Here is a 57671-nt window from a genome sequence, read left to right as displayed (position 1 = left end):
ACCTGGCCGACCCCTACGCGCGGCGTGAGTGAAATACGTCTGGCGTTGCGCTATAAATCCAATGACTCTTTACTGCGCCACTTTAAAGACACCTCCACGCTGTACCTGGAGATCGTCGATTATCCGGGGGAGTGGCTGCTCGATTTACCGATGCTTGCCCAGGATTATCTGAGCTGGTCGCGGCAAATGACCGGATTATTGCAGGGGCAGCGGGGCGAATGGTCGGCAAAATGGCGGCAGTTATGCCAGGGGCTGGATCCGTTGGCGCCTGCTGATGAAAACCGTCTGGCGGAAATTGCTGCCGCCTGGACGGAGTATCTGCATCAGTGTAAACAGCAGGGCCTGCATTTTATTCAACCGGGCCGTTTTGTCCTGCCCGGGGATATGGCGGGCGCGCCTGCGCTGCAATTCTTCCCGTGGCCGGATGTCGATGCCTGGGGGGAATCAAAGCTGGCGCAGGCTGACAAACACACCAACGCGGGCATGTTGCGCGAAAGATTCAATTATTACTGCGAAAAGGTCGTCAAAGGGTTTTATAAGAATCACTTCCTGCGCTTTGACCGCCAGATTGTGCTGGTCGATTGCCTGCAGCCGCTCAACAGCGGGCCACAGGCGTTCAACGACATGCGTCTGGCGCTTACCCAGTTGATGCAAAGCTTCCATTACGGGCAGCGTACGCTGTTTCGTCGGCTATTTTCTCCGGTGATCGACAAGCTGCTGTTTGCCGCCACCAAAGCCGACCACGTCACGGTCGATCAGCACGCCAATATGGTGTCGTTATTGCAGCAGCTGATCCAGGACGCATGGCAAAACGCGGCGTTCGAAGGTATCAGCATGGATTGTCTGGGGCTGGCATCGGTGCAGGCAACCACCAGCGGCTTGATCGATGTGAAAGGTGAAAAGATCCCGGCGCTGCGAGGTAATCGTCTGAGCGATGGCGAACCGCTGACAGTTTATCCGGGCGAGGTTCCCGCGCGACTGCCCGGACAGGCATTTTGGGACCGCCAGGGCTTTCAGTTTGAGGCGTTTCGCCCGCAGGTTATGGATGTCGATAAACCCTTACCGCATATCCGCCTTGATGCCGCGCTGGAGTTTTTAATAGGAGATAAATTGCGATGAGCGAGCCGTTAAAACCGCGTATCGATTTCTCAGGTCCGCTGGACGTGGAACAAAACACGGCGTTTAAAGCGCAGCAAATGTTCAACGAAACGGAGGCGCAGACTTTTTCTCCGGCGAAAGTGGATGAACCCCTGGAAGACGAAGGTCAGGCGGAGGCCGTCATTGATGCGGCCTTACGCCCCAAACGCAGTCTGTGGCGCAAGATGGTGAGGGGCGGGCTGGCGCTGTTTGGCGTAAGCGTTGTTGCTCAGGGTGTGCAGTGGACCATGAACGCCTGGCAGACTCAGGACTGGGTCGCGCTGGGAGGATGTGCCGCAGGCGCATTGATTATCGGCGCAGGTGTCGGATCGGTGGCGACCGAGTGGCGCAGATTGTGGCGATTGCGTCAGCGCGCGCACGAACGTGATGAAGCGCGAGACTTGCTCCACAGCCATGGAACCGGAAAAGGTCGTGCATTTTGTGAAAAACTGGCGCAGCAGGCGGGTATCGATCAGTCTCATCCAGCATTGCAGCGTTGGTATGCCTCAATTCATGAAACACAGAACGATCGCGAAGTGGTTAGCCTGTATGCCCATCTGGTGCAGCCGGTGCTGGATGCGCAAGCCCGGCGTGAGATCAGTCGTTCAGCAGCAGAGTCCACGCTGATGATTGCCGTCAGTCCGTTGGCGCTGGTGGATATGGCGTTTATCGCCTGGCGAAATCTGCGGCTGATTAATCGCATTGCATCGCTGTATGGCATTGAACTTGGTTATTACAGCCGTCTGCGCCTGTTCCGCCTGGTGTTGTTGAATATCGCTTTTGCCGGGGCCAGTGAGCTGGTGCGGGAAGTAGGGATGGACTGGATGTCGCAGGATTTAGCCGCCCGCTTATCAACGCGTGCCGCACAGGGCATTGGCGCGGGGTTATTAACGGCGCGTCTGGGCATTAAAGCTATGGAGCTTTGCCGACCGCTGCCGTGGATCGATGATGATAAGCCACGACTGGGCGATTTTCGCCGTCAACTGATTGGTCAGGTGAAAGAGACCTTACAAAAGAACAAATCTCCGCGCGAAAGTTAGCTATAAAACAGGCGCCGATCGTATAACTTTACGCCCCGGCGCCTAATTTTCCAGCGCGCTGTCAATATTTGTTGACAGAGTTCTTCCTGCAAACCAAATACTGTCTTATCATTTAACACATAATCCCTTGTCCAGGTGAAGGTTCCTATGCGTTTGGAAGTCTTTTGTGAAGACCGTCTTGGTCTGACCCGCGAATTGCTCGATTTACTGGTGCTGAGAAGCATTGATTTACGCGGTATCGAGATTGACCCCATCGGGCGAATTTACCTTAATTTTGCGGAGCTGGAGTTCACCAACTTCAGCAGTCTGATGGCTGAAATCCGCCGTATTTCAGGGGTTACGGATGTGCGTACCGTACCCTGGATGCCTTCCGAACGTGAACATCTGGCGCTGAGTGCTCTGCTTGAAGCGTTGCCAGAACCGGTCCTTTCTCTTGATATGAAAAGCAAAGTTGAGATGGCGAACCCTGCGAGCTGTCAACTTTTTGCGTACACCCAGGAGCGGATGCGCAACCATACCGCAGCCCAGTTAATCAATGGGTTTAACTTCCAGCGCTGGCTGGAAAGCAATCCGCAGGATTCCCATAGCGAACATGTCGTGATTAACGGGCAGAATTTCCTGATGGAAATTACGCCTGTCCATTTGCAGGGCGAAAATCAGGAGCAGATGCTGACCGGCGCGGTGGTGATGTTGCGCTCCACCATCCGAATGGGACGTCAGCTGCAAAATATGACAACGCAGGATCTCAGCGCGTTTAGCCAGATTATTGCCGTCAGCGCCAAAATGAAACACGTCGTAGAACAAGCGCGCAAGCTGGCGACGCTGAGCGCACCGCTGCTGATTACTGGTAATACCGGCACCGGCAAAGATCTTTTTGCTCATGCATGTCATCTGGCAAGCCCGCGTGCGTCGAAACCGTATCTGGCGCTGAACTGCGCGTCAATCCCTGAAGATGCGGTTGAAAGCGAGCTGTTTGGCCATGCGCCGGAAGGCAAAAAAGGGTTCTTTGAGCAGGCGAATGGCGGTTCGGTTCTGTTAGATGAAATTGGCGAAATGTCGCCGCGTATGCAGACCAAATTGCTGCGTTTTCTCAATGACGGTACGTTCCGTCGCGTGGGAGAAGATCACGAAGTTCATGTTGATGTCCGTGTGATTTGCGCGACGCAAAAGAACCTTGTGGAGCTGGTGCAGAAAGGACTTTTCCGTGAAGACCTCTATTATCGTCTGAATGTACTGACGTTAAACCTGCCGCCGCTGCGCGATTGCCCACAAGATATTATGCCGCTTACCGAACTGTTTGTGGCGCGTTTTGCCGATGAGCAGGGCGTGCCGCGTCCGAAGCTGTCCGCCGATCTCAGCACGGTGTTAACCCGTTACGGTTGGCCAGGCAACGTGCGTCAGCTTAAAAACGCTATCTACCGGGCGCTGACCCAGCTTGAAGGCTATGAGCTGCGGCCACAGGATATTTTGCTGCCGGATTATGATGCGGCAACGGTTGCGGTCGGAGAAGAGGTGATGGAAGGGTCGCTGGATGAAATTACCAGCCGCTTTGAACGCTCCGTGCTGACGCAGCTGTATATGAATTATCCCAGCACGCGCAAGCTGGCCAAGCGCCTCGGCGTTTCGCATACCGCGATTGCCAATAAATTGCGCGAGTACGGCCTGAGCCAACAGAAAAAAAGCGAAGAGTAATGCCGTAAATGAAAATGCCTCCATCCGGAGGCATTTTTGTATGCAAACGCAGCTTACGCTTTCAGAACGTCCAGCGCTGCTGTGTAGTCTGGTTCGTTGGTGATTTCATTGACCAGTTGGCTGAAAACAACATTGTCATTTTCATCGATAACAACTACGGCACGTGCGGCCAGACCTTTCAGCGGGCCTTCAGCGATTTCAACACCGTAGTTTTTCAGGAATTCTGCGTTGCGCAGGGTGGACAGCGTGATAACGTTGCTCAGACCTTCCGCGCCGCAAAAACGAGAGTGGGCGAATGGCAGGTCGGCCGAAATACACAGTACGACGGTATTGTCGATTTCTGTCGCCAGTTGGTTAAACTTACGTACCGATGCCGCGCAAACGCCAGTATCGATGCTTGGGAAAATATTCAGCACTTTGCGCTTGCCTGCAAACTGGCCCAGCGTAACGTCAGACAGGTCTTTAGCCACAAGGGTAAAAGCCTGAGCTTTGCTTCCAGCCTGAGGAATGGAGCCGGCAACTGCAACCGGGTTGCCCTGGAAATGAACGGTTTGTGACATGGTTATCTTCCTGTTTACATATAGTTAACGTCGAGGCTAGTTTATGCCATCAACAGTTAACACGGCAAACGCTATTTGCGGATATCCGCTTCAGGGACTGCATTAAGGAAAACAAATGAGAACAGTTAAGGTATATGAGGAAGCCTGGCCGCTGCACACTCCCTTTGTCATAGCCCGTGGGAGCAGGACCGAAGCGCATGTGGTTGTCGTCGAATTGACAGAAAATGGCGTCACAGGTATTGGCGAGTGCACACCGTACCCACGCTACGGTGAAAGCGATGCCTCTGTCCTGGCGCAAATTATGAGCATTGCACCACAACTGGAAAACGGACTGACGCGTGAAGAGCTGCAAAAGCTGCTGCCAGCAGGGGCTGCACGAAATGCCGTAGACTGCGCGTTGTGGGATCTAAGTGCGCGTCAACAGCAGAAGTCGCTGGCGGAATTGGTGGGAAGTGAACTGGCGGAAGTGGTGACGACGGCGCAAACCGTAGTGATTGGCTCGCCGGAACAAATGGCTGCGAGCGCGGCTGCGCTGTGGGGAAATGGCGCAAAACTGCTGAAAGTTAAACTGGATGCTCGCTTGATTAGTGAGCGGATGGTTGCCATTCGTGCGGCTGTTCCTGACGCTACGATTATTGTCGACGCCAATGAATCCTGGCGGGCAGAAGGCCTTGCGGCACGCTGTCAGCTGTTGGCTGATTTAGGGGTGGCAATGCTGGAGCAGCCGCTGCCGGCTCAGGATGATGCCGCGCTGGAGAATTTTGTGCATCCGCTGCCCATCTGCGCAGATGAAAGTTGCCACACTCGCAGCAGCCTGAAAGCGCTGCACGGACGCTATGAAATGGTCAATATCAAACTGGACAAAACAGGCGGTCTGACGGAAGCACTGGCGCTGGCAACGGAAGCCCGCGAGCAGGGATTTGCGCTGATGCTGGGCTGCATGCTGTGTACCTCCCGGGCTATCGGTGCGGCGTTACCGCTTACGCCGCAGGTTAACTTTGCCGATCTTGATGGCCCTACCTGGCTTGCCAGCGATGCGGAGCCAGCCCTGCATTTTACGACCGGGCAGCTCCATCTCTAGGGTGCCAGCGCAGCAGATTGGACATGGCCAGCAGGTATTTTTCGCTCGCTTCATCCGATGAAATGGGCGGAAATTCGGCGGTTATGCAGTGTAAATTCAGGTCTGCGCACCAGCTACCAAAAGAGCCGGGCGTTTCATAACCTACGCTGGTGACCAGAGGCAATTCAAACGACTGTGCCAGCCACGCACCCAGCTCGCTGCTTCTGGGATCTTCAATACAGGCCAGTGGATCGTGAAAAGAGACTACCCAGGCGGGATGAATTCGGTGAATAAGCTGACACAACGCCTGGGTTTCTGGTTCCGAACCCGGACTTTCTCCGGTCAACAACACCACATCACGCTCTTCTGCGCTACTGTTCCAGCGATACACCGTTTCGCCCGCTCTCCAGTTTGCGGCGGGAAAATTACGGTTCAGATCGACGCCGTTCGCATTTGCGCGCAGCCCAAGCTGGCAACCGTCAGGGTTTACGGCCAGCACCACATGGTGGCGACGCAGGGAAGGGTTAAGCGTACGCAATGCGCAAGAAAGGGTAACGATCGAGGAGTTTTCGTCGCCGTGCGTTCCCGCCAGTATCAGGCCGCTTTCACGATCGGCTGCCAGTGCAGGAAACCAGATTAGCGGTGCGCCTAACAATGAACGTCCGTAATGTTCGGTTCCAGGTGGGAATGCGCCGCGCTCGGCACGGGGACGGGTAACGGTCATAGTCATCTCTGAATGCTTGGATTGTTACTCGCAGTGTTGTGCAAAATGTATGGATAATCAAATCGTTTTCACACACTTATCTTTTCAGGTGTAATATCACTTTCTTGTCGGAAGTTAATTGCATTTCCTGCTGGCGATACAAATAATTACACATTCACTTAGTAGCCGGAATTGAGGGTATCTTATGCAGCATTCTGTTTCAGTAACCTGTTGTGCGTTGTTGGTTAGCAGCATTTCTTTATCCTGGGCTGCTGATGTTCCCAGCGGAACGGTACTGGCAGAGAAACAAGAACTGGTGCGTCATATAAAAGACGAACCGGCGTCGCTTGATCCGGCAAAAGCCGTAGGGTTGCCTGAAATACAGGTTATTCGTGATCTATTTGAAGGGCTGGTCAACCAGAATGAGAAGGGTGAGATCGTACCTGGCGTCGCTACCCAGTGGAAGAGTAACGATAACCGCATCTGGACGTTTACGCTGCGTGACAATGCGCAATGGGCGGATGGTACGCCGGTAACGGCGCAGGATTTTGTCTATAGCTGGCAGCGTCTGGTTGATCCAAAAACGCTGTCGCCGTTTGCCTGGTTTGCGGCGCTGGCGGGAATTAATAATGCTCAGGCTATTATCGATGGCAAAGCCACGCCTGATAAACTTGGCGTTAGTGCTGTCGATGCACGGACATTGAAAGTTCAACTGGATAAACCGCTGCCCTGGTTTGCCAATCTGACAGCGAGTTTTGCATTCTATCCGGTACAAAAAGCTAACGTTGAGAGCGGCAAAGAGTGGACCAAACCAGGCAATCTTATTGGTAACGGCGCCTATGTGCTCAAAGATCGCGTCGTGAACGAAAAACTGGAAGTGGTACCAAACACACATTATTGGGACAACGCCAAAACGGTGCTGCAAAAAGTCACCTTCCTGCCGATCAACCAGGAATCAGCTGCGACCAAGCGCTATCTTGCTGGTGATATTGATATCACGGAATCCTTCCCGAAAAATATGTATCAGAAACTGTTGAAGGATATCCCGGGTCAGGTTTACACCCCGCCGCAGCTTGGTACTTATTATTATGCTTTCAATACCCAGAAGGGACCGACCGCCGATTCACGCGTGCGGCTGGCACTCAGCATGACTATCGATCGTCGTCTGATGGCGGAGAAGGTATTGGGTACAGGTGAGAAACCGGCATGGCATTTTACACCGGATGTAACGGCAGGATTTGTGCCGGAACCTTCACCGTTTGAGCAAATGAGTCAGGAAGAACTGAACGCGCAGGCAAAAACGCTGCTGCGTGCGGCGGGCTATGGCCCACAGAAACCGCTTAAACTGACGCTGCTGTACAACACCTCAGAAAATCATCAGAAGATTGCTATCGCAGTGGCTTCTATGTGGAAGAAGAACCTCGGTGTTGACGTCAAACTGCAGAACCAGGAATGGAAAACGTATATCGACAGCCGTAATACCGGTAATTTTGATGTGATCCGCGCCTCATGGGTGGGTGACTACAATGAGCCTTCTACGTTCTTGTCGCTATTAACATCGACCCATACGGGCAATATCTCCCGCTTTAATGATCCGGCTTACGACAAAGTGTTGACACAGGCAACTCTGGAGAATACAGAGAAAGCGCGCAATGCCGATTATAACGCCGCGGAGAAAATTCTGATGGAACAGGCACCTATTGCACCGATTTATCAGTATACCAACGGGCGTTTAATTAAACCGTGGCTGAAAGGGTATCCGATTACTAACCCTGAAGATGTGGCCTATAGCCGCACAATGTATATCGTTAAGCACTAACAGAGATAATGGCTGGTGTGATTTTGCACCAGCCATTTTAAGTTTCCGGGGGCTGGTGCTCCCGGCAAATCAGCAATGAATCTTCTTCACTCAATCTCTCTTTCGTCAGATTACAAAATCCCTGACCATCAATTTTTTGGTGGAACCGACAGCTATGGCAAAGACCAAAGCCAGGCACATTGTTGGTCCTCTGGATCCCGCGTAACAGTTCTAACAGCAGCTCTCTGAGCACGATCGCCCGTTCACCCATTGCCAATTCACCCTCCACTAAAAACGTGGGGGGCAGCAGGGCTTCCAGTAAGGTATTGGCCGACTCACTTAAGTGTAGATGGACGCTACGTTTATCACGGTCATCCGGCTTGCGAACAATCAACCCTTTGTTTTCCAAAAGCTTCAGCGATTGTGACACGGTACCTTTGGTGAGCCCAAGGTAGTCTGTCACGCCAAGCGGCGTATTGGAATAACGGTTGCAACGGGCCAGATACATTAACGCGCTAAGTTGTACTGGCTGGAGATCCGCAAGTAAAGGATGCTGGCGAAACCACATCCTTGTCAGGCTGGAAAGTCGGTCAAGTACGTCGAAAAGTGACATGTCGGGCATAACAAATCCTCCTCGGCATATAGTATCGATTAAAAACTATATTGACAAAGAATAAAAGCAGCGTAGCATAAATTATAGTATCGATTCGATACTATAATTTAAAGGAGATGTATCATGACTAAAGCTCGTTTCTATCATGCAGGTTGCCCGGTTTGTGTTTCCGCAGAACAGACACTTTTGCAGCATTTGTCTGCGGATGTTGAAATCGATGTGGTTCATCTGGGAGAGCAACCTGATCGGGTTGCTGAGGCTGAAGTGGCTGGCGTGAAATCTGTTCCGGCGCTGGTGATTGACGGCAATGTGCTGCATATTAATTTTGGCGCTCCCATTGAAGCGTTGAAATAGCTGGAAAGTTCGGGAAGTTGCGTTGGCGATTTCCCGAATATACAAGACGTTGGGGAAGGTAGCATGATGAAAACGACCGAAGAGTATCACCCGATAGATTGCGATCTTCATGATTATCTGGAAATCGCCTGCATGTACCACTATTGGTTGCGCATTGAACTAACGGATGGCACATGTTTTGATGCTAAAGCGCTGACGACGTGTACCACCGTGGAAAAAGAAGAATTTCTGGTAGTGGAGCAATCTGAAAACCAGCAAAAAATCCGTCTGGATTGTCTGTCAGCGATCACCGCGCTGACGCCCGGAGCGACGTTTAGCACAGTTAGTTTTCAGCGAGCCTACCGCGGTTAGACTGTATAAATTCGAATGTCGTGCGCCTGGAACGCTGTGGCGTACTCTTTGCTGATGTTGTCCTCTACAACAATCACATCGATATTGCTGCTTTCGGTAACGACATATCGGGCGACGGCTGGGATTTTTTCAGCCGTTAGCGCGACGATAGTTTCATTACATTGTTTAATCACCGCTTTTTTGAACTCACAATCCGCATAATCAAATCCCGTTAAGCCGGATTCAGGCGACATCGCGCAGCCGCCAATAAATCCCTGATCGAATAAAATGTCCTGCACTTGCGCGATGGCGGAAGCTCCCACGCACCCACCTGAAGATCTCTGCACCACGCCACCCAGCATAATGACTTCAAACAGCGGTTTTTTTAGCAAAACGGCGGCAATCTCCGGTGAATTTGTCACCACGGTTAACGCCAGTTCGGCGGGCAGAGCTTCTGCCATTGCCAGATTGGTGCTACCCGTGTCGATAAAAATACAGCTTCCAGATTTGACCAGTCGGGCACATCTCTGCGCGATGTTGCTCTTTTTGGCTACATTAATACTCTTGCGTACGTCTATGTCTTCGGATTCAGGGAGTGTAATGACCGCGCCACCATAAACTTTTTTACACACGCCATCTTTGCTCAATTCATGCAAATCACGACGAATTGTATGTTCAGAAACGCCTAATCGGTTAGCGAGTTCAGAACAAATGACCCTGCCGTTTTCTTGCAGGATCTGAAAGATAAGCGCCTGGCGCTGTTCCGGGAATGCGGCGTAATCGAGCATAGATACTCCAGGTGAAATAAACATCGAGCAATAGAGTGCATGATCGTGCATTATGATTAACGATGTCAACATCCCTTACAGGGGCCGTACTATTCTGGATACAACGGGAAGAGGTTCGCTATGAAGATTGCGCATATGGCGTTATGGACACAGGATCTCGAGCAGCAAGCTCGCTTCTGGGTCTCGTTTTTTGACGGCAAGATCAACGAGAAATACCGCAGTAAAACCAATCCTGGGTTTGAATCTTATTTTGTCAAAATTGGCGAGGAAATTGCGATTGAGTTAATGACCAAACCGGGTCTTATCGGGCAGCAACCTGACAATAATCGTTGCGGATGGGTACACCTCGCCATTTCTGTTGGCGGCAATGAAAATGTTGATGCCATTGCAATGCAATCGCAGGAACAGGGGATATTAGTCTCAGGTCCGCGCACTACTGGCGATGGTTATTACGAAGCGGTGATAAAAGATCCTGACGGCAATTTAATCGAGATTGTGGCGTAAGTCTTCAATCAATTACCTGCAAATAAAGAGTACCTGCTGCTCATTATTGATGAGCACAGCTCATAAGTTTGTCCTTCTTTTCCTCTCTAATCACCGACACGTCGAGTCTCTATAATTTTACTGTTTTCAGCCCCCGGTGGTGCAATGTTGCCACCGTTTTGGAGAGTCGAATATGCAATACCAACTGGATGCCAGACAACAGGCAATCATCCCCATTGCGGCATTCACTGCCACAGGACAGATGGAAAAGCTGGACGTCGCGCTCAACGCCGGACTGGATGCGGGACTCACGCTCAATGAAGTAAAAGAGATCCTGCTACAGCTCTACGCATACTGCGGTTTCCCTCGCAGCCTGAACGGTCTGTCCTGCTTTATGTCGGTGGTGAAAAGTCGAAGCGAGAAAGGGCTTTCAGACGACGAAGGTAGAACGGCCACGCCGCCACCTGCAGACTGGAACAGTGTTCAGGCTGGGAGCCTAACTCAGACGCAACTGGTTGGACATCCTGTAAGCGGTCCGCTGTTTGACTTTGCACCCGCTATTGATGTCTGGCTTAAAGCACATCTGTTTGGCGATATTTTTCAGCGAGATGTACTTGACTGGCAGGACCGTGAATGGGCGACCGTTTCGGCGTTGGCCGTTCTGGGCGGCGTTAACAGCCAGTTGAAAAGCCATTTTGCGATATGCCTTAACATCGGGATCCTCCCTGAGCAACTCAGTGAGTTTATTACGATACTCGAACAGCACTGTGGAGCCGGGATTGGGGAAAATGCCCGTACGGTTCTTGATGAATGTCTGGTATGAACACCGCGGACATTATCCATACTGGAGTCACTATGAACGAACAATTTGATGGTAACAGCGTCTTTCCACGTGGAGAGAAAAATGAAGCGTATGCGAAGTATTTCACTGGCGACAGCTATCTGACCATGCTCTCCATGGAAGGCGTGGTAATTGGCAATGTCGCATTTGAACCGGGTTGTCGTAACTTCTGGCATGTTCATCATGAGGGTGGACAAATATTGCTGGTGACCGGTGGCAGAGGCTGGTATCAGGAGTGGAATAAACCGGCACGTGAGCTGAAAACCGGCGATGTCGTGCACATTCCGGCGGGAATGAAACACTGGCACGGCGCCGCGCGTGATAGTTGGTTTGCCCATATCGCCGTGGAAATCCCGGCCCCTGGCGCGTCGAACGAATGGCTGGAACCGGTTAGCGACGCTGAGTACAACCTGCTGCCCTGAACTATGCTGGTTCTGGTAACACCTAATCCCTGAGGAGATCTCAATGGTCATGAATGTGAAGGGTTATGCTGCTCTGGCGGTGAAAGAAGATTTAGTCCCCCATAATTTTGTTCGTCGCGATCCGCGTGAAGATGATGTGGTTATCGATATTTTATACAGCGGTGTATGCCACTCGGATATTCACAACGCCTACAACGATTGGGGCGGTGCTAAATATCCGATGGTACCAGGGCATGAGGTCATTGGCCGCGTGGTGCATGTTGGTAAGTCGGTAACAAAATTCAAAGTGGGCGATCTCGCAGGGGTCGGCTGCATGGTTGATTCGTGTCAACACTGTAGCGCCTGCGAGCAGGGGCTAGAGCAGTATTGCGAAGAAGGTAACACGCTAACGTATAACGATATCGACCGTCATGACGGTCTGCCTACTTTCGGCGGCTATTCTGACAAAATTGTCGTTACCGAAAAGTTTGTGGTGAAGGTCCCTGAAGGGATCGATTTACGCGGTGCGGCGCCGCTGCTTTGCGCCGGGATCACAACATGGTCGCCTCTGCGCCACTGGCAGGTAGGCGAGGGCAGTAAAGTCGCGGTTGTCGGTCTGGGTGGACTCGGGCATATGGCAATCAAACTTGCAAATGCGCTGGGCGCGGAAGTTACGCTGTTTACGCGTTCACCGGGCAAAGAAGCTGATGCCAGACGTTTGGGTGCCAGTCACGTTGTGCTTTCCACTGACAGTGAACAGATGAAAGCGACAGCGAATCAGTTTGATCTGATTATCGATACTGTGCCCTACGTTCATGACCTGAACCCTTATATCCCAACCCTGGCGCTAAGCGGTACGCTGGTGCTGGTCGGTTATCTTGGTGCGTTGGATCCGTTTCTGAATACGGTTCCCCTGATCCTTGGGCGTAGGTCTGTGGCGGGTTCAGTTATCGGCGGCATTGCTGAAACGCAGGAGATGATGGATTTTTGCGGTCAGCATGGTATTACCGCCGATGTCGAAGTGATCGATATTCAGGATATTAATCGTGCCTGGCAGCGGATGTTGAAAAGCGATGTGAAATACCGCTTTGTAATTGATATTGCCTCATTGAAATAAGTACAAAAAAGACGCGGATTTCCGCGTCTTTTCTTTTGTTAGTGTGTCGATGGCGATGCTTCAGGATTGTCCATATACAGCGTCTGGCTGGGGAATGCAAAGTCGGCACCGTTTGCCTGGACTATCGTGATAATCTTTAAATAAACGTCTTGCTGTACCGCGAGCCATTCCTTCCAGACGGTGGTTTTCGTGAAGCAATACACCATGATATTCAACGATGAATCGGCAAATTCATTAAAATAGACCAACAGAGTTTGTTTCTGGTCTATTCCAGGATGGTTTTGCAGCATTTCTCTGACCGACTCGACAACGGCACCGACTTTATCGGCATCCTCATATCGTAACCCGATCACCGTTTTAATTCGCCGGTTGGTCATGCGCCCTGGGTTTTCTACGCTGATGGAGGAGAAAATCGAGTTTGGCACATACAACGGACGATGGTCGAAGGTGTTTATTTTAGTCATTCGCCAGCCAATTTCTGCTACCGTGCCTTCAATATTGCGGTCCGGGGAGCGGATCCAATCGCCTATGCTAAACGGTCTGTCGAAATAGAGCATAATACCTGAGAAAAAGTTGCTCAGAATATCTTTCCCCGCCATACCCACTGCGATACCGCCAATACCGCCAAAGGTTAACAGGCCGGATAAGCTCATACCGAAGTGTTCGCCATACAGTAAAATGATGGCAACCACGATGGTAATCTTGATGATACGCGACAGGATCCTCGCGCTGGTGATATCTCTGCCTTTATTAATCTGCGTCTTTTCAAACTGATTAATCACCAGAAAAAGTTTGATGGTCAGGATCAACGCAATCAACGAGGTGCAGATAAAGTCGACCACGCTGGGGGAGATAAATTTCAGGCTGTAACTTTCGATAACGTTATTAGCAATGCTGCCAAACGTCCCAATGATAATGGCATAGACAAAAAATTGTGCGGCATGAAATATGAATCCTTTGCAGCGACGCTCTCCACGATGATACCAGACGCTCATCAGGACCAGCGCGGCACAGCAGCTAAGAATTACCGTCAAATTAAACGCATTATTCATAAACAGTTCAGCGATCATGATTCTTCCTGGCAACTCCGTGTTAGCTAAATATCATCTGACATCCTAATCCCCAGATATTTTACTCAGTTAAGGCGGTCAGATCATTAATCAAAAGGAGAGATAAATAATGCAATCAGCGCTATTTTCAGCGAAATAACGCTGACGTCAACCCTGTATGCGGTTTATGTAGCAGACAGTCAGTTGATGTCATGGTATTGTTAGCGCAAAGTAACAAGGTTTTTCATTTGCAAAAGGACAGTACTATGATCATGGCTAAGCTGAAAACAGCGAAGGGACGGAAGTTTCTGTTGTGCCTGCTTGGGGTGTTTATTATCGCAGCGTCGGTCGTGACGCGAGCGACGATCGGTGGCGTTATTGAACAGTATGACATTCCGCTATCCGACTGGACCGCTTCAATGTACGCCATTCAATCTGCAATGATTTGTGTCTACAGCATGGTGTTTACGATTCTGTTGGCTATCCCGCTTGGTATCTATTTCCTCGGCGGTGAGGAGCAACACTAGGCGTTTAAAATGCCGGATGATATCGCCATCCGGCATTTCATTGTGTGGTTAATCGTCTTCTTCGTCGTCCAGTTCAACTGGCGTCTGATATTCATCCGGCTTGATGACCAGCAGGTCACAGCGTAGATGATCGATAACCTGTTCCGCGGTATTACCAAGAAACGCAGCAGAAATACCGGTACGTCCGACGGTCCCCAATACCACAATACCCGCCTGCAAGTGCTCGGCTAAATCAGGAATGACCTCTTCAGGTAAGCCTTTTTCAACGTGCGTCACTTTCTCATCAATACTGAATTTCTGGCGTAGTGCCTTCATGGCCAGCAGATGCTGTCCACGGATTGCGTCGTTATAAACGCTGGGATCAAATTCAGGCAGTTCAATCGCGATGTTGATTGGTGTGACAGGGTAGGCGCCAACCAGATGCACTTCGGTATGGTTAACCTGTTCTGCAAGCTGTAGCGTCTCTTTAACCAGTTTTTCATTGAGCGCGTTGTGATAAGCCTCTTCACTGGCGAGGTTTACGGCAACCAGTGCTTTACCCCCTTCAGGCCATGGCTGGTCTTTCACCATCCATACCGGACTTGGACATTTACGCAATAAATGCCAGTCGGTTGGCGTAAATATTACGGCTTCGAGGCGGTCGTGTTGGTGCGCCATCTTGAGGACCAGGTCATGCCTGGCGCTGATGACTTCCTGGATGATGGCTTCAAAGGGTCGGTTATGCCAGACCACTTTAATATCCAGAGGGATCCCTGCTTCGATATAGTATTTCGCTTGTTCACGTATCCATGCAGTTCGCTGGCTGATGACCCCCTGACGCATTGCCGTACGCTCATCAGGCGACAGCAGGGTAGTCATCTCATAGGAAAAGTCATAGATCGGCAAAAAGGCTTTAATTTTGCCACCAATCCGTTGATGCAAATAAACAGCTCGCCGTAATGCTGGTTGATCGTCCTGGTTAGGGTCGATGACGACCAGCATATTTTTATACATAGCCATACAGGGTCTCCTTACAACTGTCATCGCAGTTTGTAACTAAAAGAGTAACCCAATAATGTGGTTTGAAACAGGGAATAACCTCCTGCCAGATCAATAAATCGGGAAAATTTAGCGATTTGACAGAAGGATAACAGAGAGGCTTGCGGAAAGATTACGCAACGTTACGCGTGTGGCCGGCAAGAACTGCCAGCGCGTCGCTGTTCTCAATAGTGATATATTTGCCTTTCACCGCCAGCATGCCGCTTTTCTGGAAACGACCCAGCAGGCGGCTGATGGTTTCAACCGTCAGACCGAGGTAGTTACCGATGTCGCCACGGGTCATGGTCAGGCGGAATTCACGAGGCGAGAACCCACGCTGGGCGAAGCGACGAGACAGATTGTAGATAAAGGCCGCCAGGCGCTCTTCAGCGTTTTTCTTCGACAGCAACAGGATCATATCCTGGTCGCCTTTGATTTCGCCACTCATCAGACGCATCATCTGCTGACGCAGGTTCGGCATCTTACCGGACAGGTCATCAAGGGTTTCGAAAGGAATTTCGCATACCATTGAGGTTTCCAACGCCTGAGCAAAGCTCGGGTGATGGCCGCTGCCAATGGCGTCAAAACCTACCAGGTCACCCGCCAGATGGAAACCGGTAATTTGCTCATCGCCTTGTTCGGTAATGGTATAGCTTTTTATCGTTCCGGAGCGGATAGCGTAGAGTGATTTAAGCTCATCACCTGCTTTAAAGAGCGTCTGCCCTTTTTGGATAGGCTTTTTGCGCTCGATGATGTTATCGAGCTGGTCAAGCTCATGCTCGTTAAGTGTGAACGGGATGCAAAGCTGGCTGATGCTGCAATCCTGGCAATGGATAGCACAACCGCCAGACTGAATGCGCCGTATAATTCGCTTTTCCGGGATCATAGGTCTGCTCAAGCCGTAATTGATATTTGTCAATTTTAACATCTTTTTGGTGAGCACGTAAGCCTGAGCTACTCCCAATAGAGAATAATTCAGGCATAACTGGAGCGAATGTTTGTATCTGCTTGATTAACCACACTTAATTTGGGGTCGCATTATGCGGAAGTGTGATGAATAAGGCATTAATTGCCTGGAATCTAGAGTAGCAAATAACCTTCGTGGCGCAATAACCACTCTTTTCGTTGTACACCGCCGGCATATCCGGTCATGGTGCCGTTACGTCCAATGACGCGATGACAGGGGACCACAATGCTTACTGGATTGGAGCCATTAGCTGCGCCGACCGCTCTTGCAGCGCCGGGGCGCCCCAACTGTTCGGCCAACTGACCATAATGCATGACCTGCCCGCAGGGGATAGTGCGTAATGCTTGCCAGACTTCACGCTGGAAAGGCGTCCCAGCGGTTGCCGTTTCCAGCGTGTCAATGATGCTGAGGTTTCCGGCAAAATACTCAGAGAGTTTGTCGCTTAATCCACCAGGATTTTTGGCGGTAATGCGCTGATAACCTTCTGTACGGTAATGAATATCAAGCAATTGTTCCATGCGATCGCTGTGCTGATCCCATTCCACTGCGCGCAGGCGAAATTGCTCATCACAAATAACCCACAGCGGGCCCAGCGGCGTGTCGATGGTGTCTTCCAGTAAGTTAAGCATCCGTTTCTCTCATTACAGCATTCAGGCGAGCCTACACATTATCACGGCAGTGACCGTCGCAGCTATACCCCTAAAAACGGATATCAACTTGTCGTGAGTAGATCGGTTCAGCGCGGAGGATCCGGTTAATTATTGGAAATAATCGTAAACCGTTACCGGTACAGTTGTCGGTATAATAGTGCGCGGTTATGATAATGCCCGTCGCAATACGCTGGAGGATGAAACATGAACCTTGATGATGCATCGCTGTTTCTTGACGCAATGGGGGATGTTCAACCGCTGAAACACCATGCCGATGTGCACTGGCAACCCATGCGCAATCTTCGCACTCCGGCGCGTATTGATACGCTACAACTGGATAATTTTCTCTCGACGGGATTTCTCGATATTGTCCCGTTGAATGTGCCGCTCGAGTTTCGTCGCGAAGGTTTACAGAACGGCGTGACTGACAAGCTGCGAAACGGAAAATACCCGCAGCAGGCGAGCCTTAATCTTATTCGCCAACCTGTTGAAACATGTCGCCAGATGCTCTTTAGCTTTATTCTGCAGGCGCAGCAGGAAGGGTTGCGTAACGTGTTGGTGATACACGGCAAGGGACGTGACGATAACTCCCATGCCAATATTGTTCGCAGCTACGTGGCGCGCTGGTTGACGGAATTTGACGACGTGCAAGCATACTGCGCCGCACTGCCGCATCACGGCGGCAGCGGGGCATGTTATGTGGCATTGCGTAAAACCGCACAGGCAAAACAGGACAACTGGGAGCGTCACGCTAAACGCAGTCGCTGAACGACGTAAACATCAGGCGGCCAGCACTCTGTTCCTGCCTTCGTTCTTGGCTTTGTACAACGCGTCGTCAACGCGTTTGAATAACTCATCGATGCTTTCATTTGTTTCGTGCCGAGCTACGCCAATGCTGACGGTAAAGCGGGGAAGGCCAGGGAGAGTCACTTTGGCCACTGTCGCCCGTATCACTTCTGCGAGATTGAGGGCAATATCTAACGAGGTTCGCGGCAGCAGCAGCACAAATTCTTCACCTCCCCAGCGAAAAATCAGATCGTCCTTTCTTGCACAGGATTCAAGTGTGCGGGCCAGAGCGCAAAGTACCTCATCACCTTTTAAATGACCAAAAAGATCGTTAATGCTTTTAAAGCGATCGGTGTCGATCAACAGCAGGCTGTAATCCTGTGTCAATGACATCGCGTGGGTCTGTTCCGGCTCGGTTACCTGATAAAAATGTCGGCGGTTAAGCAATCCCGTTAAGGCGTCACGCAGGGCCGCACGCTCAAGCTCCTGTTCCAGCCGTTTTTGCTCGGTAATATCATGAATAATGCACAGCATGAGCTTATTACCGTAGATTTCGATTGGCCCGGCGTAGGTTTGTACGTGACGGGATGTGCCGTCTGCCAGTTTATGCACAAAATGCAAAGGTTTATGGCCACCTGGAAGATGGGCGATTTCATGCATCACCGGGAGTATATGACGGCCCAGCGTATTGATTTCCCATGTATGTTTCTGGCACATCGTATCATGGCTATAGCCATAAAAATTTAGCGCACTGAGATTTGCATCAACGATAAGCCCATCACGGGACGGATCGATAAGCAACATTGGGGCCGAGTTAGTCTGGAAAAAACGCGCGTAAAATCCCTGTTTTTTTCGCTGATAATTCGCTGAACGGCTCGCTTTCAGACCTTGCGAAGTCGGTGTTTCAATGCCTTCGAAAAGAATAACGTCACCTGATTCCGGCAGAGAGCGGATGGAGAGGCGGCTGGCCATCGCGACGTCTTCACCTTCGCGGCAAACCGTAAGGATTTCTACAATGTCGTGATGATTTCTCAAATCGCTGAGATACATGGTTAAATCATTCTGGGCATGAGTTGAAAATATGCCCTTGCGGAGTAGAGAAAAGCAGGGGGCCTGCATCAGTTCCCGTGCAACGGTATTAGCGAACACCAGTTCTTCGGTATGCGGCGAAACAATCCACACCGGCAGGGTTAATAAATCCAGTGAATGCAGCTCGGTTGTGCTCATCGATAATCCCGTTATCTTTATCTGCTGTGTTGCCCGTTTAATGGCATCTGTTTTTTATATTACAGTCTCATAATGTTATTGATTGTTGAGGAGACAAAGACTGTACGATTCGCTGCTGCTTAATGTTACTTTCCGTTGGAATCAATTCATGGATCTGATGCGCAGGCAACGGTTTTGCAAACAAGAAACCTTGCAGCACGCCACATCCCATCTGGGTCAGGAGTATTTCCTGCTCCTGGGTCTCTATTCCTTCAGCCACTACTTGCATATTCATGGAGTGGGCTATGTCAATAATAGTAGACACAATCTTTGTATTTTTGCTGTTCTCGCTGATATCTTTAACAAATACTCTGTCAATTTTTAATTCCCGTGCCGGAAGAGACTTCAACATCAATATATTTGAATAACCGGTACCGAAATCATCAATAGAAACGGTGATCCCTAAAGCTGAAAATGCATTTAAGACTTCAGCGCTACGTTTTAAATTTTTAAGTGCTGTACTTTCAGTCAATTCCAGCGTGAGATATGCAGGTGATAGTTGATATTGTGCAAGGGCGCTGCAAACCACATCAACGATGTCATGTTGTTCAAACTGGGAAGGGGAAAGATTAACGGCGAGGGTCCATTCCGCATAGCCCTGTAACTTCCATTGATGTAACTGCTGGCATGCCTGCTGAATAACCCATTTCCCGACCGGAATGATAAGGCCTGTCTCTTCCAGCGCAGGCAGAAACTCAGCAGGTAACAGCATGCCGCGTTCCGGGTGATGCCAGCGTAATAACGCTTCAAAACCGGTCAGGGAATGATCTCCGGCGGTGTATTTGGGTTGGTACCAAAGCTCAAATTGATCGTGTTCCAGTGCTTGTGACAATTCCTGTAAAAATGTCGGCGGTGTATCGGCGATAGCTTCCATTTCCGGGCTATAAATAGCCCAACCGTTTCTGCCAGCCTGTTTGACATGATACATCGCCATATCAGCCTTTACTTTTAACTCATGCAACGTGGAACCATGCTCAGGATAAATACTGCTTCCCGCACTTAACGAAACCCGAATGGTGTACCCAAACAGCGTGAAAGGATCACCAATCGCAGCCGCAATCCGGGTCAGCAGAGCGGTGATATCCTCTTTATTACAGTCAGGAACCAGAAGAATAAACTCATCTCCCCCCAGCCTCGCCAGCGTCATGGTGTCATCAAGGCAGCTGTAGATTCGCTGCGTACTGGCGATCAGCAACTGATCGCCGATGTGATGTCCCCAGGTATCGTTAACGACTTTGAAGCGATCGAGATCGATGAATACCAGAGCAAATTGATGCTGATGCAGTTTGGAATGCTGCAGACAGGCCTGTAAGCAGGCATCTATCTGTGTGCGATTGGCAAGTCCAGTAAGTGCGTCGAAGTGGACCTGATGCTCAAGCTGGCAGTTAAGTTGATGTAAGTTGTCTGCCAGTCGGGAGGTACGCAGTTGCGAATCCACCATCGACACCACCAGCATGATACCCAAAATAACCAGCGTGACGGCGCAGACCCAGACAGAGAGTTCCAGTGTGCTGAGTCCATTGTGTACCGTGTGTCCAAAATGGGTGAATGTTGCCGCTCCCATCCCGGTGTAATGCATAGAGGCAATCGCCAGCGCCATAATAAGGGCGGCGACAAGCCGATTGATCAGGGCTCGACGGGTATTTTGGCGTAAATGAAACGCCAGCCACAAACCTACACCAGATGCAACGATGGCAATCATCACTGAGAGCAGTATCAGCGAATGACTCCATAGGATGGCAACATGCTCAATGATGGCATACATGCCAACGTAGTGCATGGTGACGACACCGGCGCTTAATATTCCTGTGGCTACGACTAATCGTTTTGTTGAAAGCGTATTACCGGAAATGGCGATATTAATGGCGAGAGTTGCAGAAATGAGCGCAATAAAGAAAGAAAATGCCGTGAGCGAAAAATGGTAATTGATCGGCATACTCATTTTCATGGCCAGCATACCGATAAAATGCATTGACCATATCCCCATCCCTAGCGTAGCCCCGCCAGACAGGCGCCAGAAGGTTGATTCACGTCGATTGGAGATTGCCACCTTGCCCGCACTATCGAGAGCAATAAAAGAGGCAATAAACGCGACAACAAAGGAAATCCCAATCAATACAGGGTCCCACGACACGTTCAACATCATACTACCTATCGAAAAAAAGCCGTGGTAATAAATCTAGCAGGTTTTGTCCAGTTAACATGATAAAACCGGGAATGTTCTTATATTTTTACACTGGTATTAGAGGAAACAGGAAGATAGTGAAAATAACGAGCCATTACTTATATAAACATTCACCAAATTTATAGTTCTGTGTGTTTTATGCTCTCCATGTGCTTGTCATCACAATAACCTGATGACTGGCGCCATCACAGCCATTTTACGGAATAAAACACTGAACTAACGGGAATAAAAGGTGTAATTTCTTGCCTTAAGTAAAAGGATCGCAGGCTCTCATTGAAAGTTCAGCTTTCGTCGCAAAGCAATGGCATTCTGCATTGCAGGTGCTATAAAAAATAATATCTACATAATTTCTTAGTGCACAGGACTAAAATGTTAAATGATATTAGCGTCAGAACCTTTATTATTTTATTTCTGCTCATTTCGGCGGTTGCTCTCAATATTGTTGAGATGATTTTCTCGGCCGCGCCGGAAATTATAATTGGTACAAATGTGGTAAGCGTTATTTCTATATTATGCTTATGGTGGTATATGACGAAATACCTGGTCATGCCGATCAATACGGTAAAAAGGAGCATTGAGGAAGTGACGTCTGGGAATCTGGCGATCAGTATTCCTGAGTTTGGTAATAATTGTGCGGGTAGACTAATACCGGGCATCAATAGTTTATCGAGTAATATTTCAACACTCGTTAATGAGATCAGAACATCCTCACAAACGGCGATGGCGCTCTCTGAACAGCTTGCGGAACGCAGCGCCGAGCTTTCAGTGAAAACGGAACAACAATCCGGAGCATTGATGCAGACGGCTGCTAATATGGATGAAATAGCCGTTAATACGCGAAATAATGCTGACAACACGCAGATCGCCAACGTCCAGGCAACAGTTGCCACGCAATGTGCCATTCAGGGTGGCGAATTAATGGTGCAGGTTGCGACAAATATGCGTTCAATCACCGAATGTGCACAGCAGATGACGGAAATTATTACGCTAATTGATGGTATCGCATTCCAGACAAATATTCTGGCATTGAATGCTGCCGTGGAAGCGGCGAGGGCCGGTGAACATGGCAAAGGTTTTTCCGTGGTGGCCGGTGAGGTCAGAATGCTTGCACACCGTAGTGCGGATGCTGCTAAGAATATTAAGCAGCTGATTGCGCAAACCCATCAAAATGTTCAGCAAGGTGCAGCTATTGTGCGTGAAGCAGAAAAAAATATGCATGATATTGTCGGTGGTGCCGGTCAATTAAACCAACTGATGGGCGAGATATTAACCGCTACACAGGAACAGGAGAAAGGAATTATCAGAATTACTCATGCACTGGCCGAACTGGAGAATGTAACCCAAAGTAATGCCATTATGGTTGATGAGCTTTCTGATTCCTCGGGTATCCTGAAAAACCAGGTGATTGATCTACAGTCGCGGACACATAAATTTCGCTTAAGTAACACTCTTGAGTCAGCGAGATGGCAGCGGGCTTAACCGGGTATCTCGAAGCAAGCGTCGTATTCGTCAGAGCTTTTCCTGTTATCAGAGACTTTTATGAATCATTTCAGCACAATGGGACAATGAGATATTGCTTAACATATTCTGACAGCTAGACTAACGAAAAAGGCTGAATGTTTGTGGAGGCGCTGTGGAAGCCATTAAGGGAACGGATGTTAATGTGCCGGATGCCGTGTTTGCCTGGCTGCTGGATGGTCGAGGTGGAGTAAAACCGCTGAGCGATAATGATGTAATTGATAGTCAGCATCCCTGCTGGCTACACCTTAATTACACTCATCCTGAAAGTGCCCAATGGTTGGCGACAACACCTCTTCTTCCCAACAATGTGCGTGATGCGCTGGCAGGCGAAAGTACACGCCCACGCGTCAGTAGAGTCGGGGAAGGTACCTTGATCACGTTGCGCTGCATTAACGGCAGCACCGACGAGCGTCCTGACCAACTTGTGGCGATGCGTTTATATATGGATGAACGTCTGATTGTCTCAACCCGTCAGCGCAAAGTGCTGGCGCTGGATGATGTGGTCAGCGATCTCCAGGAAGGGACGGGACCGGCTGATTGTGGCAGTTGGCTGGTGGATGTTTGTGATGCGCTAACCGACCATGCCAGCGAATTTATCGAACAGCTGCACGACAAGATTATTGATCTGGAAGATAACCTGCTCGATCAGCAGATCCCACCGCGTGGTTTTTTGGCTTTACTGCGTAAGCAGCTAATTGTGATGCGCCGTTATATGGCACCACAGCGTGATGTCTATGCCCGTCTGGCGAGTGAACGTTTACCCTGGATGACCGACGACCATCGGAGACGGATGCAGGATATCGCTGACAGGCTGGGGAGAGGGCTGGATGAAATAGACGCCTGTATTGCCCGGACCGGTATTATGGCGGATGAAATTGCGCAGGTGATGCAGGAGTCTCTGGCTCGCCGAACGTATACAATGTCATTGATGGCAATGGTTTTTCTTCCCAGCACATTTTTAACCGGGCTTTTCGGCGTTAACCTCGGCGGTATCCCCGGCGGTGGTTGGCAGTTTGGTTTCTCACTTTTTTGTATTCTGTTAGTGGTCCTGATTGGTGGTGTTACTTTATGGTTGCACCGTAGTAAATGGTTGTAACAACAACGTTTTTTAGTGGTTTTTGCGCATGAAAACGTCCTGATTTTTGAGCGAAGTCAATAAACCATCTACCTATTCGGGGCAATATCTCTCTCGCAGGTGAATGCAACGTCAAGCGATGGGCGTTGCGCTCCATATTGTCTTACTTCCTTTTTTGAATTACTGCATAGCACAATTGATTCGTACGACGCCGACTTAGATTAGTCGGCTTTTTTTTGCCTGCAGGAAATCAGCGTCTACCCTAAAAGAGTCAATCTGAATGACTGGAGGGGTATATGACCTGTCTGATTGCAACGTCGAACACTGATTCGCTACCGACCGATCCGGTTCCCATTCCCGATCCCATACCTCGTCCGCAGCCCATGCCGGATCCGCCGCCGGATGAAGAACCGATTAAATTGTCGCATCACGGGCACAGATCTGCGAGGATACGCGCCTGCTGAATGTGAGTTTTTACCGCGAGATTAAATTGTGACCGCTTTTTCAACCCTGAATGTTTTACCTGCTGCTCAACTCGAGAATCTTAACGAGCTGGGCTATCTTGAAATGACGCCTGTTCAGGCTGCTGCGTTACCGGCAATCCTGGCGGGTAAAGATGTTCGCGTGCAGGCTAAAACCGGCAGTGGCAAAACGGCTGCTTTTGGTCTTGGGCTATTACAGCATATTGATGCCGCGCTGTTTCAGACGCAGTCTCTGGTGCTGTGCCCAACGCGCGAGCTTGCCGACCAGGTGGCGGGTGAACTGCGTCGTTTAGCGCGCTTCCTGCCAAACACCAAGATCTTAACGCTGTGCGGTGGGCAACCCTTTGGCGCACAGCGTGACTCCCTGCAACATGCACCACATATTATTGTTGCCACACCGGGTCGTTTACTTGACCACCTGCAAAAAGGCACCGTTTCTCTGGATGCCCTGAATACGCTGGTTATGGATGAAGCCGACCGCATGCTGGATATGGGCTTTAGCGATGCGATTGATGATGTCATTCGCTTTGCGCCTGCGTCACGTCAGACTTTGCTGTTTTCCGCAACCTGGCCGGAAGCCATTGCTGCTATCAGTGGCCGGGTACAGCAAAATCCATTAACGATTGAAATTGATACGGTCGATGCGTTACCGGCGATTGAACAGCAGTTTTTCGAAACCCCCAGCCACGGAAAAATTCCGCTGCTGCAAAAGCTACTCAGCCAGCATCAACCCGCATCGTGCGTGGTTTTTTGTAACACCAAAAAAGATTGTCAGGCCGTTTGCGATGCACTGAATGCGGCAGGGCAAAGCGCACTGTCATTACATGGCGACCTGGAACAGCGCGATCGCGATCAGACGCTGGTTCGTTTTGCCAACGGTAGCTCGCGCGTCCTGGTCGCAACCGATGTGGCCGCACGTGGCCTGGATATCAAATCACTTGAGCTGGTAGTTAACTTCGAACTGGCGTGGGATCCGGAAGTCCACGTCCATCGTATCGGACGTACCGCGCGTGCCGGCAACAGCGGTCTGGCGATTAGCTTCTGTGCGCCGGAAGAAGCGCAGCGTGCCAACATTCTTTCTGAAATGCTGCAACTGAAGCTGAACTGGCTAACTGCGCCAGCTAACGGCTCAATCCTGCCGCTGGAAGCAGAGATGGCGACGTTATGCATTGATGGTGGTAAAAAAGCGAAAATGCGTCCTGGTGATGTTCTGGGGGCTCTGACCGGTGATATTGGTCTGGATGGCGCTGATATTGGCAAAATTGCCGTTCATCCGGCACACGTCTATGTCGCCGTTCGCCAGAACATAGCGCACAAGGCGTGGAAACAATTGCAAAACGGTAAGATCAAAGGCAAGACTTGCCGGGTCCGGTTATTGAAATAACTACCCGTTGGGGCGCCTGATGGCGCTCCGCTTATCAGGCCTACAGGCGCTTATGCACGTTGTAGGCCTGACAGACGCTTACTTCACTTCCACCACGTTCAGGCGTAACTCATCCAGTTGAGCATCATCTTCTTCTGGCTGCCAGCCCGCAGGCTGCAGCGGGATCTCTTCACGATCGAACGCTAAATCCCCGCCGTCCACAACCTCTGAACCGTGCTTAATGCCTTTAAAATCGAACAGATTGATATCGCTCAGATGTGAAGGTACAACGTTTTGCATCGCACTGAACATGGTTTCAATGCGGCCTGGATAGCGTTTGTCCCAGTCACGCAACATATCAGCAATGACCTGACGCTGTAGGTTAGGCTGTGAGCCGCACAGATTGCACGGAATAATCGGGAAACCTTTCGCTTCGGAGAAACGCTCGATATCTTTCTCACGGCAGTAAGCCAGCGGGCGGATCACGATGTGCTTACCGTCATCACTCATCAGCTTCGGCGGCATGCCTTTCATTTTCCCACCGTAGAACATGTTTAAAAACAGCGTTTGCAGGATGTCGTCGCGATGGTGGCCGAGCGCAATCTTGGTGGCTCCTAATTCGGTTGCCGTACGGTATAGAATGCCGCGACGCAGGCGAGAGCAGAGCGAGCAGGTCGTTTTGCCTTCTGGGATTTTGTCTTTGACGATCCCGTAGGTGTTTTCTTCGACAATCTTGTACTCAACGCCCAGCTGTTCCAGATACTCTGGCAGAATGTGCTCCGGGAAACCGGGTTGTTTTTGATCGAGGTTAACCGCAACTAAGGAAAAACTGATCGGGGCGCTTTGCTGCAAATTACGCAGGATCTCCAGCATGGTATAGCTGTCTTTCCCGCCGGAAAGGCACACCATAATGCGATCGCCGTCTTCGATCATATTGAAATCGGCAATGGCTTCGCCCACGTTACGACGCAGACGTTTTTGCAGTTTGTTCAGGTTGTATTGTTCTTTCTTTGTAACTTGTTGATTATCTTGCATTCTTACCGTTCTCAAAAACCAAAAGGGGCATATAATGGGCAAACTTCAATCACAGGGCTAGTTGGCTATTCAACATTGCAACCCGATCGTCATTCATTTCTTCAATCCATGTACTGTAGACGTCGTACACTATTTGCGCGTTTTCATGCCCCATCTGATTAGCTATAAATGATGGGTTCGCTCCAGCCGATTACAGCCAGCAGGCAAAAGTATGCCGCGTATGGTACGGATTACGGCGACGAATACCAGCACGTTTTACAGCTGAGTTCTATCTGGCACCTATGCTACTCATAGAGTAGTAAGATTTTTGCTCTTCGTGACCAGACCAGAATAAACAGCGAACAGCATGATTGGATAAAGGTACATAGCCCCGGACAGGAAGCAATTAATCAGTTGAAAGCAGATATTGAAGCGCTGAAGAAAATTGTGGAGCAACTTACCGACAGATAATTCAGTTCTGAACTATCAACGAGCAATGTCAGGGAGCGAAAAACGCAGGGTGTGGCAAACTGCCGCAACCATGCCGTATGCAAGAGCATGACTGCGGCCGACCGGCAAACGTCCGATAGTGCGAGTATAGAATGATTGCCAGTCACAGCGGATGGTACTTAAGCAACATGACGATTCAAGGTGCTTAATCTGAAACCAGCCACATATCAGCCTCTTCAAACATTTCTTGAACCGTTCGGCTTATCTGTTCTTTTTCATGCTTGCTGGCGTCAGTGTTGATCGCCGGAAGTGTCATCATCGGTTTAACCCGAACTTCAGCATCGGGGAAGATCCGATGAACCCTCTTGGTCAATTCGCCGAGAATAATATCTTTTGCGCCGGGCAGACCATCAAAATTCCTTTTGTCATAAACGAGTTCCACGAACATTGCTTATCGCTCTTTTACTGGATTTATATACAGTATTTATACTCTGTTTTTACCTGGGTTTCAAGAGAGGGCGTAATGATGTCACGACATAGCGATACTGAAATGGCCTTGTATGCTTCGATCAGGAATCGTGGGGAAAATGAGGGAGAAACAAAAAGCCCGCAGCGATGTGCGGGCCAGAAAGCTTAGCGGACTACCAGTACCGAACACTCCGCGTGACGCACTACAGCCGCGGCGTTAGAGCCCAGCAGGTAGGTGGTGATGTCAGGTCGGTGTGAGGCAATAATGACCATATCGGCCGGTAATTTTTTGGCGATCTCCAGAATCTTATCTTTCGGCGCACCTTCTGCGACATGAACGTGCACTCTGTCCGTTGGGATATTGAACTTCTTGATAATCTCTTCCAGTTGAGATTTCGCTTCGGCTTTCAGATCGTCCATGGCCGGTAACTCTGCCGAGTAGGCCAGTCCCAGGGAAGCGTAATAGGGCAAGGACGGAATAACGGTCAAAAAATGAACCTGCGCATCGTCGATCTTTGCTTCTGCTTCAACATGGGCAATAACGCGTTGAGTTAATTCTGAGTCTGAAATATCGATGGGTACAAGAATCGTTCTGTTCATAAAACCTCCTGTTTAAGTATCCACGTAAAGCTTACCGCGTAATGGCACTTTATGTACAATGACAACGATCACATTTTGGCATCACTTTATTTTGATTTCAGGAAATTTGCCTTTTATTACCCCATCGTAAAATCGGCCTTTAGAGACCACGATCAGGAAATCACGAAAAATACGGGCAGGGACCTGTTGATATTGCAGCGTAGCCAACTGGTGAAAGCGAATTTCTAGCGTGCAAGAGGATTCGTCATAGCCGACGGATGCAATACGGGATGATTTTACAGGATGATGATTCATTGCAGGTATCCTCTACTACAGACCTTAATGCAAGATATCATCTATCAGAGATGTGTTTTAACGCAACAGATATAATGTTTTGATCTGGATAAAACAGAATTATTAGAACGTATAGAGAGCCCGCCGTTGCCAGCGGGCTGACGAACTTAGAACTGGTAAACCATACCCAGTGCTACGATATCATCGGTAGAAATACCGGCATCTTTGTAGAACTGGTCATCTTCGTCCAACAGGTTGATTTTATAATCAACGTAGGTAGAGAAGTTTTTGTTGAAGTAGTATGTTGCACCAACATCAGCATATTTAACCAGATCTTTGTCATCGTTAGCGCCTTTGTAATTCAGATCCTTACCTTTAGACATCAGGAAGGAAACAGCTGGACGCAAACCGAAGTCAAATTGGTACTGTGCAGTAACTTCAAAGTTTTGGGTTTTATTAGCAACACCACCAACATCGCTATTATCAGTTTTACCGTAAGGAGTCATATTACGGGTTTCAGAGTACATGGTTGCCAGGTAGATGTTGTTCGCGTCGTATTTCAGGCCGGCAGTCCATGCGTCGGCTTTATCGCCACCAGAAATATTTGCATTGTCTGAATTTGACTGTTCGCTGGTACGATCAGAAGAGGTATAGGCAGCCCCGGCACTAAAGCCCATGCCCATATCATAGGTTGTAGAAATACCGAAACCATCACCATTATCGTAACGCACATCATCACCAGCATTGCGGTTGTTGGTGCCTACATTTGCGTCATTCAGGCTCTGGCTTTCGTTTTTACCTTGATACTGCAACGCAACGTTCAGACCATCAACGAGTCCGAAGAAGTCGGTGTTACGATAAGTGGCTACACCATTAGCACGACCAGTCATGAAGTTGTCAGACTGAGTGTAAGAATCGCCACCGAATTCTGGCAGCATATCGGTCCAGCCTTCAACGTCGTACAGCACGCCGTAGTTACGACCATAGTCGAATGAACCGTAGTCACCGACTTTAATACCTGCGAAGGCCAGACGAGTCCAGGAGTTGCTATTATCGCTCTCAGTCGTGTTAGCCTGAACCTGATATTCCCACTGGCCATAGCCGGTGATCATATCGTTAACCTGAGTTTCGCCTTTGAAGCCCATACGCATATAAGTCTGATCGCCATCTTTAGAAGAATCATCAGAGAAATAATGCAGGCCGTCTACTTTGCCATAGAGATCTAATTTGTTGCCGTCTTTGTTATAAATTTCAGCAGCATGAGCTGCGCCTGCAGCCAGCAGGGCAGGAATTACGAGAGCCAGTACTTTTCTGTTCATTGAAATAATCCTTTAGTTTTTTTATTAACCTGTGACCACCCATGTAGGGAGTAAAAGCATGCTAAAGGAGAAGTTCCGTAAAGAGATAAATATGAATTGTTACGTCTTAAGTAAAACCTTAAACAAATAATTCTACGGAAATAATGATAATTGCCGTGAATGAGTTTGTAAAATATATATAAAATAAAAATTATACAATTGAATTTTGTTGGGCTATTCTGCGCGTGTTATATGCCTTTATTGTCACATTTTATTTTTCGTTGGTATATTGATGACACTTATTAATTAGCCAGCGAATAAATTGACAAGCCCGAACAACTGTTCGGGCTTTTTTTTTTGGTTCCGGGCTAATACTGAGAAAAACGTATTATTCGGTACCGCTCTTTTCCGCTTTGCCTGCCAGTTGGGCCAGGAAGTCGTAGCGTTTTTGCAAATCAGCCGTTGCATCCTTCCACAGCTGTTCTGCAACTTCTGGCTGTTGGGCGTTCAGGCGGCGGAAACGCTGCTCGTTAAGCAATGTTTCGGCCAGCGCATCTGACGGTGGGCGCGAGTCGAGCGCCAGCGGCAGCTTACCTTCGTCTGCTCGGCGTGGGTCAAAGCGGTACAGCGGCCAGAATCCGGTAGCCGTGAGCTGACGCATCTGATCGTGGCTTAGCGCGAGGTCATAGCCATGCTCCTCACATGGGCTATACGCGATAATCAGCGACGGGCCGGGGTAGGATTCAGCTTCCTGGATAGCTTTGACCGTCTGATTCAACTGGGCGCCCAGAGAAATCTGTGCGACATAAACATGCCCGTACATCATCATGCTGACGCCAAGATCTTTGCGAGCCTTGCGCTTGCCATGCTCACCAAACTTGGTAACCGCCCCAAGCGGCGTGGCTTTCGACGCTTGTCCACCCGTGTTGGAGTAACACTGGGTATCCAGTACCAGAATATTGACGTTCTCGGTGAGACTCAGGACGTGATCCAACCCGCCAAAACCAATATCGTAAGCCCAGCCGTCGCCGCCAATCAGCCAGATGGACTTCTCGACTAGCGCGTCGGCATCGGTTAACAGTTGCTGTGCACCTTCGACATCTTTCAGATGCTGGCGCAGCGCAGCAACTTGCTCACGGCGTACTTCTGGCGTCGCTTCAGCATGCAGGGCGTCATTCAGTTCAGCAGGAATATTATCCGCAAACTGCTCCAGCAAACGCATGACGCGCACACGGTGTTGATCCACCGTCAGGCGGAAGCCCAGACCAAACTCAGCGTTATCTTCGAACAGAGAGTTTGCCCACGCAGGTCCACGACCATTGGCATCGGTCGTATACGGCGTTGAGGGGAGGTTACCGCCATAAATCGATGAACAGCCGGTCGCGTTAGCGATCAGCATGCGGTCGCCATACAGCTGCGTAAGCAGTTTGATATACGGCGTTTCACCACAACCAGAACAGGCGCCGGAATATTCAAACAGCGGAGTGATTAACTGCGAGGTACGGATATCAATGCGTTCAAGCTTGCTGCGGTCGATCTCCGGCAGATTGAGGAAGAAGTCATAGTTAACTTTTTCTTCTTCAACATGCTCAAGGCGCGACATCATATTGATGGCCTTGATTTCCGGGTTTTGGCGATCTTTTGCCGGGCAAACTTCGACACACAGATTACAGCCAGTGCAATCCTCTGGTGCAACCTGCAGGACATACTTCTGACCGCGCATATCGCGTGATTTCACATCCAAAGAATGCAGACTGGCAGGGGCGTTTTCCATCGCTTCAGGTGAAACCACTTTGGCGCGGATTGCCGAGTGTGGGCACGCGGCAACGCAGTGGTTACACTGGGTACACAGTTCTTCCTTCCAGATGGGGATCTCTTCGGCGATATTGCGTTTTTCCCAACGCGTGGTGCCCATTGGCCAGGTACCGTCTGGCGGCAGCGCGGATACGGGGAGGGCATCACCCAGACCGGCGAGCATTGCCGCGGTGACGGTTTTCACGAAATCAGGTGCGGCATCAGAAACCACCGGTGGGCGGTTTGCGCTGTGCGGATCAACCGGCTGGAGTGCTACTTCGGCGACGGATTCGCGCGCCAGGGCCAGAGCCTGCCAGTTACGCTCAACCAGGTCCTGTCCTTTACTGCTGTAACTTTTCGCAATCGCCCCCTGCAATTCAGCCAACGCGCTGTCGCCGGGTAAGATTTGCGTCAAATGGAAGAAGGCCATTTGCATAACGGTGTTAATACGCGCTGCCAGACCGCATTCGCGGGCGATTTTGGCCGCATTAATCACGTAGAAACGGGCTTTCTTCTGATTCAGTACCGCCTGAACTTCCTGTGGCAGACGACCCCAGACTTCATCCACACTGTATGGCGTATTAAGCAGGAAGATACCGCCTGGTTTCAGGCGCTCGGCCATCTGATACTTATCGATAAATTGCAGCTGGTGACAGCCAACAAAATCGGCTTGTGAAACCAGATACGCTGATCGAATAGGCTGCTCGCTGACGCGCAGGTGGGAAACCGTCAGACCGCCTGCTTTTTTCGAGTCGTAGACGAAATAACCCTGCGCATACCATGGCGTCGAGTTACCAATAATTTTGATATTGTTTTTGGTGGCTGACACGCTACCGTCGCTGCCCAGCCCGTAAAACAGCGCTTCGAGCTTAGCCGTACCGGGCAGGGTGTTTTCCGGTAACGGTAGCGACAAGTTGGTGACATCATCATAGATACCGACCGTAAAGCGAGGTTTCGGCTTCGCGCTGCTCAGCTCATTAAAGACAGCCATCACGCAGTCTGGACCAAACTCTTTGGAAGAAAGGCCATAACGTCCGCCAATCACGCGCGGCAGCGTTTCTCGCTCGCCACAGTTGAAGGCTTCTGCTAACGCGGTCATCACGTCCAGATACAACGGTTCGGCCTGTGCGCCAGGCTCTTTGGTGCGATCCAGGACGGCGATGCTGCGTACGGTTTCCGGCAGCGCGCGCAGTAAATGTCTGGCAGAGAATGGACGGAACAGACGCACTTTCAGAACGCCGACTTTCTCGCCATGCGCCAGCAGTTCTTCAACGACTTCTTCGCAGGTTCCAATCGCCGAGCCCATTAAGATAATGACGCGCTCAGCCTGAGGATGGCCGTAATATTCAAATGGCTGGTACTGGCGACCTGTCGCTGCGGCGAAATCGTTCATCGCCTGCTCTACATAATCGTAAACCGCGTTGTACCACGGGTTTGTTGCCTCGCGTGACTGGAAATAGGTGTCCGGATTCGCAGACGTACCGCGAATAACCGGATGCTCAGGATTAAGCGCCCGAGCGCGATGAGCATCGATTTCCGCCTGCGGCATCAGTCCGAGGATCGTGTCGTCGGCCAGTGGCACAATTTTATTGATTTCATGGGATGTACGGAAACCATCAAAGAAATGAATAAACGGAACCCGGCTTTTCAGGGTGGCTATTTGCGAAATCAGCGCAAAGTCCTGTGCCTCCTGAACGCTGCTGGCACACAGCATTGCACATCCTGTCTGGCGCACCGCCATCACGTCGGAATGATCGCCAAAGATTGATAATGCGTGAGTAGCAATTGTGCGAGCCGCAACGTGCAGTACAAACGGGGTCAACTGACCGGCCAGTTTGTACAGCGTTGGGATCATCAGCAACAGGCCCTGCGATGAGGTAAACGACGTAGAGAGCGCACCGGTCTGCAACGCGCCATGAACGGTTGCGATCGCGCCGCCTTCTGACTGCATTTCTACGACGCGAGGGGTATCCCCCCACACGTTCTTAAGCCCGTTCCCGGCCCAGGCATCTGCCTGTTCAGCCATCGTCGAACTGGGCGTAATCGGGTAGATGGCGATAACCTCGCTGGTACGAAATGCGACTGAAGCAACCGCACCATTACCGTCAATTGTGATCATACTGACACCCTTACATTGCGCAAAAAGAGGGACACGCGTAACAGCGGCGAGTCCTGGTTGTTATCCTTCTATTTTAGCAAAAGCGCTAAAGACAGATTTTCGCTTTTGTGTCCCTGGAATAAACAGAATGAATGGTTTGATCAAAGGAGCAGGCAAAAAATTGCCAGAAAATGTAAACAGTACGCATAAATGCGTATTTTGCCTCTCGACGGCGGTGTTTCCGCTGCCTATTATTTATGGCTGTGTCGTTTGGTTAATATTCAGAGGGGAGTAAGATGCGCGCAGCGTTTTGGGTAGGATGTGCCGCGTTATTATTATCGGCTTGTAGCAGCGAACCTGTTCAGCAGGCAACCGCCGCGCATGTCGCACCGGGCATGAAGGCAGCAATGTCCAGTTCAGGAGAAGCTAATTGCGCCATGATTGGCGGTTCGCTCTCTGTTGCTCGTCAACTGGATGGTTCTGCTATCGGGATGTGTGCGCTACCCAACGGCAAACGCTGTAGTGAGCAGTCGCTTGCCGCCGGAAGTTGTGGGAGCTATTAAGCCACCACGTTTCCTACATTAAATCCGCGAGTTTATACGTCAGCGTTTGTTCTGCTGTCGCCAGCGTTAACTGGTCAGCAGTCAGATCGACCTGTGCGCCTTGCTTAAACATTTCGCTGACGATCCCGTCGAGCGCGTTAAGCTGTGGATCGGCGCACATCATACGCGTCATCGCCATATCTTTTACCTTCAACTCACCGTCGGACAGCTTGCCCTGGCCGTGGAATTGATTACACATCTTTCCTGATACCGTCATGTTTTCGCCAAAACTTAACTCAGGTGGGTTGTTGGTGGCGGTGACGGCTTTACCATTCACGCTTTGCAAAACGAAGCGATGATGCTGCAACTGTTCGCGATTGACGGAAACTTTTCCATTGCTCACACAGCCAGCCATCAGCATGCTGAGCGCAATCAACGTGACAACTTTCTTCATTAAATTTCTCTACGTTTGTGACGGGAATACATTCAATATAATAATGATACTGACTGTTTTATCATCGGTGATTATCTGAAAATGCTCCCCTGACGCCAGGGGAGCACAGGAATTAGAAGAGGGCGTTTGGACAGGTCTCGCCTTTGGAGATTTGGGCCAGATTCTGTAGCGTAGTCTCAGAAATACTGGTCAACGCTTCAGCTGTCAGGAACGCCTGATGTCCGGTGAACAACACGTTATGACAGGCTGACAGACGACGGAACACATCATCCTGAATGACGTCATTGGATTTATCTTCAAAGAATAGATCGCGTTCGTTCTCGTACACGTCCATACCCAGAGAACCAATTTTCTGGTTTTTCAGCGCATCGATAGCGGCTTGTGAGTCGATCAATGCACCACGACTGGTGTTAATGACCATCACGCCGTTTTTCATTTGCTCAAAGGCTTCGTGATTGAGCAGATGATAATTCTCCGGTGTTAACGGGCAGTGCAGAGAGATGACATCTGACTCGGCAAACAGCGTTTTAAGATCGACATATTCAACGCCTAACTCCAGCGCAGCAGCGCTCGGATAAGGATCGAACGCCAGCAGACGCATACCAAAACCTTTCAGGATCCGCAGTGCAGCAATACCGATTTTACCGGTACCGATCACCCCAGCGGTTTTGCCATACATAGTAAAACCGGTCAGCCCCTCAAGAGAGAAGTTGGCATCACGGGTACGCTGGTAGGCGCGGTGAATTCGGCGATTCAGCGTCATCATCATGCCAATCGCATGCTCAGCGACGGCCTCTGGTGAATAAGCTGGAACACGCACCACCTGCAGACCCAGCTCTTTTGCTGCGTCGAGATCGACGTTATTGAACCCGGCACAACGCAGCGCAATGTATTTCACGCCATGCTTTTTCAGTTCTTCCAGAACGGGGCGGCTGCCATCGTCGTTGACGAAAATACACACAGCTTCACAGCCATGGGCGGTTTTCGCTGTTTTTTCCGTCAACAGAAAGTCAAAGAATTCAAGTTCAAAACCAAAAGCCTCGTTAACCTGCTGCAGATACTTCTTGTCGTACTGTTTTGTACTATAGATGGCGAGTTTCATAAGACTTTCTCCAGTGATTTTGACGTCACATTAATCCAATTCAAATTATTTTACAAAATCTAAAAAGTTATTGATAGTCATAGGCGTAATGAATAATTTCAGCGTATCTGTTGTTAGTGTGGGCAGGTTACACAATTTCAACAACTGGATATTTTTCTATCCAACTCAACACCCGAATATCGCGGCAGGTAAAAAGCCAGCCGAATCACATCCGGACAGCTACGCTTATACAGGTAGCAATTATCGGGAGGGGTTATGCTGACTCACTCTGAAGCAAAACGATGGGCCACTCTAATGCTCAAGGCGGCATTATGCGATGGTATGAAACCTGATGAGATTTCCCGGCAGGTACATCTGGTCTGCGATCATCATGGTAGGGAGTGCCTCGAAGAACTCATTGAGGAAATTCTGATAGAAGCAGGTCGTATCGGACCTAAACATAGCGATGGACAACTGAGGCCTCATTGAGTCTGAATCTTAATATCCCCGACGGCACGTGTAACAGCGTGCCTATAAATCGGTTATCTATCCTTAATGTGGGCATATCCAGTTAAACATGCCACAATACAGGCCTAAACCGGCTTAAATTTTTGCTAAATCAGGATATTAACTACCCATGAAGGGTAAATATAAAGCCGTTCTGGCACTCCTCTTATTATTGATTCTCGTGCCGCTGACGCTAGTGATGACGCTTGGCCTGTGGGTGCCTACGTTGGTGGGTATCTGGTTACCCGTTGGAACACGCATCGCGCTGGATGAGAGCCCGCGGCTGACACGGCATGGGTTGCATATACCTGAACTCCGCTATCTTGTTGAAGATTGCCCACTAGCACGCATCACTCAGGCGGATCTGTCTCACCCCAGCCGCTGGTCGCTGAATGTCGGGACCATTGAGTTGGATTCAGCTTGCCTGGCCAAATTGCCGCAGGCAGAGCCGTCGCCAGCAGCGCCTAAAACGCTGGCTGAATGGCAGTCAATGCTGCCCAATACCTGGATTAACATCGACAAACTTATTCTTTCTCCATGGCAGGAATGGCAGGGAAAACTGTCACTCTCGCTCACTCCCGCTACTCAACAGCTGCGTTACCAGGGTGAAAAAGTTAAATTTCAGGGGCGTTTGCACGGGCAAAACCTCACGGTAACGGAGCTGGATGTTGCGGCATTTGAAGGCCAGCCGCCGGTAAGACTGGTCGGTGAATTTACTATGCCACTGGTGCCCGATGGACTACCGGTAAGCGGTCATGCGGTTGCGACGTTAAGTTTGCCGCAAGAACCTACGCTTGTGGACGCCGAACTGGAGTGGCAACAAAACAGCGGACAACTGATCGTCATGGCGCGGGATAATGCCGATCCGCTGCTTGACCTTCCGTGGGAAATAACACGCCAGCAACTGACCATCAGCGACGGACGCTGGAACTGGCCTTATCAGGGATTCCCGTTAAGTGGCCGGCTGGGCATGAAAGTTGAAAACTGGCAGGCCGGACTGGAAAACGCGGTGGTGAGCGGGCGTCTGAACATTCTGACGCATGGCGATGCCGGTAAAGGAAACGCCGTATTAACGCTGGGGCCAGGTAAGCTTGGCATGGATAGTAGCGATATGCCGCTACAGTTGACCGGTGAAGCGAAACAGGGCGATCTGATCTTCTACGCGAAATTACCCGCCAGACTCACTGGAAGTCTGAACGATCCGCAATTGGCTTTTGAGCCAGGAGCGCTGCTGCGCTCACGTGGGAGGGTGATTGATTCGCTGGATATTGACGAGATTCGCTGGCCGCTGGCAGGCGTAAAAGTCACGCAACGTGGTGTGGATGGGCGTCTGCAGGCTATTTTACGTGCGCATGAAAACCAGATGGGGGGCTTTGAACTGCATCTGGATGGCCTGGCAAATGATTTTCTTCCTGATGCCGGTCGTTGGCAGTGGCGATATTGGGGGGAAGGCAGCTTTACGCCGATGCATGCCCGTTGGGACGTAGCGGGTAAGGGAGAATGGCATGACAACACCCTGAAGCTATTTGATCTTTCTACCGGATTTGATCATCTGCAATACGGCACGATGAAGGTGGAAAATCCGCGTCTGGTGATGGACGAACCGATAGTTTGGGTGCGGGATGCAACCAAACCGAGATTTAGCGGCGCGCTGTCGCTGGACGCAGGGAACACCACCTTCACCGGGGGAAGCGTGTTACCACCATCGACGCTGAAGTTCAGCGTGGAAGGTAGCGATCCGACAATTTTCCAGTTCAAAGGCCAGCTTCACGCGGGGGCGATTGGGCCCGTACAGCTGAATGGTCGTTGGGACGGTATCCGTCTGCGCGGACAGGCATGGTGGCCAAAACAATCGCTCACCGTATTCCAACCTCTGGTTCCACCTGACTGGAAAATGAAGCTACGTGAAGGTGATCTGTATGCGCAGGTCGCGTTTTCGGCAGCCCCGGAGCAGGGCTTTGAAGCAGGCGGTCATGGGGTGTTAAAAGGCGGTAGCGCCTGGATGCCCGATAACCAAATCAACGGTGTCGATTTTGTATTGCCTTTCCGGTTCAGTGAAGGCGCATGGCAACTGGGTACGCGTGGACCTATTTCACTGCGTATTGCGGAAGTGGTGAATCAGGTGACGGTGAAGAATATCGCCGCCGATCTGCAGGGGGCGTACCCCTGGAGCGAAAACAACCCGTTACTGTTGAGCGATGTCAGTGCCGACCTGCTGGGTGGCAAAATCATCATGCAGCAACTGCGGATGCCGCAGCACGACCCGGCCTTATTGCGGGTGCAGAATATCTCTTCCAGCGAGCTTATCAGTGCGGTTAACCCCAAACAGTTCGCCATGTCTGGCCCGGTCAGTGGTGCGTTACCATTATGGCTGGACAACGAAAAATGGATCATTAAAGACGGCTGGTTGACTAATCCAGGGCCGATGACGTTGCGTATTGATAAGGACACAGCGGATGCGGTCGTCAAAGATAACATGGCGGCGGGGGCGGCCATTAACTGGCTGCGTTATATGGAAATAAGCCATTCGTGGACGAAAATAAATCTGGATAACCTCGGTGTCTTAACCATGCAGTCAACCGTGACTGGCAATAGTCGGGTAGATGGCAAAGTAGGTACGGTTAATTTGAATTATACCCACGAGGAAAACGTCTTTACGCTATGGCGCAGTTTGCGTTTTGGCGACAATTTACAGGCATGGCTTGAACAAAATGCAGCGCTGCCGGAAACCCATTGCCCGGAAGGCAAGGAATGTGAGGAACAACAATGAAAACGATAGCTGCCATGCTGGGTCTGCTGACTTCATCTCTGCTGGTAGGGTGTACTCCCAGAATCGAAGTGGCTGCGCCAAAAGAGCCCATCACCATTAATATGAACGTCAAAATCGAGCATGAGATCCATATCAAAGTTGATAAAGACGTCGAAAGTTTATTGAAATCGCGCAGCGATTTGTTCTGAGGTCATGATGAGAAAACAGTTTGCAGTGGCGCTGGTCGTCCTGAGTTTACTCTGCAGCAATGCGTGGGCATTGACCCTGAATGAAGCCAGAACTCAGGGGCGAGTAGGGGAAACGCTCAATGGCTATCTGGTTGCATTGAAAACCGATGCCGAAACGCAGGCGCTGGTGAGTGAGATTAATAAAGCGCGCCACGCCAGCTATCAGCAACTGGCTGAGAGCAATAATATTCCGCCAGATGAAGTGGCAAAAATGGCCGGGCAAAAGCTGGTTGCTCGCGCTAAACCGGGAGAGTACGTGCAGGGTATAAATGGTAAGTGGTTGAGAAAAGAGTAAATCGCTTTTTCACACAGCCAGAGGGACACGACGCTGGATTATTCATCGACATCGCAATAGTTGCCACACGGCATAAAATGGATGTTGGTATAGTCCAACACCGGTCGCGTCGTGGGGTGAAATCATGTGGCTTCTCAAGTGGTATGTCTGGAATCGTTGGGTATTCAAACTGTTAAGCCGGGATGTCGCGGAGCCTGAACAGTTTTTGCTTCATTGTTGGGAAGAGAATCTGGCGAAATGCAGGGATTATGCAACCATCTGGCGTGATATCAATCGCATTCACGGCAAACAGATACAAATGCAGGGAAAGAAGTAAGTGTCGGAGAAACCCTCCCACCGGATGGTGAGAGGGGGAATTATCAGGCAGCTACCACGCTGTCGATAGCGGCTTTCGCATCAGACTGTGCTTTAGACGCTACTTCCGGGCCGTAAGCAATACCTTCAGCAAAGACGACATTCACGTCGGTGATGCCGATAAAGCCCAGGAATACGTTCAGGTACGGCGTGATCAGGTCGGTTGGTGTGTCTTTATGGATACCACCACGACTGGTCAGCACCACCGCGCGTTTACCTGTCACCAGACCTTCCGGGCCTTTCTCGGTATAACGGAAAGTCACACCTGCACGGGCAATCAGGTCAAAGTAGTTTTTCAGCTGCGTTGGGATGTTGAAGTTGTACATCGGCGCGGCGATAACAATCACATCATGCGCTTTCAGCTCAGCAATCAGCTCATCGGACAGCGCCAGCGCTTCTTGCTGACGCGGCGTCAGCGGTGTATCGCTCGGGCGCATCGCACCCACCAGTTCGCCATCCAGTACCGGTACAGGATTTGCAGCCAGGTCGCGGACAGTGATTTCATCAGCAGAGTGCTTTTCACGCCACTGTTCAACAAAATAATCAGACAACTGACCAGACTGAGAGTACCCTGCCAGAATACTGGATTTAAGAACTAATACCTTGCTCATGGGTGTTTCCTTTTATGTGTTTGAAGGGGTAGTGCCCCGTTGCTTGTTGACACTTTATTCACAATCCTGTCGCAGTGATAGCGCAATATATCGAATCCTATGTTCGAAATTATTGAACAACACATGAAAAGCGCCGATGTGGTACTCTATACCCATCATCTAAAAGAGATTTAACCCGGCAGAGCACTGCCTTTTAACGCTATGACAGAACAACAAAAATTAACCTTCAACATGTTGCAGCAACAGCTGGACTCACTGATGCTGCGTGACAGACAGCGTTTTGCCCGCCGCCTGCACGGTGTGAAGAAGGTTAAAAATCCTGATGCACAACAGGCCATTTACCAGGAGATGGCGAAAGAGATTGAGCTGGCAGCCGGTAAAGTTGTGCTGCGTGAAGCGGCGCGTCCGGAAATTAGCTACCCGGAAAACCTGCCCGTCAGCCAGAAAAAACAGGATATTCTGGAGGCTATTCGCGACCATCAGGTGGTGATTGTCGCCGGTGAGACCGGTTCGGGGAAAACCACCCAGTTACCCAAAATATGTATGGAACTGGGGCGCGGGGTAAAAGGGCTGATAGGCCATACCCAGCCGCGCCGTCTGGCGGCGCGCACCGTGGCGAACCGTATTGCGGAAGAGCTGCAGACCGAGCCGGGCGGCTGTATCGGTTATAAGGTTCGTTTCAGCGATCATGTCAGTGATAACACCATGGTCAAGCTGATGACGGACGGTATCCTGCTGGCAGAAATCCAACAGGATCGGCTGCTAATGCAGTACGACACCATCATCATCGATGAAGCGCATGAACGCAGTCTGAATATCGATTTTCTACTCGGCTATCTGAAAGAACTTCTACCGCGTCGCCCGGATCTAAAAATTATCATCACTTCGGCGACCATCGATCCTGAACGTTTTTCAAAGCATTTCAATAACGCGCCGATTATCGAAGTCTCCGGCCGAACGTATCCGGTGGAAGTGCGCTATCGTCCAATTGTTGAAGATGCAGATGACACTGAGCGTGACCAACTGCAGGCAATTTTTGATGCCGTAGATGAACTGGGGCGTGAAGGGCCTGGCGACATTCTGATCTTCATGAGCGGCGAACGTGAAATTCGCGATACCGCCGATGCGCTGAATAAGCTGGATTTGCGCCATACCGAAGTGCTACCGCTGTATGCGCGTCTTTCAAACAGCGAACAGAACCGCGTGTTCCAGTCGCACAGCGGTCGCCGTATCGTGCTGGCGACCAACGTGGCGGAAACGTCGCTGACCGTTCCGGGAATCAAATACGTAATTGACCCGGGCACCGCGCGTATCAGCCGTTACAGTTACCGCACCAAAGTTCAGCGCTTGCCGATTGAACCGGTGTCGCAGGCCTCTGCTAACCAGCGTAAAGGTCGCTGCGGTCGTGTTTCGGAAGGGATCTGTATTCGTCTGTATTCCGAAGACGATTTCCTGTCGCGCCCGGAGTTTACCGACCCGGAGATCCTGCGTACCAACCTGGCATCCGTTATTTTGCAGATGACCGCGTTGGGGCTGGGCGATATCGCGGCGTTCCCGTTTATTGAAGCGCCGGATAAGCGCAATATTCAGGACGGTGTACGCCTGCTCGAAGAGCTGGGGGCGATAACCACCGACGAACAGGCAACCGCATACAAGTTAACGCCGTTGGGCCGTCAGCTGTCGCAACTTCCGGTGGACCCACGGCTGGCGCGAATGGTGCTGGAAGCGCAAAAACATGGTTGTGTGCGCGAAGCGATGATCATTACCTCAGCGCTGTCCATTCAGGATCCGCGCGAGCGCCCGATGGACAAGCAGCAGGCTTCCGACGAGAAGCACCGCCGCTTCCATGACAAAGAGTCTGATTTTCTTGCATTTGTGAACCTGTGGAACTATCTCGGCGAGCAGCAAAAAGCGCTGTCGTCAAACCAGTTCCGTCGCCAGTGCAAACTTGATTTTCTGAACTACCTGCGCGTGCGTGAGTGGCAGGATATCTACACGCAACTGCGCCAGGTGGTGAAAGAGTTGGGTATTCCGGTCAACAGCGAACCCGCTGAATATCGGGAGATCCACGTCGCGTTGCTGACCGGTTTACTGTCGCACATCGGGATGAAAGATACCGATAAACAGGAGTTTACCGGGGCGCGTAACGCTCGCTTCTCGATCTTCCCGGGTTCAGGTTTATTCAAAAAACCGCCGAAGTGGACGATGGTCGCGGAGCTGGTGGAAACCAGCCGCCTGTGGGGACGTATTGCCGCGCGTATCGATCCCGAATGGGTGGAGCCGGTAGCCCAGCATCTGATCAAACGTTCATACAGTGAACCGCACTGGGAACGCGCGCAGGGTGCTGTGATGGCGACAGAAAAAGTCACTGTCTACGGCTTACCGATTGTTGCGGCCCGTAAGGTGAATTACAGCCAGATCGATCCCGCGTTGTCGCGTGAACTGTTCATTCGTCATGCGCTGGTGGAAGGCGACTGGCAAACGCGCCATGCGTTTTTCCGTGACAATCTGAAGTTACGGGCTGAAGTGGAAGAGTTAGAGCACAAATCACGCCGTCGCGACATTCTGGTCGATGATGAGACGCTGTTTGAGTTTTACGACCAACGCATCAGCCATGACGTGGTTTCTGCTCGTCACTTTGATAGCTGGTGGAAAAAGGTCAGCCGTGAAACACCGGATCTGCTCAACTTTGAAAAGAGCATGCTCATCAAAGAGGGTGCGGAGAAAATCAGTAAGCTGGATTATCCGAACTTCTGGCATCAGGGTAACCTTAAGCTGCGCCTGAGCTACCAGTTCGAACCTGGAGCCGATGCGGACGGTGTGACCGTACATATTCCACTCCCGCTGCTTAATCAGATCGAAGAGAGCGGTTTTGAATGGCAAATCCCGGGGCTGCGCCGCGAACTGGTGATCGCCCTGATTAAGTCGTTGCCAAAACCGGTACGACGCAACTTTGTGCCCGCGCCGAACTATGCGGAAGCGTTTTTAGGCCGCGTCACACCGCTGGAACTGCCGCTGCTGGACTCGCTGGAGCGTGAACTGCGCCGCATGACCGGCGTTACCGTTGACCGTGAAGACTGGCACTGGGATCAGGTGCCCGATCACCTAAAAATCACCTTCCGGGTGGTGGATGATAAAAATAAGAAGCTACAGGAAGGGCGTTCGCTGCAAGATTTGAAGGATGCGCTGAAGGGTAAAGTTCAGGAAACATTGTCTGCGGTGGCCGATGACGGCATCGAACAGAGTGGGTTGCACATCTGGAGCTTCGGTCAACTTCCGGAAAGTTACGAACAAAAACGCGGTAACTATAAGGTGAAAGCGTGGCCGGCGCTGGTCGATGAGCGTGACAGCGTTGCCATCAAACTGTTTGATAATCCGTTGGAACAACAGCAGGCGATGTGGTGCGGTTTACGCCGCCTGTTGCTGCTGAATATTCCTTCGCCAATCAAATACTTGCACGAGAAGCTGCCCAATAAAGCCAAGCTGGGGCTGTACTTTAACCCATACGGTAAAGTTCTGGATTTGATTGACGACTGTATCTCCTGCGGTGTGGATCAGTTAATTGACGCCAACGGTGGCCCGGTGTGGACTGAAGAAGGCTTTACCGCTCTGCATGAAAAAGTGCGGGCTGAACTGAACGATACGGTGGTGGAGATTGCGAAGCAGGTCGAACAGATCCTGACCGCAGTGTTTAATATCAATAAACGTCTGAAAGGGCGTGTGGATATGACCATGGCGCTGGGTCTCGCGGATATCAAATCGCAAATGGGCGGACTGGTGTATCGCGGGTTTGTTACCGGCAATGGTTTCAAACGCTTGGGCGATACGTTGCGTTATTTGCAGGCTATTGAAAAACGTCTGGAAAAACTGGCTATCGACCCGCACCGTGACCGTGCACAGATGCTGAAAGTGGACAGTGTGCAGCAGGCCTGGCAGCAGTGGTTCAATAAACTGCCTCCCGCGCGCCGTCAAGATGCCGATGTCAAAGAGATCCGCTGGATGATAGAAGAGCTGCGCGTCAGCTATTTTGCCCAGCAGCTTGGTACGCCGTATCCGATCTCCGATAAACGTATTCTGCAGGCGATGGAGCAGATTTCGGGATAAATCGGTACAGGGCCGTAGGCCGGATGAAGCGTAGCCGCCATCCGGCATCTGTACCCGGTAAAGATAAACACCAGGAGTCATCAATATGAGTCAGTTTCCGACACTTTCCGCAACCACCCTTGCGGCTATCAATACCGTAGGGCGATGGCTGGCGCAGAATGATTTTACGGGGAATATCACCGTTCAGTCAGATTGCGTGATTCTGGCAGGAAACGCGGTTATTCCTACCATCGACGCCGCCTGTCGGATCGCGAAAGAGCAACAGGTTCCCTTGCTGATTAGCGGTGGTATCGGTCATTCCACGCGCTTTCTGTATGATGCGATTGCCCAGCATCCGCGTTATAGCATCATTCGTACTACCGGACGCGCGGAAGCGGCGATCCTTGCCGATATTGCTCACCAGTTCTGGCAAATTCCGGGTGAGAAAATTTGGGTGGAAGATCAGTCGACAAACTGCGGTGAGAATGCCCGGTTTAGCTGTGCATTACTGAATCAGGCGGCAGAAAGTATTCATACCGTCATTGTGGTGCAGGATCCCACTATGCAACGCCGCACAATGGCCACGTTTCAGCGCGTCACCCGCGATGAACCGCATGCGCCGCGCTGGTTGAGTTTCCCTGGTTTCATCCCTGAACTGGCCCAACAGCACAACGGCGTGGATTTTGTGCCCGCCGCAGAAGGTCTGTGGTCGGTAGAACGCTATCTTTCTCTCATTACCGGTGAACTTCCGCGTCTGCGTGATGATGCAACCGGCTACGGGCCCTGTGGACACGATTTTATCGTACATGTCGATATTCCTCAGGACGTCGAGCAAGCCTGGCAGCAGCTAAAAAATGATACCGCGCTGACCGACTTACTGGAGAGCCGTTCTCTGTAATTCTTGCTGCCCGTTTGTCGGCGTTTTACGGCAAACGGGCAGAAAGCCCACCCGTTTTTTCTCTTCATCATCACTTTTCCAGACGCTTTTATGAAGCAGTTCACAGAACCGCCACTCCAGCGATAATGCGTCATGCATGATTGATATTAATTAACAATAGTTTTACTTGTTAAAAACAAATCAATCACAGGAGAGCCGCATGTCAGTACCCGTACAACATCCTATGTATATCGATGGGCAGTTTGTGACCTGGCACGATGACGCCTGGATTGATGTCGTCAATCCGGCCACGGAAGAGATTATCTCGCGTATTCCCGATGGGCGTGCCGAAGACGCGCGTAAAGCGATCGATGCCGCGGATCGCGCTCAGCCGCAATGGGAAGCGTTGCCTGCCATTGAACGGGCAAACTGGTTACGCAAAATTTCTGCAGGTATCCGCCAGCGAGCCGATGAAATCAGCGCGTTGATTGTGGCGGAAGGTGGAAAAATTCAACAACTGGCTGACGTTGAAGTCGCGTTTACCGCCGACTATATCGATTACATGGCGGAGTGGGCGCGTCGCTATGAAGGCGAGATCCTGCAAAGCGATCGTCCGGGTGAGAATATCCTGCTGTTTAAGCGTGCACTGGGCGTGACGACGGGCATTCTGCCGTGGAACTTCCCGTTTTTCCTGATTGCCCGCAAACTGGCTCCCGCCTTGCTGACGGGAAATACCATCGTCGTTAAGCCGAGTGAATTCACACCGAATAACGCCATCGCCTTTGCCAAAATTGTTGATGACATTGGTTTACCGCGCGGGGTCTTTAACCTGGTGCTGGGACGCGGTGAAACGGTCGGGCAGGAGCTGGCCGGAAACCCGAAGGTCGCCATGGTGAGCATGACCGGTAGCGTCGGTGCGGGTGAGAAAATTATGGCCGCAGCGGCCAAAAACATCACCAAAGTTTGTCTGGAGTTGGGTGGCAAGGCCCCGGCTATCGTGATGGACGATGCTGACCTTGAGCTGGCGGTGAAGGCTATTGTTGACTCGCGGGTGATCAATACCGGACAGGTATGCAACTGTGCCGAGCGCGTATACGTTCAGAAAGGTATCTATGACCAGTTCGTTAATCGTCTGGGTGAGGCGATGAAAGCCGTGCAGTTTGGCAATCCGGCCGAACGCAATGACATTGCGATGGGGCCGCTGATTAATGCCGCTGCGCTGGCGCGTGTAGAGCAAAAAGTCGAGCGAGCGGTTCAGGAAGGCGCCCGTGTGGTGCTGGGTGGTAAAGCCGTTGCCGGTAAAGGTTATTACTATCCGCCGACGTTACTGTTAGACGTGCGCCAGGATATGGCGATTATGCACGAGGAGACGTTTGGTCCGGTGCTGCCGGTGGTGGCATTTGATACGCTGGAACAGGCGCTGACAATGGCCAATGACAGCGACTACGGACTGACCTCATCGATCTATACGCAGAATCTGAATACGGCAATGAAGGCGATTAAGGGGCTGAAGTTTGGCGAAACCTATATTAATCGCGAAAACTTCGAGGCGATGCAGGGCTTCCACGCTGGCTGGCGCAAGTCCGGGATTGGCGGGGCAGATGGTAAATACGGTCTGAATGAATACCTGCAAACACAGGTAGTGTATTTGCAGTCTTAAGTTTTTCGCCGGGTGAACCTGTACGCCACCCGGCGCAATTCTCACACTTTGGTGGCAATCCAGTTCATCATCATTTCCGGCCAGATGGCCAGCGGTAACCCTTGCGCATCGCGAATACCAAACCCGTGCTTACCGCGTTCAAACAGATGCATTTCGACCGGAACGCCCAGCCCACGTAGCGCATTAAAGAAAACCAGGCTGTTTTCTACTTTCACCGCCGGATCGTCGATGGCGTGTAGCAGGAATGTCGGCGGTGTCGTGTTATCCACTCGCTCTTCCAGAGAATAGTGGCGCAGATCTTCCTTTTCTGGCGTAGCGCCAACCAGCTCAAGACGAGAGCCCGGGTGACCGATGTCTTCGCGCAGAGTAATCACCGGGTAGACCAACGCCATGAACGCAGGACGCGTTGGTTGCTCGTCTATGCTATCAATCGGTGTATAAACCGGTTCGGCAAACCGGGTTCCCAGGCTGGCGGCCACGTGACCACCGGAAGAAAAGCCCAACACACCGATACGATCAGGGTTAATTTTCCATTCATGGGCGTTGGCGCGAATGTAGCGCATGGCGCGCTGGGCATCGGCCAGCGGCGCGTTTGCACCTTCCTCATGGCCATCACCCGGCATGCGGTAGGTCATCACAAACAGGGTATAACCGCGGGCGTTAAAGAATGGTGCCAGTACGCTGCCTTCTTTATCCATCACCACGCGACGGTAAGAACCTCCCGGTGTAACAAGGATCCCTACGCCGTTAGGTTTTTCGGGGGCATAAACGGTAATTTCCGGGGCGCGTATACCGGTGACAGCACGATCATACTGAGATGTTCCTGTATGTCGGGGTTCTGGCGTAAAGACCGCATCGCTGTTTTTTGCTCCGGGGGCTTCACTCTGCGGCCAGAATGAGACGGTGGTTGCGTGGGCAACGGCTTGCTCCATCATGTTTTCTAACGTTTCACGACTCAGTGCTTCCATTACAATGCTCCCTCTGTGGCAAAGGTTAGCTATAGCACAGTTCATATATTGAAAACGGGGAGAGACTCACAACGTATTGAATTCGCGGGAAATGAAAGAGGGCGGAGGGGGACCTCCGCCGGAAGATCAGAGCTTGATGAACTTATCCAGCGTACGAATAAGCTGGGTGACAAAACCGTATTCGTTATCGTACCAGGCGACGGTTTTTACCAGTTGCAGATCGCCCACTTCGGTAATTTCGGTTTGCGTTGCATCAAATACCGAACCGAAATGCGAGCCAATGACATCGGACGAGACAATTTCCTCGTCGGTATAACCAAATGATTCATTATTTTGCGTGGCTTTTTTCAGCGCGTTGTTGACCTCTTCAGCAGTGACTTTTTTCCCCAATATCGATACCAGTTCCGTGACAGATCCTGTTTTCACCGGAACACGCTGGGCATGGCCTTTTAATTTTCCGCTCAACGCCGGAATAACCAGACCAATGGCCTTGGCGGCACCAGTGGTATGGGGAATGATGTTCTCTGCTGCTGCCCGTGAGGCGCGCAGATCTTTCCCACGTGGACCATCAACCAGCGACTGCGTTCCCGTGTAGGCGTGGATGGTGGTCATAGTGCCAAGCTGAATACCGAAGCTATCGTGCAGCGCTTTCGCCATCGGTGCCAGGCAGTTGGTGGTGCACGATGCGACCGAGATAATCCGATCGTTCGCATCCATTGTGTCGTCGTTGACGTTAAAGACAATGGTCTTCATGTCGCCAGCCGGGGCGGATATCAGCACTTTTTTGGCACCTGCATCCAGGTGCGCGTTGGCTTTTTCTGTCGAGGTATAAAAACCGGTGCATTCGATGATTATCTCAGCGCCAGTGGTTTTCCACGGGATATTTTTGGCCTCTTTTTCTGCGTAGACTGCAATTTTTTTACCGTCGACAATCAGCGCATCTTCGGTAAAGTCGATGCTCCAGGGAAACGGGCCGTAGTTTGAATCGTGCTTTAACAGATAGGCGAGAATTTTGGGCGAGGTGAGGTCATTAATGGCCACAACCTCCACGTTGCTTTTGACTTCCAGTAGCCGACGCAATACCAGACGACCGATACGACCAAAACCGTTAATGCCAATTTTACTCATGGTTTTCTCCTGTCAGGATGAGGCGGTACGACATATTTTCCTTACCAGGCTTAGTCCAGACAGGCATCCTCGGCAATAGCGGTTCTTGCGGTTAAGCGTAAGCGACTGAAAATGGGTGAACAAAAGTTAATGAATTTTTAACAAAAGCCCGTTATGTTGACGCATTATTGTTTTTATTCAGGAAGTGTTATGGGGAATAAGTATTCTGGCCTGCAAATCGGTATTCACTGGCTGGTCTTTTTGTTAGTTATTGTGGCCTATAGCGCCATGGAGTTTCGCGGATTTTTCCCGCGCAGCTATCGTCCCTTATTCAACATGGTGCACGTATCCTGTGGTATCACGATATTAACGCTGATGGTGGCGCGTCTGCTGGTCAGGCTGAAATATCCGGCACCGCCGATTGTGCCAAAACCAAAGCCAATGATGACCGGCATGGCGCATCTGGGGCATCTGGTTATCTATCTGTTGTTTATTGTGCTGCCTATTATTGGGCTGGTGATGATGTACAACCGGGGTAATCCGTGGATTGCATTCGGCATCGTTATGCCGCATGCGGCAGAGGCTAACTTTGATTTAGTGGATATGCTGAAGTCCTGGCACGTGACGCTGGCAAACCTGGGTTATTTTGTTATTGGTCTGCATGCCGTTGCCGCCCTGATGCATCACTATTTCTGGAAGGATAATACGCTGTTGCGCATGATGCCGCGTAAACGCTCCTGATATAACGCTCCGCAAAATTGGACTGCACCCCAAAAGTTGGACATCCAACTGAGTAAGGTGCAGTTTTTTAGCCGATTAATTTTCGCAGGGTGGTGCTTTTCGTACGCTTTGAACCTGGGAGACGCGTTTTTTCAGGCTGACGATAGCCAGCGCAACAACAATCAGCACAATACCGCAGCCTTCAACAACGCCAGGCTCTTCACCCAGCAACCACCAGGAAAACAGAACGCCACAGACAGGTACCGCCAGCGTACTTAAGCTGGCAATACTGGCTGGTAAGTTACGCAACACAAACAGCCATAAACTCCATGCCAGCGCCGTCGCCAGCACGGCGCTATAAGCTAATGCCCAGAAAACGACAGGTTGCCAGTCTGGATCTCGCTGTGGAACCAGCCAGGCCACCAGGCTCATCACCAGCGCGGCATACAGCATCTGCCATGCGGTCAACGCTAACAGATCGATATTCGGATGGCGGGTATACATTCGCTTGGCGACAATCGCGCTCGCCCCCCAACTGATCCCAGAAAGGATCGCCAGTAGCGCGCTCTGCATTGAGGCAAAGTTCAATTGCCATGGCTGTAAAACCAGCAATAATCCCGCAGCTGCCACGGCAATGGCGAAATACTGTAAACGCCGCATGCGTTCACCGAGGAAAATGGCGGCCATAATCACCACCCAGAATGGCATGGTATAACTCAGTATGGCTACTTTACCTGCGCCGCCGCTGACTAGCGCCCATTGTGATAATCCAACCATGCCGCATGTTTGTAGTAAGGCGATCGCTAACGTATAGCCGAAAGGTGTCGGGCGCATTCCTCGGCCACGCAGTAACAGAACGATGAATAACAATAATGCGCCAAAAGAACAGCGTAGTGCGGTAAAGTCGAACGCGCCGATGTAGTGCGTGACCTGTTTCATCGCGATCCAGCAGTAGCTCCAGATGAGCGTTAAGGTGATGAGGCCGCCAATGGCCAGCGGATGACTTTTCCCTGCGGGGGTCATAATGTGTCCGTTTTAATGATTTTAGTACGCCACTATACGCGCTTTCAGGGCGCCGTAGTCGTTATCATTCCGGCTGAGTACATGTCGCGAAAATTTGTACTTTCCTCTGTGGAATAAAACCGAAAATTATTTTTCCAGATAGCATAAACGCTTACCGGCAAGATGGTTAAACAACGCTCAGTTCGCCACGTCTGTCACTTGATCACTGTCCTCATTAAAACTACTGTATATAAATACAGTTACATGAGAGGCAGATTATTATGTTGTTTTTCCAGCCAGTAGAACACCCCGAAATCAAACACTTCCCGCTATTTAGCGATCTCGTGCCCTGCGGTTTTCCTTCTCCTGCGCAGGATTATGTTGAGAAACGTATCGATCTTAACGACCTGTTGGTGCAGCATCCCAGCGCAACCTATTTTGTTAAATCGTCTGGCGACTCCATGATGGGGGCAGGGATCGGTGCTGGCGACTTGCTGGTAGTCGACAGTGCCAGAAAAGCGGCCCACGGAGACATTGTGATTGCTGCTATTGAAGGCGAATTCACCGTTAAGCGCCTGCAATTGCATCCGGTGGTGATGCTGAAGCCAGAGAACAGCGCCTACGCGCCGATCATGATCGGCAGCGAGGACACGCTGGATATATTTGGCGTGGTGACATTTATCATTAAATCCGCGGGCTGATTATGTTTGCGCTGGTGGATGTTAATTCGTTTTATGCCAGTTGTGAATCGGCATTCCGACCGGACCTGAAAGGTAAACCCGTTGTTGTTCTTTCAAATAATGATGGTTGTGTCATTGCCAGCAGCGCGGAAGCGAAGGCGCTTGGCGTCAATATGGGAGCACCATACTTCAAACAGAAAGATCTGTTCAGGCGCTGCGGCGTGTTCTGCTTTAGTTCGAACTACGAGCTGTATGCGGATATGAGCAGCAGGGTAATGTCGATTCTGGAGGAGCTGTCTCCGCGCGTGGAAATGTACAGTATCGATGAAGCCTTTTGTGATTTAACCGGCGTGCGAAACTGCAGGGATCTTACAGATTTTGGTCGTGAAATCAGAGAAACCATTTTACAGAAAACACGCCTCACGGTTGGGGTCGGTATCGCCCAGACCAAAACCCTGGCCAAGCTGGCGAACCATGCTGCCAAAAAGTGGCAGGAACAGACTGGCGGGGTGGTGGATCTCTCGAATATTGAGCGTCAGCGTAAGCTGATGGCTGCGCTCCCGGTTGATGAAGTCTGGGGTGTCGGACGCCGTATCAGTAAAAAACTGGACGCCATGGGTATTAAAACGGTCTGCGACCTGGCGGATACCGATATTCGCTTTATCCGCAAACATTTCAACGTCGTGCTTGAGCGCACTGTGCGGGAATTGCGCGGTGAACCGTGCCTGGCGTTGGAAGAGTTTGCGCCAGTTAAGCAGGAGATCATTTGTTCAAGATCGTTTGGTGAAAAACTCACGGATTACAATGCGATGAGAGAGGCTATTTGTACCTATGCTGCACGTGCTGCGGAAAAATTACGCAGAGAGCACCAGTTCTGCCGGTTTATCTCTACGTTTATCAAAACCAGCCCATTTTCCCTGAATGAACCGTATTACGGTAACAGCGCATCGATAAAACTGCTGACACCAACCCAGGATAGTCGGGAAATTATAAGGGCGGCCACACGTAGCCTGGACGCAATATGGCGGGAGGGGCTGCGTTATCAAAAAGCAGGGGTCATGCTGGGCGATTTTTTTAGTTCTGGCGTTGCGCAGTTGAATCTGTTTGATGACAACGCCCCACGGCATAACAGCGATAAGCTGATGGCCGTTCTGGATACGCTCAATGCTGAAAAAGGTAAAGGAACGCTCTATTTTGCCGGACAAGGTATACAACAACCGTGGGCGATGAAGCGAGATATGCTCTCACCGCGTTATACAACGAGATATAGCGATTTACTGCGGGTGGGATAGCTATTGTTATCGTAAATAAGCGTCCAGAGCGATTCTAAAACTGTCCAGAAATAAATAAAAAAACGATTATCAGCCTTCATTAAAAATCTTATTGTAGCGCCGACTAACAGATAACTAACTGACAAACGGCAAGTCTATAATAGGAAATTTATGAAAAAGACGCTTATTACACTCATTATTGCAAATGCACTGACCGCGACTACGGCATTTGCCGCAGCGGATGCGGGAACCTGGTATGCTGGTGGGAAATTTGGTTGGTCGCATTACTTTGATACCAGCGCAAGCCAGCAAACGGGGGCTAATGGTAATAAATATGGTGATGTTGGTTTTGATAGCGATAACGTCGGTGGCGGGGTATTTACAGGTTACCAGATTACTCCATGGCTGGCAGTTGAAGGCGGCTATGATTATTTAGGTAATATGCAATTCAACGGTAAAAATGGTTCTTCTGGTTCTCAAATGAAAAGCCAGGGTCTGCAATTATCGCTGAAAGCAAGTTATGGTTTGACTGATGATTGGGATCTCTACGGTCGTGCAGGGGCAATAGGATATCGCGCGGAGTCAGATATTAAAGGCAATAACCGCTTTGATACTGGTGTGCGTCCGGTTGTGGCTGTTGGTACGGAATATGCCTTTAACAAGAACTGGGCTGGTCGCGTGGAATATCAATGGGTGAGCAATGTGGGTAATGAAAACCAGATTGGCGTATCAAGTGATGTTAGTTCCGTTACCGCTGGGGTGTCATATCGCTTTGGCCAGCATGACGACGCGGAGGTTACGCCTGCACCGGCAGTTGCCGCAACTCCTGCGCCTGAACCTCAGCGTTTTAACTTAAAATCTGATGTGATGTTTGGTTATGATTCAGCAGCATTAACCCCAGAAGGGAAAGCGGCGATTGCGCAGTTATACCGAAATCCCGGTCTGCAACCGGCCAAAGACAAAGCGACCGTTGTTATTGGCTATAGCGATCGCACCGGAGCCGCAGATTATAACCAGCAACTGTCAGCCCAGCGCGCGCAGGCTGTTGCCGATGAATTAGTCGCGTTAGGCATGCCAGCTGCAAATATTACTGCACAAGGACATGGTTCGAGTGATTCTGTCACGGGATCCAGTTGTGATGGGCAGACCGGACAGCAGCTGATTAATTGCCTTGCTCCAGATCGCCATGTCGTTGTTGAGATCACTGATAAGTACTAAATCGGTGTACAAAAGCCCTCCACATTATCGAATGGGGAGGGCTTTTTTATTCGCACAGTGGACTATCATTAACTGTGACAAATTAAAGATGTTAGAGCGTAATTATGTTCATAGAATCCTTAGTTTCGAGAGCTAAAGGTAGATTATGGCGTTATTTTCTGCCACGGTTTACTCTGAAAAATCATGTGGATGATCAAGTATATAATTACTATGGTGTTTATTTTTCGGATGTAAAACAAGAAAAATATCAGCTTGTGAGCCTAAGAGGCAAAAATGTTGTGCTTGAAAAATGGCATGCTGAGCAGCACGCCTATATGGAGAAAATAAACCTTCCACTCAATGATATTGAAAAAATGAATGTTGAGATTATTCATTGGAGAAAGCAAGGTCCGTTAAGGTTTGATTCGATTTTTCTTTTTGCAATAAATTATTTTACGCGTATTGCTTATGCAAAAAATGCTCTGACGAGAGCAAAAAGCAATCTCTTTTCTTCATTCGCCAGTAACAAGGCGTTGAATGGACTTGATCGTATAATGTTGCTACAGATGCTGGTGAACGAATATGTACATCAATCGCCAGAGAAAACTCACACTGGAGTGACATGTGATGAGGTTATTGATCTATTGTACGGGACGCTTTGGTATAAACATATCAAGAATGAAGATTTCAGGAGGAAGGTCTTTCTGCTGCTCCAGTCACTTGTAATTACAGAAGATGTCAGATTTAGTGATAAAAAATATTATATACAAGGCAAGGCTATTTCAACAATTGTTTCATGGGAATCTGAAGATAAACGGGAAAAGCAGCAGATCAGGATCCAGAAAAATATTAGTCGTTTGATGCTTGTGATTACCGCGTCCACATTGATGATCACCCTGGCAATACTGGATCAGGCAGGTCTTATTAATCTACATAATCTTTGGGTGCATCTGACACAGTTAAAGCCAATCAGGGTGTTGTTCAAATTAATATGATAAAACACAGTTTTGTTTTAGTCCTGGCAGGAATACAAACTAGAGATGTTGCGTTTCGCTACTGCCGTACTCCTTGAAATGCTGAATAATATCCGTTCCCTCGCGATGGCCTGTGATGAGGTATTGATAAATCTGCTGCGGTGAACCATAAATTAGTAATCCTGGTTGCCCTGGGCGTTATCGTTCGGTTTTTTCATTGGGGTGGAAAGTTCCGTGAATGTTGCGGTGACGTCCTGATCGGGGCAGTGATCATGATGTTTGCAGCAGCTCACCTCCCAAACGTAACGTTCACTATCCCGCAAGTTGGCGAGGTCACATTTACACACAATGAGATCGTGTTTGTGTTGGGTATGCTCGGTTATAAGGGGTTGAAGGAAGTTATCTTCGGGGTATTAAAAAACGGTTTGGTATCGATTTGCGCAAGCTTATAGCGCAACGAAAAAATAATTAAGGGGAATGAAGCCCGTACGAATTAACGGGCTTTACATAGATTACTTTAGACTGATGTTCGGCAAGATATCCTGTCTGGCTACAGATTGAACTTTCCAGGCCCCGCCTTCCTGCACCATACAGTCGATAACGGTATGTGCTTTATTCGTTCCAAACGACACATAAACTTGCATACACACGGGATCATAATCTGACGACACAATCTTGATCTGCCGCCAGTCTTCACTATAATCTTGGGCTTTGATAAACATATCAGAGTCCGGTACGTCTTCGGTATTGGGGTCGGCCGCATTAGATTTCTTCAATGCGGCAATCGTGCTGGTAGTGACGTAAGGTTTAAGTCCAGCGTAATCCGTTAAAGGGTTTTTCTCTTTTAACAATTGTGCAATATACCAGTGATTAAATTTCAATGCTGCTGCCTCTGGGCCAGTAGGGGAAACAGTCGCGAACGCGGAAGTGCAGATTAGTAGGCTGGTAAATATTAATAATTTCATATCAATTGTGCCTGAATAATTGATAAGACGGTGCCGCAGATGCCCAATTATTGCCGGGGTACATGCTGTTTTGTTTATAATCTGAATACCAGGTGCCATCACCGCCGTAAATGCAAGCATGTCCCGCCGGATGGCCAGCGATCGGTTGTATTAAAGCAACATCGCCTTTCATTGGGGCGCCATAAACAGCTCGAAAGCCTGCTGCACGTAGGTTAAACGCCATATCTTTTGCATAGTTTGTATTGATGAGTCTAGCGCCGCCAGCGCGTACGGCATTAGAGACAAAATGAGCGCATCTATGTTGACTGGCACTTCCTGCGTGATTTCGTGCGTAATTAACGGCAGCATCTTTATTCCAGCTCATAACGTTTCCTTGTATTAATAAAAAAGCCCACAATAAAACATTACGCTTTAAATTTAATTGTTTTTGTAAGTTATCATTAAGTGATGTTAATCATCATCAAGAATAAATATGAAGTTAATTAAGTCATAAAACATGGAATTATATATTTAGGTAATGAAAAAGGGGGGGCGGAGCCGAAGTGGTTAACGAAGGTCCGTCGTTAAATTAGCGAGCGTAAAATAAAAGGGGCGCAGCACAACCTTCGGATGAAAGAAATTTTTGTGTCTAATCGGGTGGTGAACAGATTGAGTATCGTATTGGTAATTTCGTACAGCCAGGGCGACAGCTTTACCTTATGGCAGATGTACTGAAGAGAATTTCAATATTTGGGAAATGATATTAGACACTAATCATCAACCAATTAGCTAAACCGTTACACATCAAAATCAGCCGGCCTTGGGCGGTTTTTTATTGCCAGTAATCAGCACCCAGCTCCATCGCAGCGTAGTGACTATTAGAAGGTGGTTGACCGCCGCCAGCGGGAACTGGCGACAGTCATTCATACCCACATAGCGCTGTGGATATAAACCGGGGTTCCGTTTGCCTGCGCAGGCGATAGTAAACGGGTGTCCGCATATATCCGATAACAGCTTAACCTAAGCTACTGATATTAAATAAATCTTATATTTTACAATCACATAAAAATTCTGATAGTATACCCCCCTATAGTATCTGGAGGGCGTATGCCGCATTCACCTGAAGACAAGAAACGCATTCTCACCCGTGTACGCCGTATTCGCGGTCAAGTTGATGCGCTTGAGCGTGCACTGGAATCTGGCGAACCGTGTCTGGCAATCCTGCAGCAAATTGCCGCTGTGCGCGGCGCATCCAATGGCCTGATGGGCGAAATGGTTGAGATCCATCTGAAAGACGAGCTGGTCAGTGGGGAAACTACGCCAGACCAGCGTGCCGTGCGCATGGCTGAAATCGGCCATCTTCTGCGTGCTTATCTAAAATAACATCATCACCTCGCAATAATGGGAAGAGACAAATGAAATCACGTGCAGCAGTTGCATTCGGCCCCGGCCAACCGTTAAAAATTGTCGAAATCGACGTCGCACCGCCAAAGAAAGGTGAAGTGCTGGTTAAAATTACCCATACCGGCGTGTGCCACACCGACGCC

At 50.1% G+C, this 57671-nt stretch carries 56 protein-coding genes and 1 pseudogene (2 of these 57 running past the window's edge); 32 read left to right on the top strand and 25 right to left on the bottom strand.

Translation table 11 applies throughout. The features are described from left to right. The 3 genes from OGY10_RS12665 to tyrR all read left to right on the top strand — a co-directional run. A protein-coding gene (locus tag OGY10_RS12665; RefSeq protein ID WP_191227139.1) for a YcjX family GTP-binding protein crosses the window boundary here: on the top strand, positions 1–1119 show its 3' portion. The gene continues 279 nt to the left of window position 1, outside the view; the window shows 1119 of its 1398 coding nt (coding positions 280–1398); its start codon lies off the left edge, out of view; the stop codon is at positions 1117–1119. Then, positions 1116–2177 (top strand): YcjF family protein, encoded by a 1062-nt coding sequence (locus tag OGY10_RS12660; RefSeq protein WP_286576852.1) that lies wholly within the window; start codon positions 1116–1118, stop codon positions 2175–2177. Before OGY10_RS12665 ends, OGY10_RS12660 begins: the two co-directional genes overlap by 4 nt. Positions 2178–2324: 147 nt before the next feature. Then, entirely contained in the window at positions 2325–3869 is a 1545-nt protein-coding gene (tyrR, locus tag OGY10_RS12655; RefSeq protein ID WP_191227140.1) for a transcriptional regulator TyrR, read from the top strand. 53 nt (positions 3870–3922) lie between these two features. Here tyrR and tpx read toward each other — a convergent pair whose 3' ends face one another. After that, positions 3923–4429, bottom strand: coding sequence for a thiol peroxidase (gene tpx / locus OGY10_RS12650; protein ID WP_003020437.1), 507 nt, complete (start codon positions 4427–4429; stop codon positions 3923–3925). Between the two features lie 115 nt (positions 4430–4544). On the opposite strand from tpx, the gene ycjG reads away from it, so the two are divergent. After that, positions 4545–5510, top strand: coding sequence for an L-Ala-D/L-Glu epimerase (ycjG, locus tag OGY10_RS12645; RefSeq protein ID WP_008784909.1), 966 nt, complete (start codon positions 4545–4547; stop codon positions 5508–5510). Here ycjG and mpaA read toward each other — a convergent pair. After that, entirely contained in the window at positions 5485–6213 is a 729-nt protein-coding gene (gene mpaA, locus OGY10_RS12640; RefSeq protein WP_032943589.1) for a murein tripeptide amidase MpaA, read from the bottom strand. The genes ycjG and mpaA overlap by 26 nt on opposite strands. A 184-nt stretch (positions 6214–6397) precedes the next feature. Between mpaA and mppA the strand changes: the two genes are divergently transcribed. Further along, on the top strand, positions 6398–8011 hold the full coding sequence (gene mppA / locus OGY10_RS12635) for a murein tripeptide ABC transporter substrate-binding protein MppA (protein WP_008784907.1): 1614 nt from the start codon (positions 6398–6400) through the stop codon (positions 8009–8011). A gap of 37 nt (positions 8012–8048) precedes the next feature. Here the strand turns inward: mppA and OGY10_RS12630 are convergent, their stop codons facing one another. Beyond that, a complete protein-coding gene (locus OGY10_RS12630; protein ID WP_191227141.1) occupies positions 8049–8612 on the bottom strand; it encodes a MarR family winged helix-turn-helix transcriptional regulator in 564 nt (187 codons plus the stop codon). Between the two features lie 114 nt (positions 8613–8726). Between OGY10_RS12630 and OGY10_RS12625 the strand changes: the two genes are divergently transcribed. Together OGY10_RS12625 and OGY10_RS12620 are read left to right on the top strand one after the other, a co-directional pair. Continuing rightward, complete coding sequence (locus tag OGY10_RS12625; protein WP_008784905.1) at positions 8727–8957, top strand: glutaredoxin family protein; 231 nt, start codon at positions 8727–8729, stop codon at positions 8955–8957. A 66-nt stretch (positions 8958–9023) separates the two neighbouring features. Further along, a complete protein-coding gene (locus OGY10_RS12620; RefSeq protein WP_071446297.1) occupies positions 9024–9308 on the top strand; it encodes a Rho-binding antiterminator in 285 nt (94 codons plus the stop codon). On the opposite strand, the gene OGY10_RS12615 is transcribed toward OGY10_RS12620, so the two are convergent. Then, positions 9305–10075, bottom strand: a complete 771-nt coding sequence (locus OGY10_RS12615) for a DeoR/GlpR family DNA-binding transcription regulator (RefSeq protein ID WP_008784903.1) — start codon at positions 10073–10075, stop codon at positions 9305–9307. The genes OGY10_RS12620 and OGY10_RS12615 overlap by 4 nt on opposite strands. 120 nt (positions 10076–10195) lie before the next feature. On the opposite strand from OGY10_RS12615, the gene OGY10_RS12610 reads away from it, so the two are divergent. From OGY10_RS12610 to OGY10_RS12595, 4 genes are all read left to right on the top strand, one after another. Continuing rightward, positions 10196–10579 carry a VOC family protein gene (locus OGY10_RS12610; protein ID WP_191227142.1) on the top strand — a complete coding sequence of 128 codons (384 nt, stop codon included), beginning with the start codon at positions 10196–10198 and terminating at the stop codon, positions 10577–10579. Between the two features lie 172 nt (positions 10580–10751). Beyond that, positions 10752–11381, top strand: a complete 630-nt coding sequence (locus tag OGY10_RS12605) for a carboxymuconolactone decarboxylase family protein (RefSeq protein ID WP_071446299.1) — start codon at positions 10752–10754, stop codon at positions 11379–11381. Between the two features lie 32 nt (positions 11382–11413). Beyond that, positions 11414–11821 carry a cupin domain-containing protein gene (locus tag OGY10_RS12600; RefSeq protein WP_020996378.1) on the top strand — a complete coding sequence of 136 codons (408 nt, stop codon included), beginning with the start codon at positions 11414–11416 and terminating at the stop codon, positions 11819–11821. 43 nt (positions 11822–11864) lie between these two features. Next, complete coding sequence (locus OGY10_RS12595) at positions 11865–12917, top strand: NAD(P)-dependent alcohol dehydrogenase (protein ID WP_286576849.1); 1053 nt, start codon at positions 11865–11867, stop codon at positions 12915–12917. Positions 12918–12955: 38 nt separating this feature from the next. Here OGY10_RS12595 and OGY10_RS12590 read toward each other — a convergent pair whose 3' ends face one another. Beyond that, entirely contained in the window at positions 12956–13987 is a 1032-nt protein-coding gene (locus tag OGY10_RS12590; RefSeq protein ID WP_003843943.1) for a mechanosensitive ion channel family protein, read from the bottom strand. Between the two features lie 245 nt (positions 13988–14232). Here OGY10_RS12590 and OGY10_RS12585 point away from each other — a divergent pair, with 245 nt between their 5' ends. Further along, complete coding sequence (locus OGY10_RS12585) at positions 14233–14493, top strand: DUF2534 family protein (RefSeq protein WP_003020403.1); 261 nt, start codon at positions 14233–14235, stop codon at positions 14491–14493. Between the two features lie 48 nt (positions 14494–14541). On the opposite strand, the gene uspE is transcribed toward OGY10_RS12585, so the two are convergent. The 3 genes from uspE to ogt form a co-directional block, all read right to left on the bottom strand. Further along, positions 14542–15492 (bottom strand): universal stress protein UspE, encoded by a 951-nt coding sequence (uspE, locus tag OGY10_RS12580; RefSeq protein ID WP_008784897.1) that lies wholly within the window; start codon positions 15490–15492, stop codon positions 14542–14544. 151 nt (positions 15493–15643) lie between these two features. Then, the gene (gene fnr / locus OGY10_RS12575; protein ID WP_003020397.1) at positions 15644–16396 is read right to left on the bottom strand and encodes a fumarate/nitrate reduction transcriptional regulator Fnr; all 753 of its coding nucleotides are present in this window, start codon (positions 16394–16396) and stop codon (positions 15644–15646) included. A gap of 194 nt (positions 16397–16590) precedes the next feature. Next, positions 16591–17106 carry a methylated-DNA--[protein]-cysteine S-methyltransferase gene (gene ogt, locus OGY10_RS12570; protein WP_008784895.1) on the bottom strand — a complete coding sequence of 172 codons (516 nt, stop codon included), beginning with the start codon at positions 17104–17106 and terminating at the stop codon, positions 16591–16593. A 225-nt stretch (positions 17107–17331) separates the two neighbouring features. Between ogt and smrA the strand changes: the two genes are divergently transcribed. Beyond that, positions 17332–17895: a DNA endonuclease SmrA gene (smrA, locus tag OGY10_RS12565; protein WP_008784894.1), complete on the top strand. Its 564-nt coding sequence runs from the start codon at positions 17332–17334 to the stop codon at positions 17893–17895. A 12-nt stretch (positions 17896–17907) separates the two neighbouring features. On the opposite strand, the gene OGY10_RS12560 is transcribed toward smrA, so the two are convergent. Together OGY10_RS12560 and OGY10_RS12555 are read right to left on the bottom strand one after the other, a co-directional pair. Then, positions 17908–19140, bottom strand: a complete 1233-nt coding sequence (locus tag OGY10_RS12560; protein WP_008784893.1) for a GGDEF domain-containing protein — start codon at positions 19138–19140, stop codon at positions 17908–17910. 67 nt (positions 19141–19207) lie between these two features. After that, positions 19208–21322 carry a putative bifunctional diguanylate cyclase/phosphodiesterase gene (locus OGY10_RS12555; RefSeq protein WP_100272393.1) on the bottom strand — a complete coding sequence of 705 codons (2115 nt, stop codon included), beginning with the start codon at positions 21320–21322 and terminating at the stop codon, positions 19208–19210. Positions 21323–21733: 411 nt separating this feature from the next. On the opposite strand from OGY10_RS12555, the gene OGY10_RS12550 reads away from it, so the two are divergent. The 4 genes from OGY10_RS12550 to dbpA all read left to right on the top strand — a co-directional run bounded on the left by OGY10_RS12550 (position 21734) and on the right by dbpA (position 25826). Beyond that, positions 21734–22843: a methyl-accepting chemotaxis protein gene (locus OGY10_RS12550; protein WP_286576831.1), complete on the top strand. Its 1110-nt coding sequence runs from the start codon at positions 21734–21736 to the stop codon at positions 22841–22843. A gap of 154 nt (positions 22844–22997) precedes the next feature. Further along, positions 22998–23981, top strand: a complete 984-nt coding sequence (zntB, locus tag OGY10_RS12545) for a zinc transporter ZntB (RefSeq protein ID WP_003833215.1) — start codon at positions 22998–23000, stop codon at positions 23979–23981. A gap of 275 nt (positions 23982–24256) precedes the next feature. Then, a complete protein-coding gene (ynaL, locus tag OGY10_RS12540) occupies positions 24257–24424 on the top strand; it encodes a proline-rich small protein YnaL (protein WP_095533097.1) in 168 nt (55 codons plus the stop codon). Positions 24425–24452: 28 nt separating this feature from the next. Then, positions 24453–25826 carry an ATP-dependent RNA helicase DbpA gene (gene dbpA, locus OGY10_RS12535; protein ID WP_137377971.1) on the top strand — a complete coding sequence of 458 codons (1374 nt, stop codon included), beginning with the start codon at positions 24453–24455 and terminating at the stop codon, positions 25824–25826. A 78-nt stretch (positions 25827–25904) separates the two neighbouring features. On the opposite strand, the gene ttcA is transcribed toward dbpA, so the two are convergent. The 7 genes and pseudogenes from ttcA to nifJ all read right to left on the bottom strand — a co-directional run bounded on the left by ttcA (position 25905) and on the right by nifJ (position 33821). Continuing rightward, entirely contained in the window at positions 25905–26840 is a 936-nt protein-coding gene (gene ttcA, locus OGY10_RS12530; protein WP_032943567.1) for a tRNA 2-thiocytidine(32) synthetase TtcA, read from the bottom strand. Between the two features lie 49 nt (positions 26841–26889). Then, positions 26890–27153 (bottom strand): annotated as a pseudogene (locus OGY10_RS12525) (tyrosine-type recombinase/integrase); the annotation flags it as partial. A 321-nt stretch (positions 27154–27474) separates the two neighbouring features. Continuing rightward, positions 27475–27717, bottom strand: a complete 243-nt coding sequence (locus tag OGY10_RS12520) for a DinI family protein (RefSeq protein WP_032943565.1) — start codon at positions 27715–27717, stop codon at positions 27475–27477. 185 nt (positions 27718–27902) lie between these two features. Next, entirely contained in the window at positions 27903–28337 is a 435-nt protein-coding gene (uspF, locus tag OGY10_RS12515) for a universal stress protein UspF (RefSeq protein ID WP_003833207.1), read from the bottom strand. An 81-nt stretch (positions 28338–28418) separates the two neighbouring features. Beyond that, entirely contained in the window at positions 28419–28631 is a 213-nt protein-coding gene (locus OGY10_RS12510; RefSeq protein WP_003833205.1) for a KTSC domain-containing protein, read from the bottom strand. Positions 28632–28777: 146 nt separating this feature from the next. After that, positions 28778–29929: a porin OmpC gene (gene ompC / locus OGY10_RS12505; RefSeq protein ID WP_060682149.1), complete on the bottom strand. Its 1152-nt coding sequence runs from the start codon at positions 29927–29929 to the stop codon at positions 28778–28780. 367 nt (positions 29930–30296) lie between these two features. Beyond that, the gene (gene nifJ, locus OGY10_RS12500) at positions 30297–33821 is read right to left on the bottom strand and encodes a pyruvate:ferredoxin (flavodoxin) oxidoreductase (protein ID WP_191227144.1); all 3525 of its coding nucleotides are present in this window, start codon (positions 33819–33821) and stop codon (positions 30297–30299) included. Positions 33822–34096: 275 nt separating this feature from the next. Between nifJ and OGY10_RS12495 the strand changes: the two genes are divergently transcribed. Further along, positions 34097–34363: a putative hemolysin gene (locus OGY10_RS12495; RefSeq protein WP_003833199.1), complete on the top strand. Its 267-nt coding sequence runs from the start codon at positions 34097–34099 to the stop codon at positions 34361–34363. 13 nt (positions 34364–34376) lie between these two features. Here OGY10_RS12495 and hslJ read toward each other — a convergent pair whose 3' ends face one another. Further along, positions 34377–34796 (bottom strand): heat shock protein HslJ, encoded by a 420-nt coding sequence (gene hslJ / locus OGY10_RS12490; RefSeq protein WP_048216300.1) that lies wholly within the window; start codon positions 34794–34796, stop codon positions 34377–34379. Between the two features lie 112 nt (positions 34797–34908). Further along, on the bottom strand, positions 34909–35898 hold the full coding sequence (locus tag OGY10_RS12485; protein WP_003833196.1) for a 2-hydroxyacid dehydrogenase: 990 nt from the start codon (positions 35896–35898) through the stop codon (positions 34909–34911). A 616-nt stretch (positions 35899–36514) separates the two neighbouring features. Between OGY10_RS12485 and OGY10_RS12480 the strand changes: the two genes are divergently transcribed. The 4 genes from OGY10_RS12480 to OGY10_RS12465 all read left to right on the top strand — a co-directional run bounded on the left by OGY10_RS12480 (position 36515) and on the right by OGY10_RS12465 (position 39992). Next, on the top strand, positions 36515–39154 hold the full coding sequence (locus tag OGY10_RS12480) for a YdbH family protein (protein WP_191227145.1): 2640 nt from the start codon (positions 36515–36517) through the stop codon (positions 39152–39154). Next, a complete protein-coding gene (locus tag OGY10_RS12475; RefSeq protein WP_008784882.1) occupies positions 39151–39342 on the top strand; it encodes a YnbE family lipoprotein in 192 nt (63 codons plus the stop codon). Before OGY10_RS12480 ends, OGY10_RS12475 begins: the two co-directional genes overlap by 4 nt. A 7-nt stretch (positions 39343–39349) precedes the next feature. Continuing rightward, the gene (locus OGY10_RS12470) at positions 39350–39676 is read left to right on the top strand and encodes a YdbL family probable chaperone protein (protein WP_153687401.1); all 327 of its coding nucleotides are present in this window, start codon (positions 39350–39352) and stop codon (positions 39674–39676) included. A 124-nt stretch (positions 39677–39800) separates the two neighbouring features. After that, the gene (locus OGY10_RS12465) at positions 39801–39992 is read left to right on the top strand and encodes a hypothetical protein (RefSeq protein WP_008784880.1); all 192 of its coding nucleotides are present in this window, start codon (positions 39801–39803) and stop codon (positions 39990–39992) included. Between the two features lie 43 nt (positions 39993–40035). Here the strand turns inward: OGY10_RS12465 and azoR are convergent, their stop codons facing one another. Further along, positions 40036–40641 carry an FMN-dependent NADH-azoreductase gene (gene azoR, locus OGY10_RS12460; RefSeq protein WP_003020341.1) on the bottom strand — a complete coding sequence of 202 codons (606 nt, stop codon included), beginning with the start codon at positions 40639–40641 and terminating at the stop codon, positions 40036–40038. Between the two features lie 201 nt (positions 40642–40842). Between azoR and hrpA the strand changes: the two genes are divergently transcribed. The 3 genes from hrpA (at position 40843) to aldA (ending at position 47261) form a co-directional block, all read left to right on the top strand. Then, positions 40843–44745, top strand: coding sequence for an ATP-dependent RNA helicase HrpA (gene hrpA / locus OGY10_RS12455; protein WP_286576826.1), 3903 nt, complete (start codon positions 40843–40845; stop codon positions 44743–44745). Positions 44746–44830: 85 nt separating this feature from the next. Further along, positions 44831–45622, top strand: a complete 792-nt coding sequence (locus OGY10_RS12450; protein WP_267965343.1) for a YdcF family protein — start codon at positions 44831–44833, stop codon at positions 45620–45622. Positions 45623–45821: 199 nt separating this feature from the next. Continuing rightward, positions 45822–47261: an aldehyde dehydrogenase gene (gene aldA, locus OGY10_RS12445; protein WP_286576821.1), complete on the top strand. Its 1440-nt coding sequence runs from the start codon at positions 45822–45824 to the stop codon at positions 47259–47261. 41 nt (positions 47262–47302) lie between these two features. Here aldA and OGY10_RS12440 read toward each other — a convergent pair whose 3' ends face one another. Both OGY10_RS12440 and gap read right to left on the bottom strand, forming a co-directional pair. Then, on the bottom strand, positions 47303–48229 hold the full coding sequence (locus tag OGY10_RS12440; RefSeq protein ID WP_204192504.1) for an alpha/beta hydrolase: 927 nt from the start codon (positions 48227–48229) through the stop codon (positions 47303–47305). 126 nt (positions 48230–48355) lie between these two features. Beyond that, positions 48356–49357 carry a type I glyceraldehyde-3-phosphate dehydrogenase gene (gap, locus tag OGY10_RS12435; RefSeq protein ID WP_008784871.1) on the bottom strand — a complete coding sequence of 334 codons (1002 nt, stop codon included), beginning with the start codon at positions 49355–49357 and terminating at the stop codon, positions 48356–48358. Between the two features lie 189 nt (positions 49358–49546). On the opposite strand from gap, the gene cybB reads away from it, so the two are divergent. Then, the gene (gene cybB / locus OGY10_RS12430) at positions 49547–50077 is read left to right on the top strand and encodes a cytochrome b561 (RefSeq protein WP_008784870.1); all 531 of its coding nucleotides are present in this window, start codon (positions 49547–49549) and stop codon (positions 50075–50077) included. Positions 50078–50152: 75 nt separating this feature from the next. Here the strand turns inward: cybB and OGY10_RS12425 are convergent, their stop codons facing one another. Continuing rightward, on the bottom strand, positions 50153–51079 hold the full coding sequence (locus OGY10_RS12425; protein ID WP_286576819.1) for a DMT family transporter: 927 nt from the start codon (positions 51077–51079) through the stop codon (positions 50153–50155). 260 nt (positions 51080–51339) lie between these two features. On the opposite strand from OGY10_RS12425, the gene OGY10_RS12420 reads away from it, so the two are divergent. The 4 genes from OGY10_RS12420 (at position 51340) to OGY10_RS12405 (ending at position 55201) form a co-directional block, all read left to right on the top strand. Then, on the top strand, positions 51340–51759 hold the full coding sequence (locus tag OGY10_RS12420; protein WP_003833182.1) for a translesion error-prone DNA polymerase V autoproteolytic subunit: 420 nt from the start codon (positions 51340–51342) through the stop codon (positions 51757–51759). Positions 51760–51761: 2 nt separating this feature from the next. Beyond that, positions 51762–53030, top strand: coding sequence for a Y-family DNA polymerase (locus tag OGY10_RS12415; protein ID WP_063940790.1), 1269 nt, complete (start codon positions 51762–51764; stop codon positions 53028–53030). 150 nt (positions 53031–53180) lie between these two features. Further along, positions 53181–54227: a porin OmpA gene (gene ompA, locus OGY10_RS12410; RefSeq protein ID WP_286576817.1), complete on the top strand. Its 1047-nt coding sequence runs from the start codon at positions 53181–53183 to the stop codon at positions 54225–54227. 185 nt (positions 54228–54412) lie between these two features. Continuing rightward, positions 54413–55201 (top strand): hypothetical protein, encoded by a 789-nt coding sequence (locus tag OGY10_RS12405; protein ID WP_286576815.1) that lies wholly within the window; start codon positions 54413–54415, stop codon positions 55199–55201. Between the two features lie 491 nt (positions 55202–55692). On the opposite strand, the gene OGY10_RS12400 is transcribed toward OGY10_RS12405, so the two are convergent. Both OGY10_RS12400 and OGY10_RS12395 read right to left on the bottom strand, forming a co-directional pair. Next, positions 55693–56145, bottom strand: a complete 453-nt coding sequence (locus OGY10_RS12400; protein WP_057068233.1) for a DUF3828 domain-containing protein — start codon at positions 56143–56145, stop codon at positions 55693–55695. Position 56146: 1 nt separating this feature from the next. Then, positions 56147–56509: a CHAP domain-containing protein gene (locus OGY10_RS12395; RefSeq protein ID WP_286576814.1), complete on the bottom strand. Its 363-nt coding sequence runs from the start codon at positions 56507–56509 to the stop codon at positions 56147–56149. A gap of 722 nt (positions 56510–57231) precedes the next feature. Between OGY10_RS12395 and OGY10_RS12390 the strand changes: the two genes are divergently transcribed. After that, positions 57232–57507 carry a metal/formaldehyde-sensitive transcriptional repressor gene (locus OGY10_RS12390; RefSeq protein WP_003833178.1) on the top strand — a complete coding sequence of 92 codons (276 nt, stop codon included), beginning with the start codon at positions 57232–57234 and terminating at the stop codon, positions 57505–57507. A gap of 32 nt (positions 57508–57539) precedes the next feature. Then, on the top strand, positions 57540–57671 hold the start of the coding sequence (locus OGY10_RS12385) for an S-(hydroxymethyl)glutathione dehydrogenase/class III alcohol dehydrogenase (RefSeq protein WP_008784862.1). It continues 987 nt past the right edge of the window; only the first 132 of its 1119 coding nucleotides appear in the window; it begins with the start codon at positions 57540–57542; its stop codon lies off the right edge, out of view.

This window comes from Citrobacter sp. Cpo148 (genome assembly GCF_030332375.1).
Lineage (GTDB): Bacteria > Pseudomonadota > Gammaproteobacteria > Enterobacterales > Enterobacteriaceae > Citrobacter > Citrobacter portucalensis.
The sequence above is the reverse complement of the archived record's forward strand: the minus strand, read 5'-3'. Positions and strand labels throughout refer to the sequence as shown.

Coding starts and splice junctions, on each gene's coding strand:
- OGY10_RS12660 (WP_286576852.1), top strand. CDS start 1,116: ATGAGCGAGCCGTTAAAACCGCGTATCGATTTCTCAGGTCCGCTGGAC.
- tyrR (WP_191227140.1), top strand. CDS start 2,325: ATGCGTTTGGAAGTCTTTTGTGAAGACCGTCTTGGTCTGACCCGCGAA.
- tpx (WP_003020437.1), bottom strand. CDS start 4,429: ATGTCACAAACCGTTCATTTCCAGGGCAACCCGGTTGCAGTTGCCGGC.
- ycjG (WP_008784909.1), top strand. CDS start 4,545: ATGAGAACAGTTAAGGTATATGAGGAAGCCTGGCCGCTGCACACTCCC.
- mpaA (WP_032943589.1), bottom strand. CDS start 6,213: ATGACCGTTACCCGTCCCCGTGCCGAGCGCGGCGCATTCCCACCTGGA.
- mppA (WP_008784907.1), top strand. CDS start 6,398: ATGCAGCATTCTGTTTCAGTAACCTGTTGTGCGTTGTTGGTTAGCAGC.
- OGY10_RS12630 (WP_191227141.1), bottom strand. CDS start 8,612: ATGCCCGACATGTCACTTTTCGACGTACTTGACCGACTTTCCAGCCTG.
- OGY10_RS12625 (WP_008784905.1), top strand. CDS start 8,727: ATGACTAAAGCTCGTTTCTATCATGCAGGTTGCCCGGTTTGTGTTTCC.
- OGY10_RS12620 (WP_071446297.1), top strand. CDS start 9,024: ATGAAAACGACCGAAGAGTATCACCCGATAGATTGCGATCTTCATGAT.
- OGY10_RS12615 (WP_008784903.1), bottom strand. CDS start 10,075: ATGCTCGATTACGCCGCATTCCCGGAACAGCGCCAGGCGCTTATCTTT.
- OGY10_RS12610 (WP_191227142.1), top strand. CDS start 10,196: ATGAAGATTGCGCATATGGCGTTATGGACACAGGATCTCGAGCAGCAA.
- OGY10_RS12605 (WP_071446299.1), top strand. CDS start 10,752: ATGCAATACCAACTGGATGCCAGACAACAGGCAATCATCCCCATTGCG.
- OGY10_RS12600 (WP_020996378.1), top strand. CDS start 11,414: ATGAACGAACAATTTGATGGTAACAGCGTCTTTCCACGTGGAGAGAAA.
- OGY10_RS12595 (WP_286576849.1), top strand. CDS start 11,865: ATGGTCATGAATGTGAAGGGTTATGCTGCTCTGGCGGTGAAAGAAGAT.
- OGY10_RS12590 (WP_003843943.1), bottom strand. CDS start 13,987: ATGATCGCTGAACTGTTTATGAATAATGCGTTTAATTTGACGGTAATT.
- OGY10_RS12585 (WP_003020403.1), top strand. CDS start 14,233: ATGATCATGGCTAAGCTGAAAACAGCGAAGGGACGGAAGTTTCTGTTG.
- uspE (WP_008784897.1), bottom strand. CDS start 15,492: ATGGCTATGTATAAAAATATGCTGGTCGTCATCGACCCTAACCAGGAC.
- fnr (WP_003020397.1), bottom strand. CDS start 16,396: ATGATCCCGGAAAAGCGAATTATACGGCGCATTCAGTCTGGCGGTTGT.
- ogt (WP_008784895.1), bottom strand. CDS start 17,106: ATGCTTAACTTACTGGAAGACACCATCGACACGCCGCTGGGCCCGCTG.
- smrA (WP_008784894.1), top strand. CDS start 17,332: ATGAACCTTGATGATGCATCGCTGTTTCTTGACGCAATGGGGGATGTT.
- OGY10_RS12560 (WP_008784893.1), bottom strand. CDS start 19,140: ATGAGCACAACCGAGCTGCATTCACTGGATTTATTAACCCTGCCGGTG.
- OGY10_RS12555 (WP_100272393.1), bottom strand. CDS start 21,322: ATGTTGAACGTGTCGTGGGACCCTGTATTGATTGGGATTTCCTTTGTT.
- OGY10_RS12550 (WP_286576831.1), top strand. CDS start 21,734: ATGTTAAATGATATTAGCGTCAGAACCTTTATTATTTTATTTCTGCTC.
- ynaL (WP_095533097.1), top strand. CDS start 24,257: ATGACCTGTCTGATTGCAACGTCGAACACTGATTCGCTACCGACCGAT.
- ttcA (WP_032943567.1), bottom strand. CDS start 26,840: ATGCAAGATAATCAACAAGTTACAAAGAAAGAACAATACAACCTGAAC.
- OGY10_RS12520 (WP_032943565.1), bottom strand. CDS start 27,717: ATGTTCGTGGAACTCGTTTATGACAAAAGGAATTTTGATGGTCTGCCC.
- uspF (WP_003833207.1), bottom strand. CDS start 28,337: ATGAACAGAACGATTCTTGTACCCATCGATATTTCAGACTCAGAATTA.
- OGY10_RS12510 (WP_003833205.1), bottom strand. CDS start 28,631: ATGAATCATCATCCTGTAAAATCATCCCGTATTGCATCCGTCGGCTAT.
- ompC (WP_060682149.1), bottom strand. CDS start 29,929: ATGAACAGAAAAGTACTGGCTCTCGTAATTCCTGCCCTGCTGGCTGCA.
- nifJ (WP_191227144.1), bottom strand. CDS start 33,821: ATGATCACAATTGACGGTAATGGTGCGGTTGCTTCAGTCGCATTTCGT.
- OGY10_RS12495 (WP_003833199.1), top strand. CDS start 34,097: ATGCGCGCAGCGTTTTGGGTAGGATGTGCCGCGTTATTATTATCGGCT.
- hslJ (WP_048216300.1), bottom strand. CDS start 34,796: ATGAAGAAAGTTGTCACGTTGATTGCGCTCAGCATGCTGATGGCTGGC.
- OGY10_RS12485 (WP_003833196.1), bottom strand. CDS start 35,898: ATGAAACTCGCCATCTATAGTACAAAACAGTACGACAAGAAGTATCTG.
- OGY10_RS12480 (WP_191227145.1), top strand. CDS start 36,515: ATGAAGGGTAAATATAAAGCCGTTCTGGCACTCCTCTTATTATTGATT.
- OGY10_RS12475 (WP_008784882.1), top strand. CDS start 39,151: ATGAAAACGATAGCTGCCATGCTGGGTCTGCTGACTTCATCTCTGCTG.
- OGY10_RS12470 (WP_153687401.1), top strand. CDS start 39,350: ATGAGAAAACAGTTTGCAGTGGCGCTGGTCGTCCTGAGTTTACTCTGC.
- OGY10_RS12465 (WP_008784880.1), top strand. CDS start 39,801: ATGTGGCTTCTCAAGTGGTATGTCTGGAATCGTTGGGTATTCAAACTG.
- azoR (WP_003020341.1), bottom strand. CDS start 40,641: ATGAGCAAGGTATTAGTTCTTAAATCCAGTATTCTGGCAGGGTACTCT.
- hrpA (WP_286576826.1), top strand. CDS start 40,843: ATGACAGAACAACAAAAATTAACCTTCAACATGTTGCAGCAACAGCTG.
- OGY10_RS12450 (WP_267965343.1), top strand. CDS start 44,831: ATGAGTCAGTTTCCGACACTTTCCGCAACCACCCTTGCGGCTATCAAT.
- aldA (WP_286576821.1), top strand. CDS start 45,822: ATGTCAGTACCCGTACAACATCCTATGTATATCGATGGGCAGTTTGTG.
- OGY10_RS12440 (WP_204192504.1), bottom strand. CDS start 48,229: ATGGAAGCACTGAGTCGTGAAACGTTAGAAAACATGATGGAGCAAGCC.
- gap (WP_008784871.1), bottom strand. CDS start 49,357: ATGAGTAAAATTGGCATTAACGGTTTTGGTCGTATCGGTCGTCTGGTA.
- cybB (WP_008784870.1), top strand. CDS start 49,547: ATGGGGAATAAGTATTCTGGCCTGCAAATCGGTATTCACTGGCTGGTC.
- OGY10_RS12425 (WP_286576819.1), bottom strand. CDS start 51,079: ATGACCCCCGCAGGGAAAAGTCATCCGCTGGCCATTGGCGGCCTCATC.
- OGY10_RS12420 (WP_003833182.1), top strand. CDS start 51,340: ATGTTGTTTTTCCAGCCAGTAGAACACCCCGAAATCAAACACTTCCCG.
- OGY10_RS12415 (WP_063940790.1), top strand. CDS start 51,762: ATGTTTGCGCTGGTGGATGTTAATTCGTTTTATGCCAGTTGTGAATCG.
- ompA (WP_286576817.1), top strand. CDS start 53,181: ATGAAAAAGACGCTTATTACACTCATTATTGCAAATGCACTGACCGCG.
- OGY10_RS12400 (WP_057068233.1), bottom strand. CDS start 56,145: ATGAAATTATTAATATTTACCAGCCTACTAATCTGCACTTCCGCGTTC.
- OGY10_RS12395 (WP_286576814.1), bottom strand. CDS start 56,509: ATGAGCTGGAATAAAGATGCTGCCGTTAATTACGCACGAAATCACGCA.
- OGY10_RS12390 (WP_003833178.1), top strand. CDS start 57,232: ATGCCGCATTCACCTGAAGACAAGAAACGCATTCTCACCCGTGTACGC.